This window comes from Streptomyces sp. NPDC007983 (genome assembly GCF_042958345.1).
Classification (GTDB): Bacteria; Actinomycetota; Actinomycetes; order Streptomycetales; family Streptomycetaceae; genus Streptomyces.
In genome coordinates this window covers 1-49,384 of sequence record NZ_JBIBJI010000038.1, presented here as the reverse complement: position 1 = coordinate 49,384, position 49,384 = coordinate 1, and the positions used below count along the sequence as shown (strand labels likewise).

33 protein-coding genes and 2 pseudogenes are annotated in these 49,384 nt (G+C 67.4%); 23 read left to right on the top strand and 12 right to left on the bottom strand.

The window, feature by feature from the left end:
• Positions 1 to 222: 222 nt before the first annotated feature.
• Positions 223 to 1,281 (top strand): hypothetical protein, encoded by a 1,059-nt coding sequence (locus tag ACFZCY_RS44090; protein ID WP_391187252.1) that lies wholly within the window; start codon positions 223 to 225, stop codon positions 1,279 to 1,281.
• A gap of 177 nt (positions 1,282 to 1,458) precedes the next feature.
• Here ACFZCY_RS44090 and ACFZCY_RS44085 read toward each other — a convergent pair whose 3' ends face one another.
• Together ACFZCY_RS44085 and ACFZCY_RS44080 are read right to left on the bottom strand one after the other, a co-directional pair.
• On the bottom strand, positions 1,459 to 2,451 hold the full coding sequence (locus ACFZCY_RS44085) for a hypothetical protein (RefSeq protein ID WP_391187249.1): 993 nt from the start codon (positions 2,449 to 2,451) through the stop codon (positions 1,459 to 1,461).
• Positions 2,448 to 3,029: a sigma factor-like helix-turn-helix DNA-binding protein gene (locus ACFZCY_RS44080; protein WP_391187247.1), complete on the bottom strand. Its 582-nt coding sequence runs from the start codon at positions 3,027 to 3,029 to the stop codon at positions 2,448 to 2,450. Before ACFZCY_RS44080 ends, ACFZCY_RS44085 begins: the two co-directional genes overlap by 4 nt.
• 1,145 nt (positions 3,030 to 4,174) lie before the next feature.
• Between ACFZCY_RS44080 and ACFZCY_RS44075 the strand changes: the two genes are divergently transcribed.
• From ACFZCY_RS44075 to ACFZCY_RS44045, 7 genes and pseudogenes are all read left to right on the top strand, one after another.
• The gene (locus ACFZCY_RS44075; RefSeq protein WP_391187245.1) at positions 4,175 to 4,438 is read left to right on the top strand and encodes a helix-turn-helix domain-containing protein; all 264 of its coding nucleotides are present in this window, start codon (positions 4,175 to 4,177) and stop codon (positions 4,436 to 4,438) included.
• Between the two features lie 179 nt (positions 4,439 to 4,617).
• Positions 4,618 to 5,493: a DUF6083 domain-containing protein gene (locus ACFZCY_RS44070; RefSeq protein WP_391187243.1), complete on the top strand. Its 876-nt coding sequence runs from the start codon at positions 4,618 to 4,620 to the stop codon at positions 5,491 to 5,493.
• On the top strand, positions 5,490 to 6,023 hold the full coding sequence (locus ACFZCY_RS44065) for an SLOG family protein (protein WP_391187240.1): 534 nt from the start codon (positions 5,490 to 5,492) through the stop codon (positions 6,021 to 6,023). Before ACFZCY_RS44070 ends, ACFZCY_RS44065 begins: the two co-directional genes overlap by 4 nt.
• A 228-nt stretch (positions 6,024 to 6,251) precedes the next feature.
• Positions 6,252 to 8,567 (top strand): ATP-dependent RecD-like DNA helicase, encoded by a 2,316-nt coding sequence (locus tag ACFZCY_RS44060; protein WP_391187238.1) that lies wholly within the window; start codon positions 6,252 to 6,254, stop codon positions 8,565 to 8,567.
• A 108-nt stretch (positions 8,568 to 8,675) separates the two neighbouring features.
• Entirely contained in the window at positions 8,676 to 9,140 is a 465-nt protein-coding gene (locus ACFZCY_RS44055; protein WP_391187236.1) for a hypothetical protein, read from the top strand.
• 96 nt (positions 9,141 to 9,236) lie between these two features.
• Positions 9,237 to 9,347, top strand: a pseudogene (locus ACFZCY_RS44050) (hypothetical protein); the annotation flags it as partial.
• 19 nt (positions 9,348 to 9,366) lie between these two features.
• A complete protein-coding gene (locus tag ACFZCY_RS44045) occupies positions 9,367 to 9,630 on the top strand; it encodes a hypothetical protein (RefSeq protein ID WP_391187234.1) in 264 nt (87 codons plus the stop codon).
• Positions 9,631 to 9,651: 21 nt separating this feature from the next.
• Here the strand turns inward: ACFZCY_RS44045 and ACFZCY_RS44040 are convergent, their stop codons facing one another.
• The 3 genes from ACFZCY_RS44040 to ACFZCY_RS44030 form a co-directional block, all read right to left on the bottom strand.
• Entirely contained in the window at positions 9,652 to 10,506 is an 855-nt protein-coding gene (locus ACFZCY_RS44040; protein ID WP_391187232.1) for an arginase family protein, read from the bottom strand.
• The gene (argJ, locus tag ACFZCY_RS44035) at positions 10,503 to 11,699 is read right to left on the bottom strand and encodes a bifunctional glutamate N-acetyltransferase/amino-acid acetyltransferase ArgJ (protein WP_391187230.1); all 1,197 of its coding nucleotides are present in this window, start codon (positions 11,697 to 11,699) and stop codon (positions 10,503 to 10,505) included. Before argJ ends, ACFZCY_RS44040 begins: the two co-directional genes overlap by 4 nt.
• 828 nt (positions 11,700 to 12,527) lie before the next feature.
• Positions 12,528 to 12,953 carry a hypothetical protein gene (locus ACFZCY_RS44030; RefSeq protein WP_391187228.1) on the bottom strand — a complete coding sequence of 142 codons (426 nt, stop codon included), beginning with the start codon at positions 12,951 to 12,953 and terminating at the stop codon, positions 12,528 to 12,530.
• Here ACFZCY_RS44030 and ACFZCY_RS44025 point away from each other — a divergent pair.
• Positions 12,952 to 13,122, top strand: a complete 171-nt coding sequence (locus ACFZCY_RS44025) for a hypothetical protein (protein ID WP_391187226.1) — start codon at positions 12,952 to 12,954, stop codon at positions 13,120 to 13,122. The two genes, ACFZCY_RS44030 and ACFZCY_RS44025, sit on opposite strands and share 2 nt — an antisense overlap.
• A 434-nt stretch (positions 13,123 to 13,556) precedes the next feature.
• On the opposite strand, the gene ACFZCY_RS44020 is transcribed toward ACFZCY_RS44025, so the two are convergent.
• From ACFZCY_RS44020 to ACFZCY_RS44010, 3 genes are all read right to left on the bottom strand, one after another.
• The gene (locus tag ACFZCY_RS44020) at positions 13,557 to 14,009 is read right to left on the bottom strand and encodes a lamin tail domain-containing protein (protein WP_391187224.1); all 453 of its coding nucleotides are present in this window, start codon (positions 14,007 to 14,009) and stop codon (positions 13,557 to 13,559) included.
• A gap of 430 nt (positions 14,010 to 14,439) precedes the next feature.
• Positions 14,440 to 15,483 carry a hypothetical protein gene (locus tag ACFZCY_RS44015; protein WP_391187222.1) on the bottom strand — a complete coding sequence of 348 codons (1,044 nt, stop codon included), beginning with the start codon at positions 15,481 to 15,483 and terminating at the stop codon, positions 14,440 to 14,442.
• Between the two features lie 31 nt (positions 15,484 to 15,514).
• Entirely contained in the window at positions 15,515 to 17,356 is a 1,842-nt protein-coding gene (locus ACFZCY_RS44010; protein WP_391187220.1) for a DNA/RNA non-specific endonuclease, read from the bottom strand.
• 204 nt (positions 17,357 to 17,560) lie between these two features.
• Here ACFZCY_RS44010 and ACFZCY_RS44005 point away from each other — a divergent pair.
• Positions 17,561 to 18,408: pseudogene (locus ACFZCY_RS44005) on the top strand (IS5 family transposase).
• Between the two features lie 199 nt (positions 18,409 to 18,607).
• Here ACFZCY_RS44005 and ACFZCY_RS44000 read toward each other — a convergent pair.
• Entirely contained in the window at positions 18,608 to 21,958 is a 3,351-nt protein-coding gene (locus ACFZCY_RS44000) for an ALF repeat-containing protein (protein ID WP_391187218.1), read from the bottom strand.
• 975 nt (positions 21,959 to 22,933) lie between these two features.
• On the opposite strand from ACFZCY_RS44000, the gene ACFZCY_RS43995 reads away from it, so the two are divergent.
• The 5 genes from ACFZCY_RS43995 (at position 22,934) to ACFZCY_RS43975 (ending at position 31,759) form a co-directional block, all read left to right on the top strand.
• The gene (locus tag ACFZCY_RS43995; protein WP_391187216.1) at positions 22,934 to 23,428 is read left to right on the top strand and encodes a hypothetical protein; all 495 of its coding nucleotides are present in this window, start codon (positions 22,934 to 22,936) and stop codon (positions 23,426 to 23,428) included.
• Between the two features lie 64 nt (positions 23,429 to 23,492).
• Entirely contained in the window at positions 23,493 to 25,694 is a 2,202-nt protein-coding gene (locus ACFZCY_RS43990) for a trypsin-like serine protease (RefSeq protein WP_391187214.1), read from the top strand.
• Between the two features lie 282 nt (positions 25,695 to 25,976).
• A complete protein-coding gene (locus tag ACFZCY_RS43985; RefSeq protein WP_391187212.1) occupies positions 25,977 to 28,157 on the top strand; it encodes a glycosyltransferase in 2,181 nt (726 codons plus the stop codon).
• A gap of 1 nt (position 28,158) precedes the next feature.
• Positions 28,159 to 30,312 carry a glycerophosphodiester phosphodiesterase family protein gene (locus tag ACFZCY_RS43980; RefSeq protein WP_391187210.1) on the top strand — a complete coding sequence of 718 codons (2,154 nt, stop codon included), beginning with the start codon at positions 28,159 to 28,161 and terminating at the stop codon, positions 30,310 to 30,312.
• Positions 30,313 to 30,664: 352 nt separating this feature from the next.
• Positions 30,665 to 31,759 carry a hypothetical protein gene (locus ACFZCY_RS43975; RefSeq protein ID WP_391187208.1) on the top strand — a complete coding sequence of 365 codons (1,095 nt, stop codon included), beginning with the start codon at positions 30,665 to 30,667 and terminating at the stop codon, positions 31,757 to 31,759.
• A 450-nt stretch (positions 31,760 to 32,209) separates the two neighbouring features.
• On the opposite strand, the gene ACFZCY_RS43970 is transcribed toward ACFZCY_RS43975, so the two are convergent.
• Complete coding sequence (locus ACFZCY_RS43970; RefSeq protein WP_391187206.1) at positions 32,210 to 32,731, bottom strand: ATP-binding protein; 522 nt, start codon at positions 32,729 to 32,731, stop codon at positions 32,210 to 32,212.
• A 224-nt stretch (positions 32,732 to 32,955) separates the two neighbouring features.
• On the opposite strand from ACFZCY_RS43970, the gene ACFZCY_RS43965 reads away from it, so the two are divergent.
• Positions 32,956 to 33,501, top strand: coding sequence for a GNAT family N-acetyltransferase (locus ACFZCY_RS43965; RefSeq protein ID WP_391187204.1), 546 nt, complete (start codon positions 32,956 to 32,958; stop codon positions 33,499 to 33,501).
• Positions 33,502 to 33,807: 306 nt separating this feature from the next.
• Here the strand turns inward: ACFZCY_RS43965 and ACFZCY_RS43960 are convergent, their stop codons facing one another.
• A complete protein-coding gene (locus ACFZCY_RS43960; protein WP_391187202.1) occupies positions 33,808 to 34,167 on the bottom strand; it encodes a hypothetical protein in 360 nt (119 codons plus the stop codon).
• Positions 34,168 to 34,392: 225 nt separating this feature from the next.
• Here ACFZCY_RS43960 and ACFZCY_RS43955 point away from each other — a divergent pair, with 225 nt between their 5' ends.
• The 7 genes from ACFZCY_RS43955 (at position 34,393) to ACFZCY_RS43925 (ending at position 45,684) form a co-directional block, all read left to right on the top strand.
• Complete coding sequence (locus tag ACFZCY_RS43955; protein WP_391187200.1) at positions 34,393 to 34,539, top strand: hypothetical protein; 147 nt, start codon at positions 34,393 to 34,395, stop codon at positions 34,537 to 34,539.
• Positions 34,540 to 34,952: 413 nt separating this feature from the next.
• On the top strand, positions 34,953 to 35,234 hold the full coding sequence (locus ACFZCY_RS43950; protein WP_391187198.1) for a hypothetical protein: 282 nt from the start codon (positions 34,953 to 34,955) through the stop codon (positions 35,232 to 35,234).
• On the top strand, positions 35,231 to 35,755 hold the full coding sequence (locus ACFZCY_RS43945) for a sigma-70 family RNA polymerase sigma factor (protein ID WP_391187195.1): 525 nt from the start codon (positions 35,231 to 35,233) through the stop codon (positions 35,753 to 35,755). The genes ACFZCY_RS43950 and ACFZCY_RS43945 overlap by 4 nt, the downstream gene beginning before the upstream one ends.
• 1,019 nt (positions 35,756 to 36,774) lie before the next feature.
• Entirely contained in the window at positions 36,775 to 37,974 is a 1,200-nt protein-coding gene (locus ACFZCY_RS43940) for a hypothetical protein (protein ID WP_391187193.1), read from the top strand.
• Complete coding sequence (locus ACFZCY_RS43935; protein ID WP_391187191.1) at positions 37,971 to 40,877, top strand: hypothetical protein; 2,907 nt, start codon at positions 37,971 to 37,973, stop codon at positions 40,875 to 40,877. Before ACFZCY_RS43940 ends, ACFZCY_RS43935 begins: the two co-directional genes overlap by 4 nt.
• Positions 40,874 to 43,624: an RNaseH domain-containing protein gene (locus ACFZCY_RS43930; RefSeq protein WP_391187189.1), complete on the top strand. Its 2,751-nt coding sequence runs from the start codon at positions 40,874 to 40,876 to the stop codon at positions 43,622 to 43,624. The genes ACFZCY_RS43935 and ACFZCY_RS43930 overlap by 4 nt, the downstream gene beginning before the upstream one ends.
• 1,487 nt (positions 43,625 to 45,111) lie before the next feature.
• Positions 45,112 to 45,684: a HutD family protein gene (locus tag ACFZCY_RS43925; protein WP_391187187.1), complete on the top strand. Its 573-nt coding sequence runs from the start codon at positions 45,112 to 45,114 to the stop codon at positions 45,682 to 45,684.
• 2,641 nt (positions 45,685 to 48,325) lie between these two features.
• Here the strand turns inward: ACFZCY_RS43925 and ACFZCY_RS43920 are convergent.
• Positions 48,326 to 48,457, bottom strand: a complete 132-nt coding sequence (locus tag ACFZCY_RS43920) for a hypothetical protein (RefSeq protein ID WP_391187185.1) — start codon at positions 48,455 to 48,457, stop codon at positions 48,326 to 48,328.
• Between the last annotated feature and the right edge of the window lie 927 nt (positions 48,458 to 49,384).

Sequence of the window (49,384 nt, the reverse complement as noted above, 5' to 3'; positions counted from 1 at the left end):
GAGGCCCTGTCTTCATGCGCGTACAACGGGAAGATCACCCCGGCGGGAAACCTGTTCGACCCGCACGCTCCGTGATCGGTTGAGATACGGCTTCTCAGGGGCTGTTGAAGACGCCCCACAGCCATGCGTTGGTTCGCTACTGTCCCGATATGGGCTCTGCCCGCAGCGCTAAGTCGTTGCTGCGGAAAGAGGAAAGCCGGGCCCGACGGCAGGGGGAGTGGCGTGCTGAACGAGAAGGATGTCCTGGAAGCGGTACGGCGACGCGTCGAAGAGCGCGGTGAAGCCGCGAAGCTGGGACCGCCCGATGCTGTGCAGATCACTTGGCATTCCCTGCTGGAGGGCGAGGTCGTGCGGTCCATCGAGACCCGAACGGAGGAGAAGCAGCTGCGCTACGGCCACGTAGATCTGTCAGACCGACCGGAGTACGACACCCTCGCCCGCTACCGCGTCGCCCTGCCCAAGGACCTCACCAAGACGCAGTCGCTGACACTGGTACGGCGGGGCTCGGTGACCGAGAGATCCTGCGACTGCGGCAACGGGAAGACCCTTTGCCCACGCTGCCAGGGCCGAGGAGACTTGCCCTGCGAGGCGTTCACGACCTGCGCCGCCTGCCGAGACTCCGGCTCCTGCCTCCACTGCGAGGGCACCGGCCGCAGAATCAACCAAGACCCCCGTGACCATAAGCCAGGGGACGAACGCGTCACCTGCCGGCAGTGCGGAGCCGAGGACGCCGCCTGCCCCACCTGCAGCGGCCAGGGCCGCACCACCTGCTCGACATGCGAAGGCAGAGGCACACGGGGCTGCCCCGACTGCGATCGCACCGGAACCGTGACCCACGAAAGGTGCGAAGGCACCGGCAGAACCGTGACGTGGATCGAGGGCACCATCAGCAGGCAGCCCCTGATCGAGAAGATCAAGCACCCCAAGGCAGGCGTGCCCTACCTGGCCTGGGAAGGGGCGCGCGAGAGTGGCACCTGGCGCCGAACAGACCTGACACACAAAGACACACTTCCCACAGATCTGGCGAGCGGGTTCCGGAATCTCGTGCAACCTCACCTCGAACCCCGCAAAGGCGAGATCGCGCGGCGGGCCACCTTCCGATACTTGCGGTTGGCCCGCGCCGTGGTGCCTCAGCACCCGCACCGGGTCTACTACGTCTTCCCTACAGACACCTCGCCTCAGGTGTTCGTCCTGCCTTCCCGGCAGAGAACGTGGCAGATTGGCGCCGCGCTCCTGGGAGGCCTCGCGATGCTCTACCTTCTCCTGCTGCTCTTGCCGTAACGAGCCGCGTTTGGCGAGGGCGCCGACTGCAGTCGCAGAGCAAGGGCTCGGGCGATCCGACCGCGAACCGAGTCACCCGGCAAGCAGGTCGTCAGACGGTGGCGATCACCCCGACCCCGAGCACCGCGAGGTGTTGTGATCACCACCACGGGCGACGAAGTGCGTGATCATCCGCTCTCAGGCCTCGGCAGGGATGACACTGTCGTCTGGTTCTGCCGCGACGACGAGGATTCCGTGTTCTCCGCCCACCGGCAGCGACGCCCGTCGGACCAGCGCCTCCCAACCCTCAGGCCATACGGTGGCGGCGTCCCAGCGGATGCCTTCCAGCAGCACGCCATCCAGGTTCGCCTGGCGCAGGTCGGCTCCGACGAAGTCATTGCTGATCTTCTCCACCTCGGCAACGGCCCGGGACAGGGCCATCGCCCGCGTACTGGCTTGCTCGAGGTCGTCGCAGAGGTCCTGCGCGACTGCTTCGGCTCCAAGAAGGTACCCGGCGGCAGCGTCATCGATTGTCGTGAACAGAGGAGCGAATTCTTCGCCCATCACCTGCCGGGCCCGTTCCACATCGTTGAAGAGCTGCTCCGCGGGGCGGGCGAGACAGATCTCGACCGCTGTGAGGTAGTCAGTCCCGATCAGCTCCGCAGGGCGCCGACGAGGCGCAGGCAGCAAGAGCACCTCCGCGAACCGTGCGTCGAGCTGCTCGACCACCTCACGTGCCTTAGCGGCAGGCTGCTGCGACGCCTCCAGCATCTCGCTCAGCCTCTCGAGAAGCCGCAGCGTAGTCCGCAGGGCATCCACCAGATCCCTGGGCCAGTACGCACGGGCGATCCGCATTGCATCACGACGGTACTTCAGCCGCACCGGCGCGGGGCGGCTGGCCAGCGCGCCGCGATCGGCGGGCGGGACGGCGTCCTGGCCGCCCCTCTCCGTAGGGCCGGCATGTGTTGAGTGGCTCAGCCGAGCGGTAATGGCGCGCCCGGCGGTGCGGTGGGCAGCAGCCAGCAGCCGATCCAACGCCAGATCCGGGTCCCGCAGCTCGGGCACACCCCCTTGCGCCATGAGCCGGTCATGTACGGCGATGCCGACTTGCCCATACACGGAAGCCAGCAGCGCATCGAGCGGGTCGCTTGAATGCCCGTTCACCGCGTGCACGGACTGGTCGTCCCTCATCGTTCTCCTCCCGGCTCTTTAACGCCGTCGCCGCCGCACAGACCGAGACCTGCCTTCAACGCGGCTCGTGCCCTGGTGAGGTTCTGACGGACCGCAGCCTGCGTAGTGCCCATCGCACGCGCGCTCTCCTCGGTGGTGAAACCGTCCAGGTGCCAGGCCATGGCAGCCCGCTGCTTAGCCGGCAACTGCAGCAGCAAAGCGATGACCCGGCGCTCCTCCTCACCGATCTCCACCGCATGGGCGGGAGTGTGCCAGCGCACCACCCCGTATGGCTCGGGCGGTTCCGCACACGCATCCTCGGGCTTGACCTGCTGACGCAGCCAAGACCGCGTCGCCACCGTGCGCAGCCACGCCTTCGGATAGGCAATCGACAGACCAGGCGCACACATCTGGGTGAAGGCGTCCTGAGCAGCGTCCTGAGCCTCCGGCCACGACGCTCCTTGAAGCAGCAGGAAGCGCACCAGGGACGGGAACTGCCCATGATGCAACTCCTCCGCCAGCTCCCGCCCGGGAAGAGCGGCCGCGGCCGTCTCCAGCGGTTCGGCCACGGTCAGTTCAGCGTCGACGGCATCCTCCATCGCAGCCACCCCCGATCAGGGAAGACGGCGCAGCAGCCCAAACCAGGCGGCCCTGTCCCGACTCCTGCATCGCCCCCCTGGAGGCGGCAGAGCGGACCCGCTCGGTCAGCCCCGCATCGGCGATACGCGCCAGCTCCACCTGTTTCTCCATCCAGCCGTGAGCGACCTTCACCACACCGCTCACCAAGCTGACGAGAACGGACGCCCCCGCCCCGACCAACACCGGATCCACTGCGCTTGTCCCCTTTCCTCTCTCCAAGGCCGCGCCCGACGGCGGCCACCTGACATGCAACAGTGGTCGAGATCAGCAAAGTTGTGACATCGCACTGGTCAGAGAGGGGGTGGGCACCCCGATAGGGCTGATGAGGCATCCCCGGGCCAGCACTATCGGTCGGTGCGTCATGTGGGGCCGGGGCATCGGCCTCAGTGCTCCAGGGGGTCGGGCCACAACAGGCAGTCTTCCCCAAAGTCGTGTCCGTACAAGGCCACTTCGCTGCAAGAGGACGTGCCAGTCTCCCGAACGGGCGGGGAAGCGGCGGATTCCGCTGTGGAGGCCTCAAGTTCGGAGCGGTGGGGGAGTGGGGCCGGCTGATGCTCGGGTTCGGGGACAACGGCTGCGTACTCAGTAGCCGCTGCGCAGGCGCGGCATGTGTCGGCCAGCCGCCAGTGGCGGCTGCCGCGGTCACGCGCGAGGAGGAGAACGAGGCTGCCGTCGCAGCCCCGGTGACGGGGATGCCACTGGCAGGCGTGCTCGCCGCACTGGCAGGTCCGCAGATGAGGCTCGAGGGGCTCGTGGCGCGCGTGCTGTGCCAAGTGAGCCGTCACGGTCGCGCGGACCGGCGCAGGTCTTGCGTCGACTGGCGCCGGGCCGCAGTGCGGACACAGCAGAGACCACCCGCGCGTATGCGGACAGACCTCTACCGTCCAGGTGCGCCGTCCCGGGCGCGTGGTCGTGCTGGATCCCATCGGTCGTCATCCTCCGTGCGTGCTCCGTGCTGCCGGCTCTGCTCCTCATCCCGTGTTTGGGGTGGGGCGGACTGGCAGCGGCACACGGTAGTGAAGACGTCTGCCCTGAGGATTCAGCTGCGCAAATAGGGCAGAGGTCTACACTGGCAGGGCAGGGGTCTGCACCTTGCCATTGACGGGTGATGATCTTCCCGCCCGACGCCAACCTCGACGAGCTTCGCCTCGAGCTCTCCCGGCTACGGGCCGCGCGCGGATGGAGCTACGACGAACTCGCCGCCCGCAGCGGCTTGTCCCGCCGCACCCTCATCGAGATCGAGCAGGGCCGCACCATCGGCAGCCTCGCCACCTGGCACGCCCTCGCCCACGCACTGAGCTCCCCGATCGACCAGCTCCTGGGCACCCTCTGTGAGGGGCACGAGCCACCCGCCCCGCCGACTGCCTGACCTCACAGTTCTCCTGGGCAGGGCCCGCCAGGCCAGGCAAGCGCCGCCACCGGAACTGATGACGGCGCACGAACTGATGACCATCAAGGGAACGTGTGTACGGATCCTTGCGGCCAAGCGAGGGACACTAACGGCTTTGCTGCCGCCCCTGCGGCGTGTCGCCTGCCAGCTTCCCGCCCATGCACACCACGAACCCCCCAGCAACCGAAGACCGGGCATGGGACGGCAGTCCGAAACACCGCCGCCCACCACGCTTCCTACGCATCACCCCGGACAGCCCCACCCGCCTCGTGCGCACCGCCCAGCAAGACCGGTGCCCCGCATGCGGCAACCACATCGAGTGGTACGACCGCACAGGCGACCACAACCCCATCCCGCTCCACCCCCACGAACTCCCCACCACCGCCGTACCCCCATCCCAGCGCTGGCACATCAACTCCGGCCTCGCCCACCCCGCCGGCGACGGCTCACCCTGGTGCCGCGTACGCCACCGCGCCCTGTGCCCCGCCACCCCCGCACCGCCCGGCAACAGCCTGCTGGACAGCCTGCGCCGAAGCCTGGCCCTCAACACCCGGCGCCTGCACGACACCGGCCGCTTCACACCACCCCCACGCCCCGACCCTCCACCCACCAACCCCCCGACGCCGGATGCCCGACCGGTCGTGCAGCTCCTGTACCTGCGCTACCTCGCCCCCGGCCCACTCGAACGCATCCCCTGCGTAGCCCAGACCCGCAACCGCCACCGCTGCCCCCACCCCATCCTCGACCCCGACGCCCTCCCCGGCACCTGGACCCTCGCCCCACTCCACCCCGACCACAACCCCGGCCACCTCCCACTCCCCGAACTGTGGCTCGCCCTCTACGACCTGACCCACCTGCCCTACAGCGAACAACTGCGCTGGCGCGCCCAACGCTGCACCGCCCACGCCACCGCTCCGGACGCCGCCGACATCGCCCGCACCACCTGGGAACCCTTCAACCCCCGCATCCACCACCAGCACATCCGGCACCATCTGCCTGCCCCACCACACCCCACCCGGCGGAACCGCGGATGACCGACTCTGCTTCCCGCGTGCTGATCTGCGGCAGCCGCCGCTGGCCCTGGCCCGACACCATCACCACCCTCCTCGACCGCGCCGCCGACCGCCACGAAAACGACCTCGTCGTCATCGAAGGCGCCGGCACCGGCGCCGCGAGCGCCGCCCACCACTGGGCCACCGACCACGACCTGCCCGCCTGGCGCCACCGCTGCCACCCCCTCGCCCCAGCCCCCGGACGCCGCAACCACACCCGATGCTGGAGCGAAGCCGAACGCAACCAGCGCATACTCCACGACGAAGGCCCCCGCCTGGTCATCGCCTTCCACGAAAACTTCCACCCCGACCGCCCCGGCAGCACCACGGACATGTGCCGCCGCGCCCTCACCCTCGGCGTGCCCGTCTGGCTCGTGCCTACCGCCGACCCCGACAAAGGCCTGTGGCTGAACCTCAACCACTACACCAGCCAACACACACCCCCTCCCGAAGCCCGGCCCGACCAGCCCGAACCCACTACGCCCCCACCCGCGCCCCCGGAAACAACCTGACACGAACACATGCCCTGACCCGGCCGGCACCCCGCCACCGCGCAGACACCCTCGCGACGCAGGCATGAACTGTTTCCTGGCCACCGCTCTCACTCAGCTCCTGGCCACCGTGGCGGACCCACCCGGACCAACCAGGACCGCAGTCCTCAACCCCGACGACGCCTGCACCGCGTCCGCACCGGACGAGCCACTGTCCTGCCCCTCTCACCTCAAGAGAAGAAGCCTCCTGTGACCGTGCTGTCCGCCCCGCCGTCCCGCGCCCGCCTCGCCGGGATCGTCGATCACCTCGTCCACGTCACCTACGACCACCACACCGTGCTCCGCCTGACCGTTGTCGATGACACACACGATCCCCAAACCGTCACCGCAGTCGGCAAAGCACTGTTCGGCACCCAGCCGGGGGAGAGCCTTCGCTTGACCGGCACCTGGACCCGTCACGCTCGCTTCGGCCGCCAGTTCAAAGCCGAAATCTGCGAGCGTACCTGGCCGGCGACCAGGCGCGCGACCCGTCTCTACCTGGCCTCCGGAATGATCCACGGCATCGGCGAGACGCTGGCCACCGCAATCGTCGACCAGTTCGGCGACCAGACCCTTCACATCATCGACACCGAACCCCAGCGCCTCCTGGAAGTCCACGGCATCGGCTCCACTCGCCTGGAACGCATCACCAAGGCCTGGCAGACCCAGAAGGCCATCGCCGAAATCATGGTCTTCCTCCAGGGCCTGGGCATCTCCGCCCACCTGGCCGTGAAGATCTACCAGACCTACACCGGCACCGACCACAACCCCACCGACGTCGTCCGCCACACTCCCTACCAGCTCTGCCGCGACATCCACGGCATCGGCTTCGAGACCGCCGACCGCATCGCCCTCGCCGCTGGCATCCCCAAACACAGCGACCAACGCCTCCAAGCAGCCCTCCTCCACACCCTCAACCAGGCCCGCACCCGAGGCGACTGTCACCTACCCGAACGCATCCTCCTCGCCCGCACCCGCCACATCCTCACCGACGACGACCCTGCCACCGCCGACTTCCTCGAAGACCCGATCCTCCGCCACGCACTGGACGCCCTCCGCGCCGACGGCGAGGCCATCATCGAAACCCTGCCCACCCCCGTCCTCGAAGACGCCGACATCTTCCACACCGTCACCGCCGTCAGCCTCACCTCCATGCACCGCGCCGAGACCGGACTGGCCAAAGACATCCTGCGCCTGCACCACGCACCATCCACCCTGGCCAAGCACACCGACTGGCCCAACCTCCTGGCCCATGCCACCACCAAGGGACTGACCGAGGAACAGCAGCAGGCCGTTCTGACAACGCTCACTACACCGGTGTCGGTCCTCACCGGAGGACCAGGCTGCGGCAAAACCCACACCCTGCGCACCCTCGTCGCCGTCGCCGAACAAGCGGGCATCACCATCGCGCTGGCCGCCCCCACCGGCAAAGCCGCCAAGCGCATGGAAGAGACCACAGGACATCCGGCCATGACCGTTCACCGCCTGATCCACCACCCACCCAACCCGTCCGACCAGCCCGACGAACAGACAAGGCTGGACGCAGTCGACCTCATCGTCATCGACGAAGCCTCCATGCTCGACATCCAACTCGCCGCCCGCCTCACCGCAGCCATCCGCACCGGCTGCCACCTACTCCTGGTCGGCGACACCGACCAACTCCCCAGCGTCGGCCCCGGCCGCGTCCTACGCGACCTCCTCGCCGTCCCCAGCATCCCCCGCACCCAGCTCACCCACATCTTCCGCCAGGACGACCAAAGCGCAGCCATCATCGACAACGCCCACCGCATCCTCTGCGGCCTGCCACCCCAGCCCGCCGACCGCGTCTTCGGCTGCCGTCCCCTCGAAAACTCCGAGACCATCGCCGAGCACGTAACAGAACTCGTCGCCACCCACATCCCGCACCACTTCAACGCCGCACCCGAGGACATCCAAGTCCTGTGCCCCGCCCGACGCCACGCGACCGGCACACTCGCCCTCAACGCCCGCCTGCAGGCCCGCTTGAACCCACCCGCACCAGACAAGCCCCAGCACCACCACCAGGGATACATCTTCCGCCTCGGCGACCGCGTCCTGCAGATCCGCAACCAGCCTCACCGCGGGACCAACGGCGTCTTCAACGGATCCACCGGCACCATCACCGCTATCGACACCCAAACCCACCAGCTCACCGTCACACTGACCGACGGCGAGCCCGTTCCCTACCTGTTCACCGACCTCGACGAACTCCTCCACGCCTATGCCCTGACCGTCCACCGATCCCAAGGCAGCGAATACCCCTACGTCGTGATCCCGATAAGCACCTCCGCTGGCCAACTACTCCAACGCAACCTGCTCTACACAGCCGTCACCCGCGCCCGCCGCGGCGTCATGCTCATCGGCCAGTCCTCCGCCGTCTACCGAGCCCTCGCCAACACCCACACACGCCGCCGCTTCACTGCACTCGAACACCGCATCCGCCAACAAACCACAGCCACGCCCCGCTCCCACTCCATCCACACCATTGGTCAACTTGCCCTGAGCTAAGACGTCTCTTCGAAACTGGCTCTTGGACACGCTCGGCATCTGGCGCGAGCGCGTCCGCGTCGCAAGATCGACTGCGGCCGGTGGGCAGGTGCTGGTAGTAGTCGGGCCATGGCAGGAGATCTGTGGACGCCGGTGGTTTCGATGGTCGGTGTGGCTGTGGGAGGAGCGCTGACGTATCTGACCCAACGCACGACGCAGCGGGCGGCCGACCATGCTGAGGAACAAAGACGAGCTGCGGCCCTCGCGGAGGAGCGACGTGCCGAGCAGATCAGGACCGTACTGGAGTTCATCCACTTCGCCCTGGAGGCCGAGGGTGTGGCTCATGCACGGCCGCCTCAATGGGAAGTCGGTGATGAGTGGTACCGGACGGCCAGGCCAGCGATGGACGGCCTGCGCATAGCCGAGAACGGCGTCCAACTGCTATGCGCCCCGGACATTCATGCACCGGCGACCGCCTACGCTCGCGCCTTGAACCAGGCGGTCTGGCAGGAGGGTGACAGAACAAGTCTGGCCGAGCGCTTGGAGCCGTTCAAAGCAGAGTTCCTCGCCCTCGCACGCCGCAGCTTGAACTGACACCGCAGGTCACAGCCACTCCACTGGGCACGTCAACAGTGGTCTGCCAAATACCCGCGATGACCTCGTCGAAGATGAGATGGCCGCCCGCTCCTCCTGGACTCCACCGGCAGGTTCGATGCGGGCGTTTGGGCGTCACACGTCGACACCGTGACCGTTCCAGAACTCGACACCGCACTGCTTCTCCGGCCCGACTGCTACGTCGCCTGGCAAGGCACCACGAACGATGGCCTTCACGAAGCGCTGGGGCCTGGTTCAGGGCGGCCTGAACCAGGCCCCAGCGGGCGCGCAACTCGGCGAACCCGAATGGGCAGACCTCCTCACACCCGCCGACCGGCGCGGCCTGACCCCACTGTTCTGGTCCCACGTCTGCCCGTACGGGGAGGCGAACCTCGACATGGGCGCCCGCCTGAAGCTCGCCGCGGCCACCGTGCCTGACACCCGGGCACCGATCAACGGTGTTGGCCCGGATGCGGCAGGAAGACGGTGACTGAACCGGCGCAGGCTGTCGCTACTGGAAAGCCATGCCGTCGAGGATCCTTTGGAGGACGTGGTCACTGCTGGCTGAGTCGGGGGCGGGGGCATGTTCCGTGACTCCGATGCCTGCCAAGGTGAAGCGTTCGGTCAGTGCGTGTAGGGCGGCCTGCAGCTGGTCGGGGTGCAGACCGCCGGGTTCCGGGCAGGACAAGCTGGTGAAGTGCTCGGGGTCCAGCACGTCCAGGTCCAGGTGGATGTAGACGTGCGTGGCCCCTGTACCTGCCACCGCAGAAACCAGTTGGACCGGTTCCCGAAGAGCCTGAACGGACAGGACTCGGATTCCTTCGGACTCGATGAAGTCCACCTCGGCGCGATCGAGGGCACGAGCACCCGCGAGCACGATCTGCCGGGTGGAAAGGCGCTCCTCCGGTCCGGGCAACAGTTGTGACGGCCCCTGGCCGAGCAGGGTGCGCAGCACCATTCCGTGGAAGCCCCCTGAGGGAGATGTATCGGGGGTATTGAGATCCGCGTGGGCGTCGAACCAGACGACTGCCAGGCTGTCGCCATGGCGAGCGACGGCACGAGCGACAGGCGCGAGCTCGATACCGCAGTCGCCCCCCACAGCGAGCAGCGTGTCATCGCCGCTACGTCCCAGCGCGTCCCTGGTTGCTTCCAGCGAGCGTGTCAGCACATCGAGGTTGCGTACGCCGTCCTGGTCCTGTCCGGGACGGGGGTCGATTTCGACGACAGTGCGTCGCGCTGCGGGGAGCAGCACGCTCAGCCGGTGCGCCCCCTCAGCCAGCCGTTGAGGATTGCGTGCAGCCGACCCTTGCCACTGAGGAACCACGAGAACGGTATGGGATCCGTTGCTGCGGTCGAGCCCGCTCATGTCGTGTAGTCCGCGTTGATGCGAATGTAGCCGGCGGACAGGTCGCAGCCGTAGACCGTGGCTTCGGCTTCCCCGAGGCCGAGCGTGATGCCGATGTCGACCTCATCCTGGCGCATGATGCCGACGAGTTTGTCCAGGGTGTCGGCCTCGGGCTCCTCGGGGTACACCTCGATGTCGCCGAATCTCACGGTGACGTTGCCCGGCGCGATGTCCATGTCGTCGGTGTTCTTGCCGACGGCCATCAGTACTCGACCCCAGTTGGGGTCGGCGCCGTGGACCGCGGTCTTGACCAGAGGGGAGTTCACCACGCTCTTGGCAATGCGTTTGGCCCGTCTGTAGTCGCCGGCCTGGCCGACTGTGACGCGCAGGAGCTTGGTGGCGCCTTCGCCGTCACTGGCCAACTGCCGGGTGAGATCCAGGCATAGGTCTGCCAGGGCTGCGGAGAACTGCGCCGGATCGACTGGTCCTGCAGCACCGTTTGCGATGACCGCCACAGTGTCAGAGGTGGAGGTGTCGGTGTCGACGCTCAGGCAGTTGAACGTTCGATTTACCGCCCCGCGCAATGCGCTGTCCAGGTCGGCCGGGGACATACCCGCGTCGGTGAACACGTAGGCCAGCATCGTCGCCATATTGGGTTCCAGCATGCCAACCCCCTTGGCGACGCCCACGATGCAGGCCTGCCCGACGGTCCGTACGGCGGTCTTCGGGCGGGTGTCGGTGGTCATCATCGCGCGTGCCACATCCAGCGATCCGGCCACGAACGCCGCCAGGCCGCGCTTGGCGGTCTCGTCGAAGTGCGTACGGATGGTGCCCATCGGCAGTGGGCGTCCGATGATGCCGGTGGAGCCGATGAGTACCTCGTCCTCCGGGATGCCCAGAATCCCGGCGACGCGGCGGAGGACCTCGGCGGCGTTCTCCTCGCCCTGACGCCCGGTGGCGACGTTCGCGTTCTGCGGCAGCGTCGTCACGGCACGCAGGTTCTGCCCCGCGGCATGTGCACGACTGAGGACTACGGCCGGACCCGCGAAGAGACTCTGGGTGAACATCGCGGTGCTGGTGGCCGGCCGGTCCGACGCGACGATGGAGATGTCGTCACCGTGCTCGCGGAGTCCACCGTGCCCCGTGTAGGCACGGAAGCCCATCGGCCACGCCACGGGGCCAGAACCTCGACTCAATGCATGATCATGCGTCATGCGGCATATATTTGCATCTTGATGGTGGGCTGTCCATCCACTTTCGAGTGCCACCCCGGGACCCACTCCACCCGATTCCTGAACAAGATCAGAAGGTGGCGGTCGGCGGGCGGACCGGCGCCGGATCATGCACGAGAAACGGTGTCCAAAAGTCGGCATCCCGCTCGCCGCTCGCGGCCCTCATCCTCAGCGCCGGGATCTGCTGGGTCCGCACCGAAGATCAGACCTTGTGGTTGGCACCCGAACGGAAAGGCTGGGGCATCGGCTACGGCTACTCGGGCAAAGGCTGCCTCACACTCGCCCGCCTCGTCGATGTTCTCCTCGACGACATAATCCGCCCCCGCGGTACGCCCCCACGACCCTGCGGCACCGCGTGCCCTGTTCGTCCCTGACCGCCGAGGGGGCACCGGCGGCTCCGCCAGTTGGGGGTTCGGACACAGCTTACGGGGGCTCACTACTGGAGGGTCGGCTGGCCCGGGGCTGGTCCGGGCCCAGTTGGAGGCGCGTCGGCGGCCGTGTCGGGAGCTGGCACTCGTCGGAGGGGTTGGGTGGCTCGGCGGCGGTTCGCTCCGCAGCCGAGCGGGCGCGCTCGCGGCTGTCGCCTGGCGACAGCTCCGGCTCGTCGGGGCGGGGGCCGGTTTCAGGGGGTATCGGTGCTGCTCCTCGTGTGCGCACGCCGTCCGCGTCTGTCACTCCTCGGTAATTCCTCTGGCCTCCGTGAGCACTGCGGCAGGGCCTGGGCCGCTAGGCGGAACACGTCCCCGCACGTGGGGGATGGCGCCGGTGAGCGTTCGGCGAGGACGATCAGCGTATGGCGCAGTTCCCTGCTCAGCTGGAAGAGCCAGCGGCTGGACTGCTCACCCTTGTAGGCGTACAGGCGGAAGAGGCCGACGGTCTGTCCGTCACGGCTTCAGCGAAGGTTTCCGGGGGCCCCGCGAGCAGGTCGATGTCGCGCTTGCCGGTCGCCGCGTCGGCCACGGCGCTGAGGGGCAGAGCATCGAACTCTGCGGCGGACATGGAAGCTTCCGCCGCGACGGCGTGGGCAGCCAGAGCCGCGAAGACCTCGATCAGCTGCTCGCCTTCGACTGTGTCGATGCCCCAGGTCCGCAGGTTCTCGTGACGTCGATCCTGCCGCCATGGCTCCTGGTCCACCAGCGGCAGCAGAACACGGCCAAAGCGCGCGCAGCGGGTCCAAAGCATGTCGCCCGAGATGGAGGCGCCAGCCGAGCCGAAGGGGCGCGTCGTCGACTTCATGTCCGCGCTCCAGGACAGCGTGCGGGCAGCCAAGGAGAGCCGCGGCGAAGCAGAGGTGCACCAGATGCGCCCCAAGAAGAAGGCTGACGCCAAGAAGACCGCGAGCAAGAAGCTCGGCGGAAAGAAGACCCCGGCGAAGAAGGCGACACGGAAGCGGCCAGCGTCCTGAGCGCCGCGATCGGCTGCGTCACTCGCCGGAGGACGGGGACACGAGGCGGTCCCGAGGGGGCTCCCGAAGGAGTACCGTCATGATCAAGAAGCTGCACGATATGGGCCTGCGCAGAGAGCACGCCTACACCGCCGCTGTCGCCTCCATCGGCCTGTCCGTATGCACCTGGACCGCATCCCTGCGGGCCGAACCCGGCAAGAGTCTCGACCGCGCCGACCGGTGGGGGCATCTTCATCGGCGAATGGGCACCCACCTTCTTCGGTCTCGGCCTCGCCCTCTCCCACTACGAGCAGTCCGAAGGCACACCCCTCGAAAAGCTGGCTGGCAATGTCAAGCAACTGCGGGAGAAGGCGAGCCGAGGAACTGCGGCAGGATGAGCCCCCGGCAGCGCGGCGCCCCGCCTCGGAAAGAGACGGGACGCTGCATCGCACAGCTCAGCACATCTTGTAGTCGTAGCGGGTCGAGTTGTACGAGCAGGAGTCCCTGAACGTGCCGGATGCCGTCCGGAGCGTGGCGGTGTCCTTGCCGTTGTTCCACACGTAGGCCCCGCGGCCCCAGTAGACGTGGCCCGCGCTCTGGCTGCCGCGGCCGGTGTGGACCTTCACCGTCTTCCCCGCGTTGATCCGGTACGAGGGGAAGGTGTACTTGTAGCCGGTGGCGTCGCGGAGCGTGTAGCCCTTGAGCTGCACGGCGCTGCTGGTGCTGTTCTTGATCTGCACGTATTCGCCGTTGAGGCTCGTGTTGGAGCGGGTGTCCGAGCCGGGCGAGTCGTAGTAGACCTTGTACAGGTGGATCGAGCCGGCGGCCTGAGCCTGGGTGGGCAGCAGAGCGACGCTGACGGAAGCCGCCGCGGCAACAGCGGCAGCGAGTATGCGGGTACGAAGCAAGGTTCGTCCTCGTGATCAGGCCGGGCACCCCCCATGGTCCCGGCGAGGATGATCACACTACGGGTACAGCGACATCAACGGGGCGTCGTTACCGATCCGGGACAGGCAGTGCGAGCCGTTCGAAAATGGCAGACAGAAATCGGCCCTCCGTGGGAGACCGGGAGGGCCGTTCCGAATCCTCGCCCTGTCGCAGCTCAGAGACGAGACAACGCTCTTCCAGGAGGTGTCAGCCGTTGACCGGCTCCAGGCCGCACTTCACTTGGATAATACCGGGCGGAACGGCCTTGCCAGCCGTATCGAAGCGAGCTGTGGCCAAGCCCCAGTCGCTGTGGCAACGCTCCAAGTGCACGGGGCCACCGTTCCGGTGGGACGGCGGTTCCGTAGTGGCGGCCGACCTAAAGCCGGCTCTCTGAATGAGGGTGGAAAGGGCTCACTGGATCAGCTCGACGTGCGGATGATCTGGGGATGCCGGGCAGACGTGGAGTTGCAGATCATAGCCTCGGGCGAGGTCGATCAAGGTGTAATTTGCCGGGGGAGTACCGGGGGGAAGCGCGGCGCGGGCTTGGTCTCCGTCGGGGGCCCAGTCTTCGGTGGCGGCGTTCCATTCGGTTGTGGCGATGGTCAGCAGCGGGTCCATCTCGGTGCCGCATGCGGGGCAGATCCGGGGCATGGGATCGGTGAGGCCCCAACGGGTCCAGCCACCGACCTTCCAGCCGGGAGCGATGGACAGCTTGTCCATGTAGAACTCTTCCGGGGCGACGGCGTAGGAGCTGTCCACCGCGGCTCCGGCTGCCTGCCACCTGCTCCAATCACCCAGCTGCTGCTGCAGTTCCTTGCTCAACTCCAGAAAGTTGGGGTACTCGGTGACCTCCTCCGGCGCGAGCAGGCACGGTTCCGGCACGTAGCCAGGGAACTGGACCGCGGGCGGCTCGGGAGGCGTGTCGAGGACGTCGGTGACCACGGCGGCGGACCGCCAGAACAGGGCGGTCCTGGGGTGGGATGGGTGGTCGAAGGGGCACCACAGTACCTGGAGTAGATCGGCCTCGGTCTGTCCGGGCGGGCGCAGCAGGGGGATGTCACGCACGTACAACTGGGCCACGGGCAGCATCGCGATCGGGCCCTCGGGCCACGGGCGGCCGGCATTGATCCGCTCGTTGATCACCTGCTCCTCGGGCGTGTACCGGGACACGTGGGGTACGCTGCGCGGTCGGCTCGCCACGGCTGCCTGGAGGTGCCGCTGCCACCGCACGTCTTCCGGTGAGAGGGCCGCGTTCACCTGGTCCCACACGTGCGGGCCGTCGCAGTGCGGCCACGGCTCGTCGGCGGGCCACAGCAGCGGCCCGCCGACCGAACTGTCGTGCCGCGACGGAGATCCGGAGCGGGGATGCAACCGGGTCGCCGTGCGTGCCATGGGGGCCAGTTGAGGAAAGAGCGTGGTGACGTCGAACGGCCGCGGCGGGGTGGTACGACTCATGCTGGCTCCCGATGGCGCGAATCAGTTGGGATCAGTTCCCAAGGTTGAGCAGCCCAGTATTGCCCTGGGTGTTCGTGATGTAGATGTCGGGGAACAGCGGCTGCGACGTTCCGTCCGCCCGCTCGACTGTAGCGCTCATCGTGACCCCCTCGGGAATCGTGCTGGTGCCGTCCCGGTAATCGGGCGTGACCCGGTAGAGGATCGCGTCATTCGGCCCGAAGTTGTCATCCTTCACCGCCTTTTGAGCCTCGAACTCGTAGGTCCGCATGCTGGGCGTGCCGGTGTTCATCCCCACCTGCCAGCAGGGGACGAGATTGTCCTGTCCGCCGTCCCGTGTCCGTCCCTTTCCGCCGAGGATGTTGGCGATCAGGTGACACCGGGCGAGCCCGGTTCCGGGCGAGTTGAGGCGGGCGAACTCCTGGGCGTCCTGCCAGCCGGTGATGTCCCCCGAGGCCTCGGTGCCCTTGCCGAGGGTCTTCCCCAGGCAAGCCTGAGCCACGGCCGCCCGAGTACCGGCCGGGCCGGGCGGGTTGGTGGTCTTGTTGCGGTGCGCGACCGGTTCGGTGGTGTTCCTGATCCACCCGTCGCCGGAAGGGAGCGACCCGGCCGGCGCGCTCTCCAGGCAGGCGGCCCGCGGCTCGGGGGTCGAGCTGGTGATCTCCACCTTGAACTGCTCGGCCTCCACCACTCGCTGGTTCGCGAAGCCTTCGGAGAGCTGCGTCTCGGCGGACTGGTTGTCTGCAAGAGGGGCGTGAACGCGTGCGCAGGGTCTACTGGAATCTGTGCCGCCCCCCAGCTCGTAGATGTCCCACCCTCCGCTGCTGTAATTGGGGATGATCTCGGCGCACCGAGCGCCGTCGGTTCCTCCTTCGTGGGTGGCCGCGAAGGGGAATTCGCCACAGCTGTCGGTAGCAACGAACTCCGTCATGGCCTGGAAAGGTTTGGAACCCCCGCAGGTGCGACTGGTGCGGTCGGCTATGCCGCTCTTCGCCCGGGTCAGCGGCTTCTTGCGTCCCCAGCCGTCGGCGAGGTTGCTCTGGGCCCACAGGTAGCCGGCCGCTGCGGCGCCCGAGCCCGACGCGTTCGGCAGCGCGCTCATCTTGACGACCGGCATGACGCTGGGCACGACGCAGCCGGGGCCGGGCGTGCTGGTGGAACTGGTGGTGTCCCGGACGTCGTCGTCGCAGCGGATCTCCTCCGGGTTGCTCCAGGAGGCGTTCGGGTCTGTGATCTGGGCGCCGGGAGAGGTCACGTACAGCTTGTACGACGTCGTGAAGTCGACCTTCGTGCCAGCGGCTGGGGTGGAGGAGTAGGACACGCTGCCGCTGGCGGACTGGCCCTTGACCAGTTCGCCTCCGTACCACGGGGCGGTCTTGGTGGCCTTGCAGCCGGCCGAGCATTCGGACCTGAACTTCGCGGTCAGGGATGTGACGGCCCCGGTCGCACCGGTCATGGCCACCGTGACGTGCTCGTTCCACGTCGTGCGCTTGGCGGGCAGGAGGGCACTGGTCGCGACGTCCAGCGTGCCGGTGCCGATCTCCTTGCCATTGCCGTCCTTGAGCGTGTACCGCACGGTCAGGCCGCTCACGCAGTAGCCGAAGCGGCTGTAGTTCCATGTCCCGGGGGTCGTGATCGTGCAGTTGGCCGAGTCGTCGTCGGTCGAGGCCGTCGGCTGCGCGGCGGCGCGAGACTGCCGCCCGGCGGGCGGCACCGGCGTGGTGCTCGTGGTGACGCAGGCTTCTACGGCACCCGCCCTGCGCTCGCGGGAGCCGGCGCGCGTGGGCTCGCAGTCCTCCCCGGGGGGCGCCGTGACGGGCCGGGTCTTAGCGGGGGTGGGAACGTCGGCCAGATTTGCCAGGTCGAGTCTGCCCACCTGGCGGGGGGTTGCCTCCGGCTCCTGCGGTGCCGGCGCCATCCCGGTGGTGGAGGCGCCTACGGCGAGGACGACCAGCAACGGAGCGGCCGCGCGTCGGTATCGCGCAAAGAGGGAGGATAATCGCATTGTCGTACATACCTTTCGGGTGTGACGTGCTGCCTGGTGAGCGGGCTAGAGTCTGTCGTCAAATGATCTTGGGTCATGGATCATGGTCGGGTGATACGTTGCCATGAACTGTCCGATGCCGAATGGGCCTTCGTGGAGCCGTTGCTGCCCCAGTGCGAGCGGGGCCGCAGACGGCTGGATGACCGGAGGGTCCTCAATGGGATCGTGTGGAAGTTCCGGACCGGCACGGCCTGGCGGGACGTGCCCGAGCGGTACGGCTCGTGGGCCACGCTGCACACCCGCTTCCGCCGCTGGGCCAAGGACGGCACCTTCGAGCGGATGCTCCGGGCGGCCCAGGCCAAGGCCGACGCAGCCGGGGACATCGAGTGGCTGGTGTCGGTCGACTCCACGATCGTCCGAGCCCACCAGCACGCGGCCGGAGCGCGAAAAGCGGGCTCCGCACCCCGGGACTCGGCCGGTCCAGAGGCGGTCTGGCCAGCAAGATCCACTTGGCCTGTGACGCCCTGGGCCGACCGCTCGCCTTCACCATCACCGGCGGGAACACCAACGACTGCACCCAGTTCACGGCCGTGATGGAGGCGAACCGGGTGCCCCGCCTCGGGCCCGGACGGCCCCGGGTGCGGCCCGCCCACGTGCTGGGCGACAAGGGCTACAGCTCCAAGGCCATACGCACCTGGCTGCGGCGACGGAACATCCGGCACACCATCCCGGAACGGTCCGACCAGATACGCAACCGGCTCCGACGCGGCAGCCATGGCGGACGCCCACCGGCCTTCGACAAGCAGCTCTACAAACGGCGCAACGTCGTCGAACGGTGCTTCAACCGCCTCAAGCAGTGGCGCGGGATCGCCACCCGCTACGACAAGACCGCCGAGTCCTACCAAGCAGCCGTCACCTTCGCATCGCTCCTGATGTGGGCGTGACATTTGACGACAACTCCTAGGGTCTGTTGCCGAAAGTGGATCTTGGTCGTGGGGTCGACCTACTCGGCGGTGGCCAACTCGACCTATGCGAGCGGCTTCCAGGGCCGTTGCGGCTTGATCAACTCGGTTGTGAACAGGCCGATTGTAGGGGCGCCTCGTCCCTCACTGTCTTGTCCGGAGTGAGCGCAACGCGCTACGGCTACGAAAGGACTTTGATGATCGGGGAGGCGACGTCCCCGGCGAAGTCGGTGACCTTGTCGACAGCCTTGGGGATCCTCTTCACGATCCCGATGCCCTTGGATCCCCCTCTGGTCACCAAGCTCAATGCTGCGCTGCCTGCCGCCTCGATGAACTCACCACTGCCGAATCCGTGCTCGATGCCTTCGAAGACGGCACTGATGCCGGCGGTGGCCAGAGAAAACCCTCCAAGGATGAAGGCGATCGGCGCCGTGACAGGGGCGCCGGCGGGGAACACGAGGCTGAGCGTTCCGAAGCCGGCTGACAGCAGTCCGGAGGCGCCGCTGACGTAGTTGAACGCATCGGCCCACCCTCCAGCATCCTCCCACCAGTCTTCCTTGCCTCCGCCAGTTCCCTTCGGGTTGACCTGATCGTGAGTGGGGGAGTCGGCTGGGTTGTGGTTGTTCTGCTTGTTCTCGTCGGCCTGCTTGGCCGCCTCACGTGCAGCTGCAGCTAGTTCAGCACGGCGCTTGTCCACAGCGATCCGTCGGGCGTCGCTGGCGGCGGCTGCCGCTGTCTTGGCGTCCTTCCCCGCTGTAACAGCGGACTGGCGCGCACTGGCTGCTGACGCCTGAGCGCTATACGAGGAATTGAGGGCGCTGCGGGCGGAGTCGATGGCACTGTTTGCCGAGTAGTTCGCCGCGCGTGCCGCGCCCTGGGCGACAGTTGCTGCTGACTTGGCTTTGCTCGCGGAGGCTTGGGCGTTGGCGGCCGACTGGTCCGCAGCGTCCGCGTTCCTGTCGGCTTCCTTGGCAGAGTCTTCAGCCTTGTCGGCGGACACGATCGCCTTGCTTGCCCATTCCGCTGCCTCAGCCGCGGCATCCCGCGCGTCCGCCGCAGCCTTCGACGCCAGCGCTGCGTCCTTCTGCGCCTGGTGGGCGATCCTGGCGGCGGCTGAGATCGCCGCGCGGATTGCTGAGGCATGACTGGCGGAGTCGAAGTCGAGCTGCGCGGCCTGGTACTGGATGATGTTGACGAAGCGCCTTCGCATCCACGTCGGCCCGGCCATCGCAACATCCGCGTATGCCCTGGCGTATGGGCCTCCGGAGACGATGATCGTTGACGTGGTCACCGCGTCGTCTTCCCTCACCGCCGCGGCGAGGTCGTGGTCGAAGAACTTTTGAAGTGCCTCCGGGGTGTCGGCCTTGAGCGCGTTGTTCGCTGCCGTGATGACGGCCTTGCCCGGGTTGCTGTTAAGGATGCGGAAGATCTGGACGCGGTTCTCCGTCTCCCGGGACTTGATCACGCCTGAGGTATTGAAGTCTCCTTCGGCTGGAACACTGTTGCTCTCGAGGGCTTTGGCTGCCGCATCCGCCACGGCAGGGTCAGATACCCGCGCGATGTGGAGGATGGTCTCCCGGTTATCCTGTGCCTCAGCGAGCTCCCGGTCCAGGTCTACCCAGGCATACACATCCTCGTCCGTTCCCGAGAGAGCGAACTGAGCAGCCTCCCGGGTCCATGCCCCTCTGGAGTCCAGAAGACCGATGGCGGCCTTCCGGCCGAGTGTGCCGGCCAGAGGCAGGTCGCCTACAGCCAGGGCCTGTTCGGCTTTGCTGATCAGATCCTTGACAGCTTGGCTGGTCTGTTCCGCCTGCGTACGCTTGTTCTGCAGGGCTGCGAGCTCTTCTGCCTCGATCCGAGCAAGTTCCCTGGCCTCGTCAATTCCCTGCTTGCGGTCCTCCTCCAGGCTCGCCAGCTCAGCGTCGCGCGCCTTCTGTTCGACCTTCACGGCCTTCTCAACAGCCTTAGTGGCAACGTTGGCTGCCTTGACGGCCTCTACCGCATGGGCTCTGGACTTGTTCGCGTAGTCAATGGCCTGACCTGCATACTTCACGGCCTCATCGGCCGCGTCCGCCGCCTTCTCCGCATGGTCGGCCGCCGAGTTGGCGTCATCGCGTGCCTCGCCTGCGGCATCTGCCGCGGTGGTGGCCAGCGCGCTCGCCGCCGAAGCTGCGCTGGTGGCCTGGTTGGCAGCCTTGGACGCGATCTCCGCCTGGCGCTTTGCCTCCCCCGCCTCCTTCTGGGCTTTGCCGGCAGAGGCCGCCGCCCGCGCGGAGTCATTGGCCGCCGCCGCGGCGTTGCGGGCTGCAGATGCGGCTGCGACGCCGGCACCGGCGGCCTGTGCAGAGGCGTTGGCTGCCTGGTCGGCAGCCTTGGCAGCCGATCGCGCCCGGGCAGCTGCGCCACGTGCAGCGACAGCGGCGTCCTTCGCGACGTTGGCACGGGAGGCGTCCTTGGACGCAGCGATCGCGGAGTTGTAGGCACGGGACGCAGCGAGGCCGGCGGTGGCGGCTGCCTGGGAAGCAGCCGTTGCCGCCCAGGCCGCGCGGCGGGATGCCCCCACCGCAGTATTGGAGGCCCTGATGGCCGTCCGGGCGGCATCCGCCGCGCCTCGAGCGGCCTTGGCTGCCTTGCGCGCTGCTGCTCCGGATCTCGCGACGTCTTCCCCGGCCTCCTCGGCCTCCGCTGCGGCCTTCTGGGCTGCTTCTTTGGCCTTCTGGGCGGCTGTCTGGGCCCGCTCGGATGCTTCGACCGCCAGGTCGGTCTTGGCCTTCGCTAGCTTCCCTTCCCTCTCCACCACCTTGACGAGTTCCTCGATGGTGGCCGACTCTCGATCGCGGGCCCGCGCGATGTGCTGCCCTGTTTCGAGGAACCACAGCACATCGTCGTCGGTGCCGCTCAGCGCGCGATCAGCGTACTTGGTGAGTTCACGGCCAGCGGAGATCAGCATCTTGCTGACCTCCACTCGCATGTCCTCGTAATCAGCGGTGAACTGCTTCTCGGTGAGGAAGTCTTCGAGGGCCTGTTGCGTTCCGGCGTTTATGGCGGCAGCTCCTGCCTGCTGTACCCCCTTGCCGCCGTTGCTGATGACGCTGAACGTGGCCACCCGGAGGTCTTCGGTGATGGCGGGCTTGAAACCGTCCTTGACGAAGGCGGCGATGGCCGCGTCGCCGCTATCAAGGGCGGCCGTGGCGTCCCGGCGCATCCCCTTCCCGGCGTTGGCCAGGTAGGTCAGGACGGCGACGCGATTGTCCTCGGCGGTTGTCTTCGGTAACTGCTCGGTGAGGAACGTCTGGATGCTAGCGTCGCTGCCGATCAGCGCATCGGCCGCGGCGGCCCGGGTTGCTCTCCCGCCTGTGATCCATGCCCTCACCGCTTTCGCTCGCTCCGTGTCCGGCAGCGTGAGTGGATCAGGTGCCTCGCTGTTGGCCGCGCGGGCTGGTGGTGCGAAGGCCATGGGCACAGCGGCCACTGCGGTGGTGGTGGCGAGGGCGCCAAGGAAGCGGCGTCTGCTCCAAAACGTCGTCTGCATATAAGTGTTGTCCTCGTCATGGCTGCCGCTGTGGCGAGTCGGTGATCACTGACGCAGCGGTCCCACCGTGCGGCTGATTCGTTCGCAGGCTGCTGCGGTCCTGCGGATGGCCTGTTCGTGCCCGTGAAGGAGACAGGTGCTGCTTGGGGAGCGCGGTCGACGGCGTGCGGAGTTGCGGTGTCTGAAACAACTACCGCTCAAGGCAGTTGAGGTGACGGAAGCTGCCTATGAAACTGCTCTTGGCGAAGCGGGTTGCGCAGGGATGCGGTCGTGCTCTGCTCGAACGCGACGTGTCCGCTTCTTCGCCAGGAGCGTGACACCCCGCGATGTACACGGTGGCACTTTCATCTGAACGCGTTGTGCGGGCGCCTTCTCCCGCGACGCCTGCGCGCCGCCTCAAAGGGATCCTCACATGGCATTCCCGAGAGAGTAAAGCGGAGGGCTCCGTAGATCGTCTCAAAAGTGTCCACCTTTCCGCTCGTGAAGCATGGGCGGCACGGAGGCAAGCTTGTTAGTTGAACTCGTGGCTCATGACGTTGTGGGCCTGTGACCTTTTGTCATTCCTGCCGGGCAACGCAGAGGCGGGTGCCACGGACCTTGGCTGAATCGGTGTCTGAATCCGCACGGGGAGAGGAAATGCCGGTGCACCCATTTAGGCCGAATGTCAGCTTTTAGGAATAAATGACTCGTATATGATGTTGGACATGTGGACAGTGTGTGGATTAAATGGTCGCGTCACGCACTGGTGGCGAGGCGGGAGCATGCCCCCGTTGCCGTCGCACCGAACGTCTCCAGATAGCGTCGGCGAGAGCTCTTCTTTGTTTGTACTTCCTGGTTGCTAATTCGCCCGAGGGGGCGAGTCCGCCCGGTGTGTATGGCACAGGTCTTTTTTCGTGCGCAGCTATGTAGATACGGCTCCCTATTGTCGGGCGGCTTGGCGAGCCTCGTGACACTTGATCTAGATAGGGGAAACCCATGAAATTAATCGCTCGCGCCCTTGTGGCGGGGTGTGTTGCTGCGACCGCAGCCGTGGCGTGGTCTGTGTCCGGCCCGGCCGAGTCGACCAACGCGGCAGTGTCCGTCACCGCAGGATCACCCGAGCACGCGGTAGAAGACTTCAATTACCCGCAGGCCGACAAGATCCAGCTGGAGAAGGGCATTCTCCTCAAGCGTGGCGACGGACACATCGTGCTGGCCACGTGCGGCAGCCAGGACGGACTGCTGGAGATCTATGCCCGCACTACGGCCAAGGTCTGCTTCCGGGTCACTGGCAACAGCGGATACCTGAGCCTGGAGATCCCTGCGGTCTACGGCATCAAGGGCAACGACTACAGCACCGATGTCACAATGACCGTGGGCGGCCAGGAGAAAAACTTCGACATCCCGAAGAATACCTACACCCCGGTCGGCGAGAGCGACGACCCGGAAGGCCGCGATCACATGCTCGTCGAGATCGTCACCGCCCAGTAGCTCCTCCCGCCTACGACCCGTGGTGCCTGAGTTGCCCCGTGGCCATATTTTTTGAGGACCTGTCATGCATGCCCATCTCAAGAGCAGACTTCGCGCGTTAGCCGTTCTGGCAGCCTGTGCTCTGCCGACCCTTGCGCTCCTGCCGACGTCCGCGCAGGCGCTCACCGGACCTGCCGACCACAACGAGGCCCACGGCTTCACCGCCCGCCTGGCCATCGGCGATGGCCAGCGCGCCTGCTCGGCCGCTCTCGTCGATGAACAGTGGCTACTCACCGCCGCGAGCTGTTTTGCCGAAAACCCTGCACAGAGCGTGGAAGTACGGGCCGGAAAGCCGGCATGGAAGACCACCGCAACCATCGGCCGCACTGATCTGACCACCACGGCCGGACAGGTACGCGAGGTGGTCGAACTCGTCCCGCGCGGCGGCCGTGACGTGATCCTTGCCCGCCTGGCCACCCCGGTGACGAACGTCGCGCCGATCGCCCTGGCGACCAGCGCCCCGACAGCCGACGAGCAGCTCATCGCCACCGGATACGGGCGCACCACCAACGAGTGGGCCCCCATCGCCATGCACTCCGGAGCCTTCACCACCGGTGCCCCCGCCGGCAGCGACCTGCCGGTCACCGGCAAAGACGGCGCGGCCATCTGCAAAGGAGACACCGGCGGCCCACTGTTCCGGGAAACGAACGGCAGGGCGCAGCTCGTAGGCATCAACAGCCGCTCCTTACAGGGCGGTTGCTTCGGCACCGACGCGGCACAGACCGACACCGGAGCAGTGAGCGTGCGAGCGGACGACCTGAGGTCCTGGATCGACTCCACGATCCAGGGCGCGCCCGACACCGATTTCAACGGCGACGGAGTGCGTGACATCGCCATCGCGGACCCGCAGGCAAGCGTCGGAACAGCTGCCACGGCCGGCCTGGTACGCGTCGTCTACGGCGGCAACAAGGGCACTGCCGAGATCACCCAACTAGCCGCTGGCGTCGGCGGGGTGGCAGAAGGCGGTGACCAGTTCGGCGACGCCCTGGCCACCGTCGACTACAACCTCGACGGCTACACCGACCTCGTGGTCGGCGTGCCCGGCGAGGACATCGGCAGTACGGCCGACGCCGGCCTGGTGCAGATCGTCTATGGTGCCGCCGACGGCCTGGGGAAGGGCACCCCCAGCGGCCTTGACCTTGAGCAGGGTAAGGGTGAGGGCGCTGTCCGCGCTTCAGCCTCCCAGGCGGGCGACCGCATGGGGGACGCCGTGGCCGCGGGCACCACCACCCTGGGTGAGCCGTACCTGCTCATCGGCGTGCCCGGCGAGGACTCGGGCGGTGTCGTCGACAGCGGAAACGCCTTTTACCTGTGCGGCAAGACCAATGTCTCCGTGCACCAGGACACCAAGGATGTGCCCGGAATCGCCGAGAAGGGCGACCGATGGGGCAGCGCCGTGGCCGGCTCTCCCGAGCATCTGGCCATCGGTGCCCCGAACGAGGCCATCGGAGAGAAGACTGGCTCCGGAGCTGTCACGGTCTTCCGCCACAGGTTGAATGCCAACAAGGAGCCGACTCCCCTGGCCGGCATCGACCAGGACAGTACCGCGCCCGAGATCAACGGCACCGCAGAAGCAGGTGACCTATTCGCGGCCTCCATCTCGATGACCTCACACCGGAGCACGGCCGGTGCCGCCACACTGCCCACCGACAGCATCCTGGCGATCGGTTCTCCGGGTAAGAAGATCTCCGGTATCGCCGATGCCGGACGGGTTGTCACCGTACGCATCGCCGCCAATGGAGCCATGACCCAGCTCGCCGACATCCAGCAGGGCGCCGCGAACGTGACCGGCGTGCCCGAAGCCGGTGACAAATTCGGCGCACAGGTCTCCGCTGTCAACACCGCTCCCGGTGCGGTGTCCACCACCAAAAGCACTCTGGTGGCCGTCGGTATCCCCGGCGAAGACATCGGCACCACCGCTGACGCCGGCTCCGTGGAGGTCTTCTCCCTGCTTACCGCTCCCGGGGACAGTGACATCGTGGTTGAGCCAGGCAAGGTTGGCCTACCGGGGACCTCCGGCGCCAAGCAGAAGTTGGGCGCCAGTCTCCACTCCGCGGGTACGCACCTTTACCTGGGCCTGCCCAGCGGCCCCGCACCGTACGGATCTGTACACACCGTGCCATGGCCCAACATCACTGACGGTGCTAGCGGCCCGGTGATCACTTACGAACCCGGCACGGGTGGTCTGCCCGCAGCAGGCGCCGCTTTCGGCACCGTCATCCGCTAGCTCCAAGTGGCAGGTACCGCACCGATCGCGCCCTGACGGGCAGCAGGTCCGGCCTCGGCGCGCCTCCCGCGGCGCTCCGAGGCCACAGGGCGACACGCCTAACCGGCCACGAAGCCCTATACGCCGCGCGGCATACCCGCAAAGCCGGTGGCTCCGCGTCCTCTGCATGCGTATGGCATGCAGAGAACGTCTGATCCAGATATTTCCTTGTGTGGTCCTGATGCTTCCACGCAAGGCGGACAGCGCTGCCCCGACCAAGGGGCGGCGTGGGGGGAACGAGCAGTGAAGATCGCGTTTCTGATCAACAACGCCTACGGCATCGGCGGGACGATCCGCGCCACCGCCAACCTCTCCCGCGCGTTAGCAGCCCGGCATGACGTCGAGGTCGTGAGCGTCCACCGGGTTAACGACGAGCCCGAACTCGCTCTCGACGAGCGGGTGCGGCTGACCGCGCTGATCGACATGCGCCAGGACCGCCCCACCTACGAAGGCGATCACCCGCTGACCCGCCAACCGTGCACGATGTTCCCGGACACCGGCGCCGCAGCGAACTCTGCGCGCCTGCCCTACTCGGCGCTCCAGGACGAGCGCATTGGCGAATGGCTGCGCGAAACCGAGGCCGAGGTGGTGATCGCCACCCGGCCCGACCTCAATGGCTACCTCGCCCGCGATGGCCAGAACCGGCTCTTGCGCATCGGTCAAGAACATCTGAGCCTGGACGCTCACGACCCCACGTTGCGCGATCACCAGAACGAGGCGGTCGCGCAACTGGACGCATTCGTGACCGTCTCCGAGGCCGACGCCGCACAGTACCGCCGAGTCCTGCCGAAGACGTCGGCCCGCATCCTGTGCATCCCCAACAGTGTGCCCAGGCCCGCAGTCGAGCCCTCCGACCACAGCTCGAACGTCATCATCGCGGCAGGCCGCCTAGCCCGCGTCAAGCGGTACGACCGCCTGATCGACGCGTTCGCCAAGATCGCCAACCTTCACCCCTCCTGGACTCTACGGCTGTACGGGCGCGGGCCCGAGCGGCCGAACCTGCGACAGCAGATCGACGAACTCGGCCTATACGACCGGGTGTTCCTCATGGGGGCGGTGTCCCCGATCGAGAGCGAGTGGGCGAAGGGCACCCTGGCCGCCGTCTCCTCGGACATGGAGTCGTTCGGCATGACCATCGTCGAGGCCATGCACTGCGGCCTCCCAGTGATCTCCACCGACTGCCCACACGGCCCGGCCGAGATCATCGACGACACCACGGGCGTCCTCGTCCCCCTGGACGCCGGGGTGGACGGCTACGCCACCGCCCTAGACCAGCTCATCACCGACGCTCCGCGCCGCGCCCGCCTAGGCACCGCCGCCCGCGACCGGGCCGCCGCCTACGCGCCGTCCGCCGTCGCCGACCGCTACGAGACGCTGCTCCAGGAACTCGCCGACTCCCACAGGCCCCGGTCGACCACCGCCACCCGCCTCCGCTCCTGGTGGTCCAACCGACGAACTACCGCCTCCACCACATCGGTTGCGAGGCCCACACCGACACCCACGCCCGTCCCGCCGTCCGCGGCGACACCCGCCGAGCGCCCCACGGCCCACGCGCGCAACACCTCCGACGGCGCGATCACCATCGGCCTGGACCCGACCACCCTGCCGGTCGGACCGCTCGACTTCCTGGCCCGTCTGCGCCGCGACCCCGAAGGCCGGACACTCCGAATCCCCGTACCCGACACGGCCCCCTCCTCGGGCCCGGACGGCGTCCGCATCACCCTCGACCCGGCCCGTCATCTGCTGCCGGAGGGACGCTGGGACTGCTACGTCGTACGCCGCGACGCCCCGCCGACCAGAACACGCCTCCTGTGTGCCATGGCTGAACGCACGCGCCGCGTCGGCCGAAGCCCTGACCTCAACGACGCCTATGTGACCTCCTGGCTGCCCTACGAGACGGCCGACGGCTTCCTGGCGCTGCGCACCTGGCAGCGGCGAGCCCACGCCGAGATATCCGGCATCACCATCGGCGACGAGCACGCCACCGTCACCGCCCGGCTCTTCACCGTCGCGCCACCCACGTCCTTGCACCACAGCCGGGTGAAAGCCGTCTCCCGCCAAGGAGACGCCTACGACTTCACCGTCCCGGTCACCAGCACGCCCGACGACACCGGTGCTTTCTCCTTCACGGTGCCCTACACCCAAGCCCTGACCAGGCACAGCAGCCCGCACGACCTCTGGGACTTGCGCCTCCACCTTGACGATCACGCCTCCTCCATTCCCCTCGGCCGCATCGGCGGGGACATCGTCGACCGCAAGAAGACCGATTCTCTCCCGGCGGTTTCCATGCCGCTTGACGCGTACGGCACGGCGCGCGTCAAGCCCTTCTTCACAGTCACCAACGACTTGGCGTTGAGTCTCCGCACCCATGAGGAGACCACGCCCGAGCGACCGGTGCAGCCTTCAACGAACTCGGATGTATGACATGAGACGTCTGATGCGGCTCGGCCGCGAGCGCGCTTACGCCCTGCTGACTCCGGCTCTGGCAGTCACCCTGCTGGGCATCGGGGCCCCGGCCACTTTCGCTTCTCCCGGCATCGGGCGAGAACCGCTGCCTCCCACCGGCCCGAAACTGGTCGAGAAGGCACACTTCCAGATAGACGAGGAAGTGACATCCCGGCAGGTAAGCGGAGGCCAACCCCAAGAATTCACTGCTTCAGTGGCTGCGGGCGCCGAGCTCGGCGCCGCGGGGAAGGTGGGCACGGCGCTGCACCTGGATGGCTCCTCCGGCTACGCCGCCACGTCCGCCCCCATGCTGGACACGACGAAGTCGTTCTCCGTGTCGGCTTGGGTGAAGCTGGACGACAAGAAGGAGAACTACACGTTCCTCTCCCAGGCCGGAAACCACGCCAGCGGATTCCAGCTCTACTACTCCAAGACCTACGACAAGTGGGTCTTCAACCGCCACACCAACGATACCGACACCACCCAACTCATCCGCTCCATGAGCAAGGACGCGGCCAAAGCCGGCACATGGACGCACCTCACAGGTTCCTACAGCGCGGAAGACCAAGAGTTGTCCCTGTTCGTGAACGGGCAGCTCCAGCAGTCGGAGAAGTTCACGACACCCTGGCGAGCCGAGGCAGGTCTGCAGCTTGGCCGACTGCGCTACAAGGGAGCCTGGGGCGAGAACGCGCACGGCGCCATCGACGACGTCTGGCTCGTGCAGTCCCCTGTGTCGGCAACCGATGCCGCGGCCCTGGAAAGCGGTGAGATACCGGACCACCTCCAGCAGCTGGCAGCCTTCCCGCTCGACGAGAAGCCGGGCAGCCCGCGAATCAGCGGTGGTCTCGGCGCCGGCCCCGTCGGCAGACTGGCAGGCCGTGGCGCCGAGCTCGGCGCCGCGGGGAAGGTGGGCACGGCGCTGCACCTGGATGGCTCCTCCGGCTACGCCGCCACGTCCGCCCCCATGCTGGACACGACGAAGTCGTTCTCCGTGTCGGCTTGGGTGAAGCTGGACGACAAGAAGGAGAACTACACGTTCCTCTCCCAGGCCGGAAACCACGCCAGCGGATTCCAGCTCTACTACTCCAAGACCTACGACAAGTGGGTCTTCAACCGCCATGCCAGTGACACCGACGGCACCCAGATCATCCGCTCCATGAGCGACACAACGGCGGTGGCGGGAACCTGGACGCAGCTGACGGGCGTGTACAACAGGGAAGCCAGGACGATCCAGCTCTTCGTCAACAGCGAACCGCAGCCCCAAGCGACCTTCACTACCCCCTGGCGGGCACGAGGTGGTCTGCAGTTCGGCCGTCTCTACTACAACAACGCGTGGCATGAGCACCTCAGCGGAACCATCGACGACGTCCGCATATCCGAACAGGACGCCGACGGCCCCTGTCTCGTTCCGGATGCCATAGGCCACCGCGGAGCACCCGAGTTGGCGCCGGAGAACACGATGGCCTCGCTGGAGGCCGCGGTCGATGGCGGGGCGGACTGGGTGGAGACCGACGTGCAGTTCACCAAGGACAAGCAGCCGGTCATCCTCCATGACGCGACCGTAGACAGAACCACCGACGGCACGGGGAGAGTCGACCAGCTGACGGCCGCAGAAATAGCGCGCCTCACGGTAAAAGGAGGGGGACGGGTTCCCACCCTCCAGCAAGTACTGAACTCTCCCAAGGTACAGTCCGTGCAACTTCTCCTGGAGATCAAGGGCCCACAATCCTCCGAGGAAGTCGACTTTGCTCTCCGCATGGTGCACGAGACCGGCATGGCACCGCGCACGCTTGTGCAGTCCTTTGACGAAAACATAGTCAAAGATGTGACCGTCTCGCCCTACCGGACGCGCGTGGGCTTGCTCCGTTCCAACGTCGACGCCGACCCCGTGGCCACGGCCCGCGAGTACTCCCTCGACGCCTACGCCGTGAAATTCAAGGAAATCTCGGACCAGGTGGAGAAGATCGGCAAGCTGAAGTCCGCAGGCATTGAGGTATTCGTCTGGACGGTTGATGACCAGAGCGATTGGCAGTCCTCTGTTTCATGGGGCGTCGACGGCATTATCACAAACCGCACACCCCAGTACCTTCAGTGGCGAAACTCCTCCTGTATCGGCGGAAGCCAAACCGATTGAGAGGCATACACGCCGAGACCGGATGCAGTCCTCGCGCTCATGACCCGCAGCGGTGGCAGAGTCGCCGAGACGGTCAAGCCCATCTTCAACAAGGTCGAGACGCCGTCGCCGATTCCCCAATTGTCAAGGTCTTCCCCCATACATGCGAACGAATGCAAACGATGATATTTGTGCCCCGCGACCGGGACAGCACCTTCGAACCGAAGATCGTGCGCAAGCGGCAGAAGCGCCTGTCCGGGTGGCAGCGCCCACACCGTCCGCCCAGTCGGCCTCGCTGTCAGCGCTCTGTGTCATTATGCGGACGCGTCCCAGGGGAGTGGGTCGCGGTCTGCTGATTGCCAGGGGGTTGGGGATGGGTGCGGGTACGGATGCGGACGGATCGTCCAGGTCGGACGAGGAGTGGGAGCGTTTTCTGCGCGAGTCGGTGGCGGGTGCCGCCGACGCGCCCAAGGAGCCGTCGGCGCGGGCCCGCGACGTGGCGAAGCGGCTGCGCGCGGAGCCGGGCCGCGGCCCGGAGGGCTGGCGCAGCTATTCGCCCGCGCGGCCCGAGCGGCGCACGGGCTGGTACGTGGCCGGGCTGCTGGCCTCGCTGGTGCTGCTGGTGGTGGCGCTCGCGCCGGGGCGGATAGTGGACCTGTTCGCCGGCGCCGGCTCCCCGCCGTCGGCGGCCGAGACCGCCCGCCCGACCCAGGCGCCCCTGGCGGAGGCGGGCCAACGCCCCACCGTGCAGGAGCCGTTCCGCGGCTCGCCGGCGGCGGGCTGGGCGAGCGGAGCGGCGGGGATCACCGTGCCGAAGGCCGGGGCGGTCGGCTGGATGAGCGTCGCCGAGGTCGAGCGGGCCCTCGCCCGCAGCCGGGACTTCCTCGTCGCGTCCGGCCTGGACCGCGGGGTGCTGCGGGGCGAGCGCCCCGAGAAGGCGATCGCACTGATCAACCCGCACCAGAAGGACGTCCAAGACCTTCTGAGAACCGCTTTCCGTACCCCGAGTGAGGAGAACGATCCCCTCCTCCTCTTCAGCCGCTTCCAGCCCTCCCGCACCCACCTGGTCGGCGATGTCGTGAAGACCCGGGGCCGGCTCACCTACCGGGAGGGCGAGCGCGGCGCGCTCCAGGTGACCGCCGACGTCACCTTCGTCTACCCGGTCACCCGCGCGGGCGCGGGCGGCGACGGCGAGATCGTGCGCACGATCGTCCGGCGCGAGCTGGTCCTGAGCTGGGACGACCCTGACAAGGTGATCACCGAGCCGGGCACGTTCTCGATCGTCTCGTACAAGTACGACGTGACCAACGGTGGCTGCGGCGCTCCCACGGGCTACTTCACCCCGCCCTTCGGCGCGGACCGTCGGGCGGACGAGGCCGGCGCGGAGGTCGACCCGTACGACCGCAGCGCGCCGGTCGGGCGGGGCGAGTCCTCCGGGGACGAGTGCGGGAGGGCGACGCGGTCCTAGCGGGCGTCACTCGGTGGCGGCCACCTCGATCCCGAGGGCGATGACCCTCCAGCCGCCGGTCCGCTCCCAGCACCGGCGCCAGGCCGGTCGGCCGAGCGCCGCGCGTAGCCGGGCGGCGACGTGCACGAGCGCCAGCCAGTAGACGACGCCGATCGCGACATCGAGCGCGCTGAGTCAGCCACGCCCCGGTACGCAGAACCACGCTGGACAGTTCCGCGCTCAACGGCCGAAGGGCCGCGCTGGCGGCGAGTCCGCACAGTACATGGTTCACAGAGAGCATCCTGCCCGGGCCAGGGGCGAACGGGCGATGCGTTTCCACGCCGAAGAATCCCTGCGCCCGTGGTAGAGGACACCGCGGTTGGACTGACCTGGGCCTGTGGTTGAGTCTGTTCGCACTGCTTGACACCGAAGGTCGTTCTTTGTCGCTACCTGCGCGTGGCGGGGTCGATCTCAGCTGTTGAGGGCCTCTGCGATTTGCAGGGCGGCCTGGGCGGGCGTGAGGTGTGTGGTGTCGATGACCTCGGCTTCGTCGTGTAGCCAGGTGCGGGCCGCTTCGGCGTAGGGCTCGATGTATTTGAGACGGAATGGGGAGGGGCCAAGAAGCGTGTCCCCCTCGATGCGCCCGCGGAGGGTCTCCTGGTCAGCGTGGAGGACGAAGTGCCGTACCGGGATGGCATGTTGGGCGAGGCCCGTGCTGATCTCGCGCCAGTACTGCTCAACCAGGATTGTCATGGGCATCACCAGAGTGCCCCCGGTGTAGTCCAGTACGCGGCGGGCGGTCTCGACGACGAGTGGCCGCCACGGCGGCCAGTGCTGGAAGTTATCCGTCTCAGGCAGCCCTGGCGTGATGTCCATGAGTGTCTCGCCGACCTTCTCGGCGTCGAACACCCGTGAATCCGGGATCAGTGGCTGCACGAGTGCACTGGTCGTTGTCTTGCCTGCACCGTGGGTGCCGTTGAGCCATACGATCACGGGGCCCGATGCTAGCGCTGCGCGGGCCGCGGAAACGGGCACGGCAGAAATCCGGTACGGCTTCGGCGTTTCTCAGGGTGGCGCCAACCACCAAGCGCTGGAGCTCGGGCCTGCGCCCAAGGAGCACCAGCCACCCCGAGATCATCCCCTGTGATGGAGTGGTGTTGCGTGATGCCCCGCGGAATTCGATGGCACTACCCAGCCCTGACGCCAAGAATCGCCAGATGCAGGAAGTGAAGCTGTCCGACGGGATCATCACCCTGTCCCCGCTGCGCTTGGACGATGCGGAGGCGCACCTCGCGGGGGAGGATGAGCCGCTGGTTCGTTGGCTCAGCGGCGGTCCCGGCACACGGGAAGGCGTCGAAGCCTACATCCGGCACTGCCGGGAACAGTGGGAGACCGCCGGGTCGCTCTGCGCTTTCGGTATCAGGGTAGGCGCTGACGAGGTGCTCCCGGGGACGATCGACCTGCGGTTCGCAGCAGAGGGCTTGGCTCCCAGCCAGGTGAATGTCGCCTATGGCCTCTACCCGTCCTGGAGAGGGTGTGGCCTGGCCACCCGAGCGGTCCTGTTGGTCTCCCGACATGCGGCAGCGGAGGGCGGGAAGGAGGCGGTGATCCGAGTAGAGCCGCGGAACACCGCATCTGCCGCAGTCGCCCGGCGGGCGGGATTTATCCCCGGCAAGCACACGCACGTCGAGGGCGGAACACGGCTCGACTGGTGCATCCAGGACCTGCGCAGCGACGGCCAGTGGCGACCCCGGTGGCCCTAAGCCAGCGTGAGGGCGTCTTGGCGACGCGTGACCAGCGATCACGGGACAACCCTTAGGGCGACCAGCTCACACCGAGCTTGAAGCTGGCGCCGTCGGCTCCACGTTCCATCACGGAGTCGCCAACCAGGGCTGGCTGGGACGTCTTGGTGGGGCCGCTGTACACCGTCGAAGCCGCCAGGCTCGCACCGCGAGGCGGCGCCCTGCATTTCGAAGGCTTCGGCGCCGCCTCCGGCCCATGTCGCAGGGTTCTGCGCGGCTCCTGCTGACTTCGCAGTGCTCTCGCACGCGCCGCGCGTCGAGCAGGTGTCAGCAGTAGGCACGCAGCGCCCAGACGAGACTCCAGTTGATCTCGGTGGGACCGGAGTCGGCGGGCGCGACATGGTTCACGGAGCCGTGGTAGTCGAACATCTTGACTATGCCGCCTCCGGGAAGGCGGTTGTCCCAGTATCCGGCGCCGCTCCAAGGCACTAATGCGGACTCGCCGCAGTGTAGGACGAGCTGGTCGCCGCTGCCGCTGGTGGCGCAGAACGCGTCGGGCACGGTGCACGGAGCCGCGGCTGCGCGGCTGGTTGAGTAGTTGTCGGTGGCGGCGGCGCCGGTGGTCGTGCCTGTCAGCGCTGCGGCCGAGAGGGCGAGGACGGTGAGGGCGGTGCGTGTCTTGCGCATGTGTGCCTGCTTTCGTGTGGGTTCGGTTGCTGTGGTGGCAGCGTGCTGGAACGGGTGTGGGAGAACCAGGGGCGAATCTTGATTGTGCCGGTGGTCGGCGGCGCGTACCACGATCGGGCACGCTGGGCCTTGTGGCAGCGCTGCGCCTACGTGCCCTAACGCTTGAGGCTTGCGGCCCACCGCGGCGCCTCTGCGGCGGGGCGATCCTGACGGACATCGGCGACCTTGACGGTCACCGACAACGGTGAGAACGCTGCCCGGATCCCCGCCGAAGCCCACAACGATGTCCTGAGCATCCTCGAGAGCGGGATCGATTTCACCCTCACCCTCACCCACGATGACCTCACCTTCCACCTCACCCACCAGACATAGAAGGGAGGCCACCGCCCGGCCGGCGCAAGCGGCCCCTCGTGGCCGCCCGGGCCGGGCGAGACGCTTCTGCCCGAAAGATCAGACATCAGCAGGCGGCTCGGCAGTTTCCCGGGCGGAGAGGAGCGTGCGGGCCTGAATCAGGCCGCGGGCGACGCCGGCGCGCCAAATGGTGCCGGTCGGCTCCTCAAGGCTCGACGCCACATCGGTGGCGGACGCCTCGCCCAGTGCTGGTGCCCGCCGTCCACTGAGCCGTGTGACCGGCGTTGCTCCAGGTCATGGCCTGTTTCAAGGAGCGGGAGGGGGCGGTGTGAAAAAAGTCGGCGATCGGTATCCGGATTCGGGCCCTCTCGCCCGTGTAGGAGATGAAGGCGCAAGCCTTCATTCAACGAGTCGTCATGATGGGAGGCCGGTCTGTGACTTGGCTGGACTGGGTGGGGGCGGGTGGGGCTTCAGTCCCGGTGCTGTTCCTGCTGCTCTACGCGCTGCGCCGCGCCAAGAGCATCGCCGAGATGTATCTGAAGGCGCACCTTGAGGCCCGGGCGGAGCGCGAGCAGCGCGCCACGATGGTCGCGATGGCCGCCTCGCTGCCTGAAGGCGGGGCGGCGGCATGCTTCGAGGAGGGGCAGCCGTCCTGGCTGTTCTACAAGCATGCCGAGATGGGCCAGCGGGCCGTCGCCTCCCGGGAGGCTGCGTGAGCGAGGCCGAACCCGGCATGGACTTCGAGGCGTTCGTCCTCGAAACCAGCGCGATCTTCTTCCGCGCGGCCCGGGCCGAGGCGGACGACCTGCACAGCGCTGAGGACGCTGTGCAGGCCGTCTATCTGAAGATGTTCCAGTCATGGACGAAGCTGTCAGCCCGGCAGGGCTCGCTCATCGCTTACGGCCGCACTGCGGTCAAGAACGCAGTGATCGACCAATTCCGCAAGAACCGGCGCCTGATCACTGCTCCTCATCAGGAGCTTCCAGAGCAGCCGTCCGCCTTCGGAATTCCCGACGCAGCTTACGAAATAGTCAAAGAGGGTATTGATGAACTGATCTCTAAACTTCCCGACCGGCAGCGCCAGGTGATTGTCCTTTGCATTTTGCAGGACCTCAGCCCCGCATACGCGGGGGAGCGCCTGGGACTTAAGGAGGAGTCGGTGAAGCGATACATTCACGCAGCGACCAAAAATCTACAGAAGGCCATTATCGAGCTCAGGGAGGAGGTAACGGCATGAGCGTCTGGGACCAGTCGGACGACCGCAGTGCCATCCGGCTCTTCGCCATGCTGTTGCTGCTCGAGCGCTCTGAGCAGGCCGTTTCCAGGAGCGCCCGGACACCTGAAGACTCGGTACAGGCGGAGGGGGGCCAGCTTTCGGGCTGGCCCCCGGCCCCCGCCCCCTGCCCGCATCCGGCAGTGCCCACAGGAACAAGTGAGCACCGATCACCATACGGGTCCAGCAGGAACGAAGCGGTCTGCGAACTGGCGTCTTTGCTGATGAACGAGGCCAAATCAGCGACAACGGCTGAGGAAACCAGGAGAATCGCGGAGCTCTGGGAATACCTGGACCGGGATGAAGACGCACGTTTCTGGTGGGAAAGAGCAGCGAGTATGGGTGACGAGGATGCGCAAGACTACCTCGAAATCCTAGACGCGGAGACATACGGAGCCGATTGCGTGACTTATGCAGAACCACGCCTCGCGGTTTTCTGTGACTTCTACCGGTCATCATTGCCAGCTCTCCTGACAGTGAGTATCCGCGAGCATGGACCGGACCTCCCAGTCTCACGACAGGAACCAGGCCCATCGTCCCAGGTCCAGAAACTATGCCTGCCGGAAGAAACGGCGCGCATGGTGCACGAGATCGAAAGGTACCTAGCGCAACCCGGTCAGATGACTGATGGACGGCGTTGCTGATGGTGACGCGCCTTTCGGCATGCCTGCAGACAGGAGAGCTTGTATAGGAAGAGGCACACGAAGTTCTCACGCCTGAGAGCTCTGACGACTCGTTGATGTGGCGGCCCCCCGGCTCCGGGGCGGCCGCCACATTGGTTGAGGCTGGGAGCAGATGTGCAAGTCGTCGCCGCATCGCCGTTGCCCTTCTGCCGACGGGAGCGCTGGCTTCCCCGGCCGGTCGGCCGCTGACGTCCTCGCCCGCACTGAACGTGGCGAAGCCGCCTAACAGTGATCTTCTTCTCCATAATGGGATAGATGTGACCAGCCTGACGGCCCCTTTGAGGACGAGGACCTCCTTCTGTGCTTGCTTCCACCGATGTCGTGCCTGCCGAGGTCGACGAGCTGGACCCGGACCAACGCATCGCCTTGGAGGCGTGTGTCATCGCGGCCATAACGTGGTGCACGCCGCAAGGGGAGGCGCGCGCACGGGCTCGACTGCTGATGGAGTGTCACGGACGCTTCATGCGCGCGTGGGGCGTACACGGCAAAGGCGCATCCTTCTCCGACTTCCTGGAACGATTGTGCAAGGCCCCGGTCGGCGAGCTGCTGCCCGGGCCGGGCTCATGGTCGAAGCTGTGGGACGTGCGCCTACTCGAGGACGACGGCACAGCCACACCGGTCTTGACCCGGTTGGCGATGGAGGCCTCGGAGCAGGCCCAGGAGGTGCCCGGGATGGGCGCGGACCTGCGCCACCTGCACAGCGTGCTGCGGGCTCTGGGCAAGCTGCCGACAGGCGCCCGGCTCTCGCGCATCACAGCCGAGGCAGTGCAGCATGCGGTGTTTCGGGCGCTCCAGCAGGCCGGCTTCGCCGCCTACACCGAGGGCCGCAAAGCCCTGGTCACCAGGCCCGTGATGGCACGGCGCGCCCTCGCCCGGCATGCGCACCTGGTCGACCTCGGGGTGTACACGGCCATCTCGCCGATGCGGCAGTTCGCCGGATGGTGGGCCTGGTGCCCGTTCTGCCAGTGGACCCTGCGCGCCGTTCCCCGGGGGCGCCAGGCTGCTGATCTGCGGTGCGAGGACAGCCGGCATGTGGAGCGTGGCGCCCGGTTCAGGATGTCGCTGCAGGACGGACAGTGGCGGCTCGCCCCCGCAGGCGGAGAGATCCGCGCAATGCCGAAGCTGCAGCCGGTGGAAGGACACGTCGCGCTGTCCTACGGACTGTGGCAGTGGATCGTCCTGCCGGGCCTGCTGGAAATCGAGTTGAAAGAGCGCGCCGAGAAGGCCGGCGCGGACGTGCGCCTGTGGCCGTACGGCGACAGCTACGACCTGCACATCACGAAGAACGGCGTCACCTGGCGTGTCGATGTCAAGACGTGGGCGGATCCGCAGGGGATCGCCGAACGGATGCGGGGGGACCCCGAGGGCTGTGCCGGGCTGATCGTGGTCATCCCCGAGCACCTGGGCGGATACACGGGGCTCCTCGTCAAGGTGCTGGGACCGCACGGCGCCCGGGTAATGACGGACGTATCCCTGATCGGCGAGGTGAGCAGAGCATGAGCCGCGTGGTGAGTGCCGCGCTCGCCCTAGCCGAGCACTACTTTCCGGCGAAGGACGCCGAGGGCCGGACGGTAGTCCGCCTCGAGGATGCCCACGTCCTGCTGTCCGGGCAGGCAGCGCGCATCTGGCCGGAGTGGGACCGCCTGACCTATGAAGAGCAGCAGCGCATCGGCCGGCTCGTCGCCCAGCGCTCGCGCGGTGAGACCGACCTGACCTCGCTGCAGCGGCGGGTACGCAAGGGGTTCGACCAGCAGTGGGAAGACCCCGTCGTGCAACGCTACGCGCCCGGCGCCCGCGCGGACGGGCGCATGGTGGAGGTCTACCCGCGCCACGGGCAGCACCCACTGGAGTCGGCCGACCGGCTGCTGGTGCCCGAACAGCGCACAGTGCGCCTCCAGGTGGCCACCGGCGGCACCTGGGCGGCCGCCAGCCCCCGAGGACCGGTCCAGCTCGCCTTCGAGACCGGCACAGTGGACTACGCGCCCCCCATGGTGACCACCGTGGACGCCACCGGGCCGATCCACGTCGACCCGAACCTGCTGGGATGGCTCACCCGCGAGGCGGACAACGCCATGACAGGCCCCGCCTTCCGCGAACACCAGGTCGGTATCCTGCTGCGCGGCACGATGGGGCGGGGCAAAGAACCGCCGCACTCCGCGGTCTTGATGGACCCGGGACTGATGCGTCATCTGAGCGCACCGACCGGGGTGGGCAAGAACGTCTTCGCCCGCGCCCAGGCCAAGCAGCTGGCCCGCGACGGCCACACCGTCGCTCTGCTGGTCAGCGACAATGCCGATGTCTTCGGCGAGGTGGCCACGCTGCGCCGGGAGCTGGCAGCACTGCAGCTCAAGGTGTCGGTGACCCCGCTGATCGCACCAGGCAGCCGGCACGAGTTCACCCTGCAGACCGCCCACAAGTCCGTGGACGAGCACACACCCCTGTCGCAGATGCCGAACGAGCTCAGGCAGCGGCTGGCCGAGGCCGGCTACGGCTGCGCGGCCAAAGCCCATCTGGACGGACACGACGCGTTCGCCGACGGCCAGGAACCCTGCACGACCCTGCACCACACCGACCCCACCGGGCCACAAGGGGCGGCACTGTGCCCGTACGTGAACCGGTGCGAGAAGTTCTCGCACATCCGCGCCGCATGCTCCGCCCAGATCATCGTCACCACGCATGCCTGTTTCCAGCGCGGCATGGTCAAGATCCCGGTCCTGGTCGACGGCGAACTGCGCCGGCAGATGAGCGTGCGCGAGCTGCTCTTGCGCCGCACACACCTGGTGATCATCGACGAGGTCGACGCCTACCAGTCCAAGGGCTTCGAAGCCTCACAGAGCCTGATACTGGCATCGGTCAGCGAACCCAACACCGCCCTGCGCAAGGTCCGCGACAACCTGCACCGCGCCCCCGCACGCCTGCGGGTGGACTCGCGCGGATCACTCACCAGAGCCGTGTGGCTCGCCGAGCAACTGCTCGACCTCGTCAGCAGCGGCGAAATCTGCACCGAAACGGGCCAGGCCCGGGCGCTGGCCGCCGGCCCGTTGAGCGCGCTGAACCACACCGTGTTCGATCTCGCCGACCGAGCGGGCGAACTCGCCGGGCACGCCATCGACGGCGCCTCCACCCTCGCCGACACCGTCGGCCACCGCGACACCGGAAACGTCGTGCCCTTCGGACCGCTGGGACAGCAGATCAGCGGCTTCCGGTTCGAGGGCCTGGACGACCCCACCGCCAAGCCGCGCCTGCTCATGGAAGTCCTCCGCGGTGACCCCCACACCGAGACCGCCTACCTGGGCGACATCGTGTCCCTGGCGCTAGCTGGCCACCGCCGGGTGGTGCTGGGGATGTCGGCCACGGGATACCTGCCGCGCGCCGCACGCACCCATCTGCTGGCCGAACCGCAATGGGCCATGCCCGACGACCAGCCCGGCGGACTGAGCATCTTCCGCAGCACCCCCGTCATCGACCACCTCCCACTGGCCGTGGGCAGCACGCCCTACCACGAGCGCGACCTGCATGTATCCGCCCTCGCGCGCGGATACGCACCGGCCCTCGTGAAGGACCTCCAACGCCTGGCGAGCGACGCCGCCACCGCCCACCGGGCCCGCGCACTGATCGCCGTCAACTCCTACCGCCAGGCCCGCCTCTTCGCCGCCGCCCTGTACGAAGCCGCTCTCACGCTCGGCCGGAAGCTGAAAATCTTCGTGGCCACCCCGGACAAACACCACCCCGACCTGCCCTCGGTACCCGACGCCGTCACCCTGGTCACCCGCGACCAGTTCTCCCAGCTCGCCGACCGGTGCGGTGATGTGCTCATCTCCCCGCTGCCACGCACCGAACGAGGCCTGAACATCCTCACCACCGCGCCCTCAGGCAAACGCGAATCGGCCATCACCCTGATCGGTCTCGCCATCCGCCCGGTGATGCCGGTCGACGAACCCGCCGCCCTGTCCGCCAGCGTCGCCGCCTGCGCCTGGCGCTCCACGCCGCGCCCCCACAGCACCCCCGCTGCCCGCCTGGCCGCCATCCGCAAAACGGCCCGCACACGCCTGTGGGCCATCCTCGCCGCCCCCAAGCGCTTCACCGCGCTCCCCGAGGACCTGCGCTGCGAGCTGATCGCAACGGTCCTCGGCCAGTGCATCCAGCTCGCCGGACGCGGCCGACGTGGACAGACCCACGTCGAACTCCACCTCATCGACGGCGCCTTTCACGACACCACCTGGGGCACCGACCTGCCCACCCTGGTGCGCGAACTCTACGAGAGCTACACCCCCAAGGAACTCGCCGGCACCGGCCGCACCTACGGCTACACCGCCGAGGAGTTCCTGCAATACGCCCAAGCCCCCCACCTGCTCACCGGGCTGCGCAAGGGGTACCCCGACCACTTCGGAGCGGCCGCATGACCGTGTGTCCCGCCGGCGACGAACACCGCAAACGCGCGGGTCTGCTGCAGTACCGCACCCATCCGAAAGTCCTGGGCACCGTCTTCGCCTACCGACCCGGCCCGGTCGCCCTCGAACTGTGGGACGGCCTGTGCCGCGCCTACAAGAAGCGGGTGGGGGATACCAAGCAGGACGTCCAGCCGCCCTACCGCTCACTGGAAGCCATCCTGCGCGCCGTACTGGGAACGTGGGCACGCTGGGACGTCAGCGACGGACGGGCACAGCTGCTCACCGGCGCCGAGATGTCCAGCGAGGACCGCAGAGACGTCTTCCTCTACTGGGGCGAGGCCGTCCTCTCCGACGAGCCGGGACGCACAGCCATCCAGCGGCTGGCCGATGCGATCGCCGCCGCGCCGGCCCTGCCCTATCCCGACCTGCCCCGCTCCGTGGCCGGACGGCGTTCCCCGCGATGGTGGCCGGGAGAACTGGCCCGCTGGCGCCTGGCCGAGGACCTGGCCGCCATCAACTGGCAACTCGGCGCGGAGAAACCGGCCCGTTTCGTGCTGTGCACCGATGGCACCCTCGCCGCCACCGGCCACGAACTGCCCAGCGCCCCGGACACGGAAGGGCGGGTACGCCGGCTCCTTCCCCGCATCAAGATCGGCACCGCGGCTACCGGGCACTCCACACGCCATGCCATCACCGTCAACGCCGTCACCACCTTGCTGGCCGACCGCTGGTACAAGGTCGCTACGGTCCTGCTCTCCAACCCCGATCAGTCCCTCGCCGTCACCGCCTACACCGACGGACCGCCCTGGAAGCGCCGACTCAACGTGCCCGCCGTGGCCGCCAGCCGGCGACTGGCCGGATTGCCACGTCTGATCCACCGGGTGCCGCCTTTCCCCGAGGCCCTGGAGGAGAACCTCATCGCGGCCACGGCCGAGCTGGGCGCGGTGCGCGCCGTGGCCCCCGAGAGCGTCATCACACCCGGTCTGGGCCGCGGACACGGTATGGAGATGTTCCGCCGGATCGAGGCGCACATCGAGGAGCACTGCGAGCCCTATCAGGAGTCCTCCCCTCTGTACATCGAAGTGCCGGGCCTGTCGGTCCCCACGACCAATACCGGGGTGCGCACCAGCGGCCCGATCCTTCCCCAGCACCTGCCCTCCGCCATGGACGCCGCCAGCATCGGCCATCTGCTCCTGGTGGTGCTCTACCACACCGACGAAGTCCGCTCACGGGTGCAGCGCGAGATCGCACGCCAGTGGCACCTGGGCGACACCTTCGTCGCCTTCGACGGAACCGTGAAGCATGACGTCATCCCCGGCCGCGTCGACGTGCTCTTCCTGCAGGACAAGGCAGGCGCCCTCGCGCACGGCCCGGCCACCGCAGAGCACCGGCAACAACAGCTCGCCGAACTCCTCGCCCCCTTCCAAAGAGAAGAGCAGGTCATCACCGCCCTCTGCGAGACGGAATGGGACCCCCACCGCAAGTACCCCACACCCCAGGAGAAACAGAAGGCAGAGGCCGAGGACGGCAAGTGGCCCTCCAAACAAGCACTGGCCCGGCTCGGCATCAGCTCGCAGTACATCAAGCAAGCCCCGCCGCCCGTGCCCACGCTCAAGAAAAACGGCGAACCATGCTCGCCGTACTTCATCAAGAAGGCGACCGAAGCACGGGAGAGCGGGCTGACCAGCTCAACGGAGTACGCACTCCGTGACATGGCCCGCGGCCTTGGAATTGTCGACCACCGCCTCGGCACCGCGTTCGGCAAACTGCCGCTGCACCCCTGGTGGCACATCGGCATCCACATCCGCCGGCACGCCCAGCCCCGCCCGTACGGTCGGCGAAACACCAAACCCGCGCCCGTGACCATCACACTCACGGCCATCCGTCCCGTCGCAGGCCCCAACGAGCCGTGGACCGTGTGGGCCTACTCGGCGGTCACCTCACAGTGGGAGCCCTACCGACACACGCGACTGGCCGTCCACTCAGTCCACCTCGGATTCGACGTCTCGGGCCTCTCCACCATCGGCGACGAGAGCCACCAGGCGTCGGCCGCAGCGCAGATCACCGAAGCCGCGCTCATCGCCGCACGCACCCAACTCCCCCTGCCTGGCCCCATGGTCCTCTACGTCGACGGCGACACCACCGAATACATCTGGGCCGGCCTGCGGGACGAGAACCTCGGACAACAGCCCCCCGCAGACCTGCCCCGCCCCGCCTCCTGGCTGCCCGGTCACGGATTCCCCCCAGCCCAACGGCCACTCGCCGTCGTCCGCACCATCACCGACCTCGAACGCATCGGACGACCAACCGGCGCGTATGTTTGGAGCAAGAATGACCAATGGTGCCGGACCAAAACCACCGAAAGCCCATACCAGCTGGTGTCCGACGACGGCACAGGTTACGTCCCCGACTTCCTCCTCACCACCGTGCCCCGCCCCTGGGCCGCCGGACCTCCCGGCCGATTCGGCTCCGACTTCTCACGCTTCGCCCCGGAAGCCGCCAAACGGCAGGGGAAGAACGGCTACGCACACACAGCCGTGCGCCTCACCACGATCCCCACCGCAGAGAACGCCGATGCTGACCTCATCGGAAAGGCGGGCGTCGTGCTCATCAACCAGGGCGTCAGCTGGGACGGCCGGCAAACCGAGCCCACCCCCCTCCGGCTGGCAAGACAGATCGACACCAACCACCCCTACTACCGGCGCAGCTGCGAAGAGCCCCAAGACCCCACGTCGGCAGCCCAAGCCCCGGACAGTTAGCCCGAACAAGATTCGAACAGAAGCGCTTGAATTCAAGCGCTTCTGTTCGAATCTTGTTCGGATGTATCGATGTGAGACCCCGCCGACAGTTGGCCCCGGCAGCGGCGGGTGACCTGGCAGCCTGAGTGTGGTTCACGCCGGGCGGGCACCCGGTGTTGCTGCAAGAGGTGCGGTCGAAGCTGTTCGCGCAGATGCCGCGCGAAAGCGCCTTGCTGCCGGCAGGAACAGCTCGCGGTGGGCGCCCCGTACACGCCTGAGCCGGGCAGACCGGGAACCACTCACGCCCCGCACCTCTGCAGCCCGCCGCGGCCGGGCCCCACAGGGGCGTTGACTCCGCCTGCGCCACCTCGCTATCGGAACTGGGCATGCGCTTCCCGTGCCGCGCCGAGCACTTGAGCTGCTGTGTCCGACACTGCTGCCGATACGTGGGCGGACACAGCGCGGCTCCATCGCGCCCTCGAACGCCCACATGAGGCCTCGGAACTGGAAGTGCTGCCTCGGCGTCAGGCGTAGCAGGCCGGCTCCGCGTCCGCGACGAGACCGCCGCCGCAGCGCGCCGAGCTGCTACTCGCATCGCGCGCCGCAATGGCCCCGCACGGAGAGCAGGTTGAATCCTGGGTGCCCTGCCCCGCCGTGTGATGGCCTGGGGCTCTGCGCCGCCCGGCGGGAACTCCCGGACCTGCCCACCGAGCCGTCACCTTCGCCGAAGCCGCGCTCCTTGCCTCTCCCACCTTCCCCGTAGGCGGGAGAGGCAAGGAGCGCAGGAAGCCCGACCTGCACCGTCCCATGCCTTACTGAGGCCGTCGCGGCCTGTACGCTGGCCGCGAACAGCCAGGCGCCGCAAGGGAGTTGAGCGATTACCTGTTGGCCCGAGCGCCGACCGGCGCAGAGGCGGAGGAGCGTGGCACCGGTTCGCCAGGAGCGCATACGGGCAGCGGGACGCCCCTGACGGCTGGTCTGCTGCCCGTGCCACCTCCGCCGCATGAGGTCACACCCCAGAAAAACACAGAAGGGAATCACTACGTGATCAGAAACCAAATCCAATCAATTTCTTCGTGATGAACGCCGAGGGGTTCCTGAGTTTTTCTGCGGCTCGGGAAAAATTCGAGCCGCCCCCACCGGCACGGCCGTGAAGCGAGGCTCAGCTCTCCGCGTTCTGGAGTCCTGTGGGTCGGAGAGGGATCTCGAAATGATCGGGTGGATTCTGCGGGAGTAGGAAGAGCGGGAGCCCCTTGCCCAGGTGCGGAAGGTGTTCGCTGCCGTCGATCGGACGGTTCACTGGTCCTTCGAGGCGGACAACTTGCTTGCGCTGGCTAGCCTCCCCGCGTCCTGGCTTCTGCGAGGCGTCGGAGGTCGTCGCGTACGGTGCTGTGTCGAGGGCCTCAAGGTCGGGGGTTCGCCGCCCGGCCCGCGGGTCCTCTCCTCTTGTCCGGGCCGCCGAGCCGGGGGAACGGGCTCCGCAGCCGTCCGATCCGGAAGGAAAGCGCATGGCACTGCAGGTTCTGCGGGCGCAGGACAGAACACCCTCGCCGTGGAAGAACGGCGGAGGCGTCACCTCCGAGGTGGCCGCCCGCCCCGAGGGGGCGGGGACCGGCGATTTCGTCTGGCGCGTCAGCATCGCCGATGTCGCGCAGAGCGGACCGTTCTCCGTCTTCGAGGGCGTGGACAGGATCATCACCGTCGTCGACGGTCCCGGCATGACCCTGACGGTCGACGGCACTACGCACGAGATGGCCGCACCGTACGAGCCGTTCGTCTTCTGCGGTGACTCCGAAACGGAGTGCGAGTTGCTCGGTGGCCCGATCGTCGACTTCAACGTCATGGTGCGGCGCGCCGATGCGATGGCGGGGGTCCGGATCATGCGCGACCGCTTCGCGGTGCGGCCGGAAGCCGGAACCTGCGTGCTCGCAGTGGTCCTTCACGGGTCGGCCGCCCTCGGCCGGGAGTCCGTCCGCCTCGACCGCCTGGACGCCGCACTGCTCGCCGAAGGGGACGCCGACGACATCGACGTCGACGGGGTTCTCGCACTGGTCACCGTCGCCGACCGCGGTGCGGACTGATCCGGCGGGCCGGTTGCCCCACCGGCGCGGGTCGCGGACAGCGGCAGTCGGCGGGCCCCGGCTTCCTCGGGCCATGGGCAACGCAGTCCGTTTTCGTGGCACCGAGGATGACTCTCTCCACTCGCCGTGACGTCATTTCTCGTCAATATTCACAACGCCGAGGAGCGCGTCGGCGGCGGCGCGGCCCAGCAGACCGCCGCCCAAACCGAGGGACAAACGCTGTTGCTTGAAGTGAATGAAGCCAGCGCTGCGCCGTACGACCTCCAAACCGGTCGCGCGCCTGGCTTTATAGAGCCGGGAGCTGGTTTCCCCTTGCTATCCCAGGCAGCGCTGCGCCCCCACGTCTTGGAATCGATGTTGGCCCGAGTCAGAAGTTCCGGTCCGCAGCCGTTCGTCCGGGCTTTTGCAGGAGCCCGGCTCCGAACCGCGTGGTGCCCCAGAATGTGGCCTCTCTGCCGGGGCATCACCGACCACGGCTGGCGGGCAGGCCTTGACCTTCCGGGCCCGCAGTCCGCCTTGCACGCTGCCGTCACGCTGATGGCAGGCCTGCCGCTGCTTGCTGCCCACAGGTACGGTGCCAACCGGGCCAGCTGCACGGTCTTCTAGCAGAGACGCGGGGTGTCGTGCCCTGCGGCGGTAGCGTCAGCGGCATGCAGATCGAGGAGGCTCTCGGGGAGGCGGAATGGGCGGAGCCAGGCGTCCGGTAACGCAGAGACCGACGTGCGCCTCGTGCTCTGCGCCGTATCTGCCCTGACCACCGTCATGGCCCGGCGGGAATGTCCTGGGGGCGAGACGGTTCGCCAACTGCTGACTGAGCACGTCGTCGCGTAGTAACGCAAGCATTCTGAGGACCGGCTCACTCATATCCGCCGCGCTGGCGAGGACCCGGGGCACCACGTGCTCTTGCGGGTACGCGTTCCTGCCAGTCTGCTGTAAGTGAACCCGTGCCGACGGCTACTGGGGCAGCACCAGCGCGCCTACCGCGGCGACCAGGGCCGCATGCTCGGGCCCGTGCATCAGGTACAGGGTGCTGATCCCGGCGAGCAGCTGGGCCACGGCGCGCGCGGCGGCCATCTTTTCGGCACTGGCCGCCTGAAGACGGGTCAGAGGGCCAACGGCTCCGGCCTGGATCCAGCGGTCGAGGGTGCCGTCATCCTCGGCCCTGCCGCGCCTTCTTTGCGACCGCGTCGACGAGGGTCTCGCTGGCGCGTATGCCGACGGCCGCGGCCAGGCGCATTGTCCCGCGCTGCCGTCGGAGTTCCTCACTGCGCTCCAGCTCGGCGCCAGGGGCTTCGAGCAGACGCCGGATCTTGGCGGGGTGCGGTGGCCCGACCAGGCTATGCCCCAACCCCTGCCCAGCCCTGCGCAGAAGGCATCCAGGACCTCCTCGCCGCCCACGGCCAGCCGCTGCGCCCTGGAACTCCCGTACGGCCGATCACGGAGGCTTCGGCACCGCGGCTTTCCCCGGCAGGCCAGGCATACCAGGCGAGCATCGTCTAGCGCGGCTCCCGCCCCGGCCGTGCATGCCGGCCCAGGGCCGCGGTGATGGCAACGATCTCCTCGGAGACACCGACACCGACACCGAGCCGCGCGCCAGCAGCTGCCGCTCGTGTCCGGGCAGCGGGCTCGCCGCACGGCACCGCTCCACCTGCGCTGCCGACGCGGCCACGCCGAGCGTCGCCAGACGCTCGATCAGCCGTTGGCGCCGTGCTTCTCCTGGCGCCTCACAACCGCCCTTGCCCTCGCCGCCTCCTGAGCCTCCGCCCTGCCCACCACATGCTCCATCCTTTCCTGCGCCTATCCTCCTGGTATCCCGACCGTCCATAAAACGGAAAACATCCAGCGGGTGTATCCCGCAAAGACAACCCACCTGTCACCCACAAAGTCACCGCCCCAAACAGTTTCTTCCGAAACCTCGCTAAGCCCTTGAGATGGGAAGTGAAAAGAATGTGCCTGTGCGTTCAGGGCCTGCCCTGCCCGGCTCCCTACCATCAGGCTTCAGAGATACGCTGGGACCAACCACCGGCCCCGGAGGGAAACCCTCAAGATCCACCATTTGCAAGTCACCTCAAAACTACCTGCCGCGGCCACCAGCACACGATATCTAGCCGCGATTCGACGAGCGCAGTCTGCTGTCTCCGAGGAAGCTGATCTAGAAAGATGACGTGGCCGTACTGTTCCTGTGCTCAATTCACGGTCCCCCCTCAGCACTGGCACCCGGAACACCGACCAGGCAGTCGTGGCTCAGGGCTTTCCTCGGCGGGGAAGCTACAGGGCCTGCTGCCGAAATACCAGGCATATGTGAAAGAAGACTGTGCGGTCACCGTAGGCATATTCCGGATCGCAGCCGGACTGCTTAGCTGCCACCGTGGCGTACGGCCGATGGCGTCAGCGTTGATCTCAGCAGCCCAGTGTCCTCGAGCCTCCGCGGTCGACAGCGCGAGCGGGCGTCTTCCCGGTGGACGCCGCCGGCGGGGCTCAGAACAGGCGAGAGGACATCGGGCTGGAGCTACCTGTGCCTGCGAAGTGGCCAGGCATCCTGCGCCGGGGCGTGCCTTCGAACGGCGGTGTGCCTCGGCCGGTGGCCCACTGCGCATGAGAGCTTGGCAGTGGGCTTGTGACTGACACACCACCGTGCACATCACGGAGCAGCTGCCTGCGCGTCCTCGGCACCCAGCTCGGCCACGAATGCCTCGTGCGTCACGAACGGCCCATCGGCGGCCTTGCGGTGGTCGGCTTCGGTGATGTCAGCCTGGTCCCGCAGTCGCCGCACCTCGGCGAGCTCCTCCCAGGAAACGAGAACTACAAGAGGGGCACCCTCGTCACCCAGAACGGTACCCAGGGGCGTGTGCACGAGAGCGTGCTGTCAGGCACGGGCCGGACGTGGCAGCACGATTGGAGTATGGAGAAGGCAGCAACACCAGCACGTGCCCCCGACTTTGGAGCACACCACCCAGAGCCCCCCGGCTGGGAGCGTAGCTGCCAGGGCAGCCCCGCCAGGTGTCCATGGCCGCATGCAGGATGTGCTCTCCACAACTGCCACGCCGTCAGGCGTGCACCCCTCTTCGCTCAGAGCACCATGAAGACCCCTGTCCCTGCCTGTTAGGGCACACCAGCCTGCCGCCGCGCACACCACACCGAGGTAGAACTCGCCCGCTCCGAGCCCCGACAAAGGGTCAGACAACTAACCCAAGTACCTTCATAACTACGGGAGTTGAGACACATCACCCCGGCGCCGACAGGCGCCGGTTACCCAGTCCCAGGACACCCCGCCCCGGTGGGCCGCCAGGCCCCGGACAGAGAAGAGAACCCGTGACACCACGGGCGCCGGCAGGCGCCTCCCGCCCACTAACCCACAAGACACCAAAGCAACGTCATTCCGCCAGGAATGACATCACAACAAAAACTATCCCAACGACGACATTAATTCGGCCGCAAGGCCGAAAAAGAAACCTTCCAATAAACCTCACGTCTTTTTAATACCTAAGCCGCCGTCAAAAACAAAACTGAAAGCTTTTTGCCGTCAGGCAAAAACATGAACTCCGAATCCAATTCCAACCTTGAATTTTCGTCAGAAAATTCACTCGACAAATAAGGGCCGCGTCAGCGGCCCGGCATAAACCACAGAGAATTCGCCGTCATGGCGAATTCCGGCGTGGAATTTCGTCAGAAATTCCTTCAGAGGCATTTGTGCCTCCCG

Coding starts and splice junctions, on each gene's coding strand:
- ACFZCY_RS44065 (WP_391187240.1), top strand. CDS start 5,490: ATGACCGACTCTGCTTCCCGCGTGCTGATCTGCGGCAGCCGCCGCTGG.
- ACFZCY_RS44055 (WP_391187236.1), top strand. CDS start 8,676: ATGGCAGGAGATCTGTGGACGCCGGTGGTTTCGATGGTCGGTGTGGCT.
- ACFZCY_RS44045 (WP_391187234.1), top strand. CDS start 9,367: ATGGCCTTCACGAAGCGCTGGGGCCTGGTTCAGGGCGGCCTGAACCAG.
- ACFZCY_RS44040 (WP_391187232.1), bottom strand. CDS start 10,506: ATGAGCGGGCTCGACCGCAGCAACGGATCCCATACCGTTCTCGTGGTT.
- ACFZCY_RS43960 (WP_391187202.1), bottom strand. CDS start 34,167: ATGCGCAAGACACGCACCGCCCTCACCGTCCTCGCCCTCTCGGCCGCA.
- ACFZCY_RS43925 (WP_391187187.1), top strand. CDS start 45,112: ATGGCACTGCAGGTTCTGCGGGCGCAGGACAGAACACCCTCGCCGTGG.
- ACFZCY_RS43990 (WP_391187214.1), top strand. CDS start 23,493: ATGCATGCCCATCTCAAGAGCAGACTTCGCGCGTTAGCCGTTCTGGCA.
- ACFZCY_RS43930 (WP_391187189.1), top strand. CDS start 40,874: ATGACCGTGTGTCCCGCCGGCGACGAACACCGCAAACGCGCGGGTCTG.
- ACFZCY_RS44080 (WP_391187247.1), bottom strand. CDS start 3,029: ATGGAGGATGCCGTCGACGCTGAACTGACCGTGGCCGAACCGCTGGAG.
- ACFZCY_RS43995 (WP_391187216.1), top strand. CDS start 22,934: ATGAAATTAATCGCTCGCGCCCTTGTGGCGGGGTGTGTTGCTGCGACC.
- ACFZCY_RS43980 (WP_391187210.1), top strand. CDS start 28,159: ATGAGACGTCTGATGCGGCTCGGCCGCGAGCGCGCTTACGCCCTGCTG.
- ACFZCY_RS44000 (WP_391187218.1), bottom strand. CDS start 21,958: ATGCAGACGACGTTTTGGAGCAGACGCCGCTTCCTTGGCGCCCTCGCC.
- ACFZCY_RS44030 (WP_391187228.1), bottom strand. CDS start 12,953: ATGAAGTCGACGACGCGCCCCTTCGGCTCGGCTGGCGCCTCCATCTCG.
- ACFZCY_RS44085 (WP_391187249.1), bottom strand. CDS start 2,451: ATGAGGGACGACCAGTCCGTGCACGCGGTGAACGGGCATTCAAGCGAC.
- ACFZCY_RS43975 (WP_391187208.1), top strand. CDS start 30,665: ATGGGTGCGGGTACGGATGCGGACGGATCGTCCAGGTCGGACGAGGAG.
- ACFZCY_RS43935 (WP_391187191.1), top strand. CDS start 37,971: ATGAGCCGCGTGGTGAGTGCCGCGCTCGCCCTAGCCGAGCACTACTTT.
- argJ (WP_391187230.1), bottom strand. CDS start 11,699: ATGACGCATGATCATGCATTGAGTCGAGGTTCTGGCCCCGTGGCGTGG.
- ACFZCY_RS44015 (WP_391187222.1), bottom strand. CDS start 15,483: ATGAGTCGTACCACCCCGCCGCGGCCGTTCGACGTCACCACGCTCTTT.
- ACFZCY_RS43965 (WP_391187204.1), top strand. CDS start 32,956: ATGCAGGAAGTGAAGCTGTCCGACGGGATCATCACCCTGTCCCCGCTG.
- ACFZCY_RS44070 (WP_391187243.1), top strand. CDS start 4,618: ATGCACACCACGAACCCCCCAGCAACCGAAGACCGGGCATGGGACGGC.
- ACFZCY_RS44025 (WP_391187226.1), top strand. CDS start 12,952: ATGTCCGCGCTCCAGGACAGCGTGCGGGCAGCCAAGGAGAGCCGCGGC.